General features: G+C 33.2%; 47 protein-coding genes and 1 tRNA gene (1 of these 48 running past the window's edge). 27 read left to right on the forward strand and 21 right to left on the reverse strand.

Going from position 1 to position 57,671, the window contains the following annotated elements; all coding sequences use genetic code 11:
* The 5 genes from GXM16_RS13065 to GXM16_RS13085 form a co-directional block, all read left to right on the forward strand.
* Positions 1 to 1,908, forward strand: a 1,908-nt coding sequence (locus tag GXM16_RS13065; RefSeq protein ID WP_163394893.1) for a T9SS type B sorting domain-containing protein, incomplete at its 5' end; no start/stop codon positions are given.
* Between the two features lie 42 nt (positions 1,909 to 1,950).
* Entirely contained in the window at positions 1,951 to 2,883 is a 933-nt protein-coding gene (locus tag GXM16_RS13070; RefSeq protein WP_163394894.1) for a PorP/SprF family type IX secretion system membrane protein, read from the forward strand.
* Positions 2,884 to 2,894: 11 nt separating this feature from the next.
* Positions 2,895 to 4,829, forward strand: a complete 1,935-nt coding sequence (locus GXM16_RS13075) for an OmpA family protein (protein WP_163394895.1) — start codon at positions 2,895 to 2,897, stop codon at positions 4,827 to 4,829.
* Between the two features lie 247 nt (positions 4,830 to 5,076).
* Positions 5,077 to 7,083, forward strand: coding sequence for an NAD-dependent DNA ligase LigA (ligA, locus tag GXM16_RS13080; RefSeq protein ID WP_163394896.1), 2,007 nt, complete (start codon positions 5,077 to 5,079; stop codon positions 7,081 to 7,083).
* Positions 7,070 to 7,747 (forward strand): hypothetical protein, encoded by a 678-nt coding sequence (locus GXM16_RS13085; protein ID WP_163394897.1) that lies wholly within the window; start codon positions 7,070 to 7,072, stop codon positions 7,745 to 7,747. The genes ligA and GXM16_RS13085 overlap by 14 nt, the downstream gene beginning before the upstream one ends.
* Here GXM16_RS13085 and GXM16_RS13090 read toward each other — a convergent pair.
* Positions 7,737 to 8,648: a bifunctional metallophosphatase/5'-nucleotidase gene (locus GXM16_RS13090; protein WP_163394898.1), complete on the reverse strand. Its 912-nt coding sequence runs from the start codon at positions 8,646 to 8,648 to the stop codon at positions 7,737 to 7,739. The two genes, GXM16_RS13085 and GXM16_RS13090, sit on opposite strands and share 11 nt — an antisense overlap.
* Before the next feature lie 50 nt (positions 8,649 to 8,698).
* Positions 8,699 to 9,478 (reverse strand): 5'-nucleotidase C-terminal domain-containing protein, encoded by a 780-nt coding sequence (locus GXM16_RS13095; protein ID WP_163394899.1) that lies wholly within the window; start codon positions 9,476 to 9,478, stop codon positions 8,699 to 8,701.
* Between the two features lie 47 nt (positions 9,479 to 9,525).
* Between GXM16_RS13095 and GXM16_RS13100 the strand changes: the two genes are divergently transcribed.
* From GXM16_RS13100 to GXM16_RS13160, 13 genes are all read left to right on the forward strand, one after another.
* Positions 9,526 to 10,038, forward strand: a complete 513-nt coding sequence (locus tag GXM16_RS13100) for a DUF6913 domain-containing protein (protein WP_163394900.1) — start codon at positions 9,526 to 9,528, stop codon at positions 10,036 to 10,038.
* A 16-nt stretch (positions 10,039 to 10,054) separates the two neighbouring features.
* On the forward strand, positions 10,055 to 10,936 hold the full coding sequence (gene dapA, locus GXM16_RS13105; RefSeq protein WP_163394901.1) for a 4-hydroxy-tetrahydrodipicolinate synthase: 882 nt from the start codon (positions 10,055 to 10,057) through the stop codon (positions 10,934 to 10,936).
* A 136-nt stretch (positions 10,937 to 11,072) separates the two neighbouring features.
* Entirely contained in the window at positions 11,073 to 11,867 is a 795-nt protein-coding gene (locus GXM16_RS13110) for an outer membrane protein assembly factor BamD (RefSeq protein WP_163394902.1), read from the forward strand.
* An 8-nt stretch (positions 11,868 to 11,875) separates the two neighbouring features.
* A complete protein-coding gene (locus tag GXM16_RS13115; protein WP_008463064.1) occupies positions 11,876 to 12,193 on the forward strand; it encodes a DNA-directed RNA polymerase subunit omega in 318 nt (105 codons plus the stop codon).
* A 9-nt stretch (positions 12,194 to 12,202) separates the two neighbouring features.
* Complete coding sequence (gene coaBC / locus GXM16_RS13120; protein WP_163394903.1) at positions 12,203 to 13,414, forward strand: bifunctional phosphopantothenoylcysteine decarboxylase/phosphopantothenate--cysteine ligase CoaBC; 1,212 nt, start codon at positions 12,203 to 12,205, stop codon at positions 13,412 to 13,414.
* On the forward strand, positions 13,407 to 14,291 hold the full coding sequence (gene porD, locus GXM16_RS13125; RefSeq protein ID WP_163394904.1) for a type IX secretion system protein PorD: 885 nt from the start codon (positions 13,407 to 13,409) through the stop codon (positions 14,289 to 14,291). The genes coaBC and porD overlap by 8 nt, the downstream gene beginning before the upstream one ends.
* A 37-nt stretch (positions 14,292 to 14,328) precedes the next feature.
* On the forward strand, positions 14,329 to 15,981 hold the full coding sequence (recN, locus tag GXM16_RS13130; protein ID WP_163394905.1) for a DNA repair protein RecN: 1,653 nt from the start codon (positions 14,329 to 14,331) through the stop codon (positions 15,979 to 15,981).
* A gap of 9 nt (positions 15,982 to 15,990) precedes the next feature.
* Positions 15,991 to 16,512 carry a hypothetical protein gene (locus GXM16_RS13135; RefSeq protein ID WP_163394906.1) on the forward strand — a complete coding sequence of 174 codons (522 nt, stop codon included), beginning with the start codon at positions 15,991 to 15,993 and terminating at the stop codon, positions 16,510 to 16,512.
* A gap of 19 nt (positions 16,513 to 16,531) precedes the next feature.
* Entirely contained in the window at positions 16,532 to 17,719 is a 1,188-nt protein-coding gene (gene fabV, locus GXM16_RS13140; RefSeq protein ID WP_163394907.1) for an enoyl-ACP reductase FabV, read from the forward strand.
* A 122-nt stretch (positions 17,720 to 17,841) separates the two neighbouring features.
* Positions 17,842 to 18,840 (forward strand): glycosyltransferase family 2 protein, encoded by a 999-nt coding sequence (locus tag GXM16_RS13145; RefSeq protein ID WP_163394908.1) that lies wholly within the window; start codon positions 17,842 to 17,844, stop codon positions 18,838 to 18,840.
* A gap of 1 nt (position 18,841) precedes the next feature.
* Positions 18,842 to 19,438 carry a dephospho-CoA kinase gene (gene coaE / locus GXM16_RS13150; protein ID WP_163394909.1) on the forward strand — a complete coding sequence of 199 codons (597 nt, stop codon included), beginning with the start codon at positions 18,842 to 18,844 and terminating at the stop codon, positions 19,436 to 19,438.
* Between the two features lie 59 nt (positions 19,439 to 19,497).
* On the forward strand, positions 19,498 to 21,084 hold the full coding sequence (locus tag GXM16_RS13155) for a sensor histidine kinase (RefSeq protein WP_163394910.1): 1,587 nt from the start codon (positions 19,498 to 19,500) through the stop codon (positions 21,082 to 21,084).
* Positions 21,085 to 21,087: 3 nt separating this feature from the next.
* On the forward strand, positions 21,088 to 21,807 hold the full coding sequence (locus GXM16_RS13160; RefSeq protein ID WP_110348373.1) for a response regulator transcription factor: 720 nt from the start codon (positions 21,088 to 21,090) through the stop codon (positions 21,805 to 21,807).
* Positions 21,808 to 21,882: 75 nt separating this feature from the next.
* Here GXM16_RS13160 and GXM16_RS13165 read toward each other — a convergent pair whose 3' ends face one another.
* From GXM16_RS13165 to ytxJ, 7 genes are all read right to left on the reverse strand, one after another.
* Positions 21,883 to 22,299: an OsmC family protein gene (locus GXM16_RS13165; protein ID WP_163394911.1), complete on the reverse strand. Its 417-nt coding sequence runs from the start codon at positions 22,297 to 22,299 to the stop codon at positions 21,883 to 21,885.
* Between the two features lie 188 nt (positions 22,300 to 22,487).
* Positions 22,488 to 24,464, reverse strand: a complete 1,977-nt coding sequence (locus GXM16_RS13170; protein ID WP_163394912.1) for a DUF349 domain-containing protein — start codon at positions 24,462 to 24,464, stop codon at positions 22,488 to 22,490.
* Positions 24,465 to 24,710: 246 nt separating this feature from the next.
* Entirely contained in the window at positions 24,711 to 25,460 is a 750-nt protein-coding gene (locus tag GXM16_RS13175; protein WP_163394913.1) for a shikimate dehydrogenase family protein, read from the reverse strand.
* A complete protein-coding gene (locus GXM16_RS13180; RefSeq protein WP_163394914.1) occupies positions 25,460 to 26,857 on the reverse strand; it encodes a tetratricopeptide repeat protein in 1,398 nt (465 codons plus the stop codon). The genes GXM16_RS13175 and GXM16_RS13180 overlap by 1 nt, the downstream gene beginning before the upstream one ends.
* Before the next feature lie 276 nt (positions 26,858 to 27,133).
* Positions 27,134 to 28,333, reverse strand: coding sequence for an aspartate aminotransferase family protein (locus tag GXM16_RS13185; protein ID WP_163394915.1), 1,200 nt, complete (start codon positions 28,331 to 28,333; stop codon positions 27,134 to 27,136).
* Positions 28,334 to 28,394: 61 nt separating this feature from the next.
* Positions 28,395 to 30,065, reverse strand: a complete 1,671-nt coding sequence (locus GXM16_RS13190; protein WP_163394916.1) for an OstA-like protein — start codon at positions 30,063 to 30,065, stop codon at positions 28,395 to 28,397.
* Between the two features lie 151 nt (positions 30,066 to 30,216).
* On the reverse strand, positions 30,217 to 30,606 hold the full coding sequence (ytxJ, locus tag GXM16_RS13195; protein WP_163394917.1) for a bacillithiol system redox-active protein YtxJ: 390 nt from the start codon (positions 30,604 to 30,606) through the stop codon (positions 30,217 to 30,219).
* A 208-nt stretch (positions 30,607 to 30,814) separates the two neighbouring features.
* Between ytxJ and clpB the strand changes: the two genes are divergently transcribed.
* Both clpB and GXM16_RS13205 read left to right on the forward strand, forming a co-directional pair.
* The gene (gene clpB, locus GXM16_RS13200; RefSeq protein ID WP_163394918.1) at positions 30,815 to 33,418 is read left to right on the forward strand and encodes an ATP-dependent chaperone ClpB; all 2,604 of its coding nucleotides are present in this window, start codon (positions 30,815 to 30,817) and stop codon (positions 33,416 to 33,418) included.
* 379 nt (positions 33,419 to 33,797) lie between these two features.
* A complete protein-coding gene (locus GXM16_RS13205) occupies positions 33,798 to 34,676 on the forward strand; it encodes a DUF808 domain-containing protein (RefSeq protein ID WP_163394919.1) in 879 nt (292 codons plus the stop codon).
* A 54-nt stretch (positions 34,677 to 34,730) separates the two neighbouring features.
* On the opposite strand, the gene pheT is transcribed toward GXM16_RS13205, so the two are convergent.
* From pheT to GXM16_RS13235, 6 genes are all read right to left on the reverse strand, one after another.
* The gene (gene pheT, locus GXM16_RS13210; protein ID WP_341874178.1) at positions 34,731 to 37,253 is read right to left on the reverse strand and encodes a phenylalanine--tRNA ligase subunit beta; all 2,523 of its coding nucleotides are present in this window, start codon (positions 37,251 to 37,253) and stop codon (positions 34,731 to 34,733) included.
* Between the two features lie 61 nt (positions 37,254 to 37,314).
* Positions 37,315 to 38,178 (reverse strand): bestrophin family protein, encoded by an 864-nt coding sequence (locus tag GXM16_RS13215; RefSeq protein ID WP_163394921.1) that lies wholly within the window; start codon positions 38,176 to 38,178, stop codon positions 37,315 to 37,317.
* Positions 38,179 to 38,202: 24 nt separating this feature from the next.
* Positions 38,203 to 39,513, reverse strand: coding sequence for a TolC family protein (locus tag GXM16_RS13220; protein WP_163394922.1), 1,311 nt, complete (start codon positions 39,511 to 39,513; stop codon positions 38,203 to 38,205).
* A 58-nt stretch (positions 39,514 to 39,571) separates the two neighbouring features.
* Positions 39,572 to 42,670, reverse strand: coding sequence for an efflux RND transporter permease subunit (locus GXM16_RS13225; protein WP_163394923.1), 3,099 nt, complete (start codon positions 42,668 to 42,670; stop codon positions 39,572 to 39,574).
* Between the two features lie 71 nt (positions 42,671 to 42,741).
* Positions 42,742 to 43,800: an efflux RND transporter periplasmic adaptor subunit gene (locus GXM16_RS13230; protein ID WP_163394924.1), complete on the reverse strand. Its 1,059-nt coding sequence runs from the start codon at positions 43,798 to 43,800 to the stop codon at positions 42,742 to 42,744.
* Between the two features lie 404 nt (positions 43,801 to 44,204).
* Positions 44,205 to 45,995 carry an ABC transporter ATP-binding protein gene (locus GXM16_RS13235; protein WP_163394925.1) on the reverse strand — a complete coding sequence of 597 codons (1,791 nt, stop codon included), beginning with the start codon at positions 45,993 to 45,995 and terminating at the stop codon, positions 44,205 to 44,207.
* Between the two features lie 265 nt (positions 45,996 to 46,260).
* Between GXM16_RS13235 and GXM16_RS13240 the strand changes: the two genes are divergently transcribed.
* Positions 46,261 to 46,335: transfer RNA gene (locus GXM16_RS13240), tRNA-Val, on the forward strand.
* Between the two features lie 71 nt (positions 46,336 to 46,406).
* Here GXM16_RS13240 and GXM16_RS13245 read toward each other — a convergent pair.
* From GXM16_RS13245 to GXM16_RS13265, 5 genes are all read right to left on the reverse strand, one after another.
* Positions 46,407 to 46,883: a hypothetical protein gene (locus GXM16_RS13245; RefSeq protein ID WP_163394926.1), complete on the reverse strand. Its 477-nt coding sequence runs from the start codon at positions 46,881 to 46,883 to the stop codon at positions 46,407 to 46,409.
* The gene (locus tag GXM16_RS13250; protein WP_163394927.1) at positions 46,880 to 47,305 is read right to left on the reverse strand and encodes a hypothetical protein; all 426 of its coding nucleotides are present in this window, start codon (positions 47,303 to 47,305) and stop codon (positions 46,880 to 46,882) included. The genes GXM16_RS13245 and GXM16_RS13250 overlap by 4 nt, the downstream gene beginning before the upstream one ends.
* Positions 47,306 to 47,406: 101 nt before the next feature.
* Positions 47,407 to 48,519 (reverse strand): matrixin family metalloprotease, encoded by a 1,113-nt coding sequence (locus GXM16_RS13255; protein WP_163394928.1) that lies wholly within the window; start codon positions 48,517 to 48,519, stop codon positions 47,407 to 47,409.
* A 162-nt stretch (positions 48,520 to 48,681) separates the two neighbouring features.
* Positions 48,682 to 50,499: a hypothetical protein gene (locus GXM16_RS13260; RefSeq protein WP_163394929.1), complete on the reverse strand. Its 1,818-nt coding sequence runs from the start codon at positions 50,497 to 50,499 to the stop codon at positions 48,682 to 48,684.
* Positions 50,500 to 50,503: 4 nt separating this feature from the next.
* Positions 50,504 to 51,316, reverse strand: coding sequence for a hypothetical protein (locus tag GXM16_RS13265; protein WP_163394930.1), 813 nt, complete (start codon positions 51,314 to 51,316; stop codon positions 50,504 to 50,506).
* 269 nt (positions 51,317 to 51,585) lie between these two features.
* Between GXM16_RS13265 and GXM16_RS13270 the strand changes: the two genes are divergently transcribed.
* The 5 genes from GXM16_RS13270 (at position 51,586) to GXM16_RS13290 (ending at position 55,951) form a co-directional block, all read left to right on the forward strand.
* On the forward strand, positions 51,586 to 52,230 hold the full coding sequence (locus GXM16_RS13270) for a hypothetical protein (protein ID WP_163394931.1): 645 nt from the start codon (positions 51,586 to 51,588) through the stop codon (positions 52,228 to 52,230).
* A gap of 10 nt (positions 52,231 to 52,240) precedes the next feature.
* The gene (locus GXM16_RS13275) at positions 52,241 to 52,879 is read left to right on the forward strand and encodes a hypothetical protein (protein ID WP_163394932.1); all 639 of its coding nucleotides are present in this window, start codon (positions 52,241 to 52,243) and stop codon (positions 52,877 to 52,879) included.
* Positions 52,876 to 53,649, forward strand: coding sequence for a sensor histidine kinase (locus GXM16_RS13280; RefSeq protein ID WP_163394933.1), 774 nt, complete (start codon positions 52,876 to 52,878; stop codon positions 53,647 to 53,649). Before GXM16_RS13275 ends, GXM16_RS13280 begins: the two co-directional genes overlap by 4 nt.
* Positions 53,650 to 53,652: 3 nt before the next feature.
* Positions 53,653 to 54,306: a response regulator transcription factor gene (locus GXM16_RS13285; protein WP_163394934.1), complete on the forward strand. Its 654-nt coding sequence runs from the start codon at positions 53,653 to 53,655 to the stop codon at positions 54,304 to 54,306.
* Positions 54,307 to 54,748: 442 nt separating this feature from the next.
* Positions 54,749 to 55,951, forward strand: a complete 1,203-nt coding sequence (locus GXM16_RS13290; protein WP_163394935.1) for an outer membrane protein assembly factor BamB family protein — start codon at positions 54,749 to 54,751, stop codon at positions 55,949 to 55,951.
* A 45-nt stretch (positions 55,952 to 55,996) separates the two neighbouring features.
* Here the strand turns inward: GXM16_RS13290 and GXM16_RS13295 are convergent, their stop codons facing one another.
* On the reverse strand, positions 55,997 to 57,319 hold the full coding sequence (locus tag GXM16_RS13295; RefSeq protein ID WP_163394936.1) for an alginate export family protein: 1,323 nt from the start codon (positions 57,317 to 57,319) through the stop codon (positions 55,997 to 55,999).
* A 306-nt stretch (positions 57,320 to 57,625) separates the two neighbouring features.
* On the opposite strand from GXM16_RS13295, the gene GXM16_RS13300 reads away from it, so the two are divergent.
* Positions 57,626 to 57,671: the 5' portion of a PepSY-like domain-containing protein gene (locus GXM16_RS13300; protein ID WP_229684357.1), read on the forward strand. 383 nt of this gene lie beyond the right edge of the window; 46 of the gene's 429 nt are visible here — the first part of the coding sequence; it begins with the start codon at positions 57,626 to 57,628; the stop codon falls past the right edge of the window.

Genomic DNA, 57,671 nt, shown 5'->3' on the forward strand with positions numbered 1-57,671 from the left:
ATTAAGGATCCTGTAACAGGTTGTGAAAGTTCAGTTCGTTTAGCAGTAACAATTACTATAAAGGATCCGGGTACACCGACTACAACAGATACTACACAAGATTTCTGCTTGGTAAATGCACCAACCGTTGCCAATATTCAGGTAAACGAATCCAATGTGGTTTGGTACAATTCATTAACCAGTACCACAGCGATTGCATCTACAACCGCTTTGGCAAACGGAATTTATTATGGAGCTATTTTAGACCCTGTTACAAATTGTCAAAGTGCTGTAAGATTACAAGTAACTATTACGGTAACCAATCCAGCGACACCGACAACTACAGATACTACACAAGATTTCTGTATAGTAAATTCACCAACCGTTGCCAATATTCAGGTAAATGAAACGAATGTAGTTTGGTATGGTACGCTAACAAGTACAACAGCACTTGCGCCAACAACAGCTTTAGTAAACGGAATTTATTATGGAACAATTTTGAATCCAATGACAGGTTGCGAAAGCAGTACAAGATTACAGGTAAGTGTAACAATTAATAATCCAACTGCAACACCAACTACCAATTCTGCTACTCAAAATTTCTGTTCATCTAATGCACCAACGGTTGCTAATATTCAGGTAAATGAAGCGAACGTAGTTTGGTACAGTAATCCAAATGGTGGAACTGCATTACCGGCAATAACACCTTTGACTACAGGTTTATATTATGGTGCTATTTCAAGTTTAATAGGCTGTGAAAATCCTGTACGATTGATAGTTACAGTAAATGTAAATACTCCTGGTGTAGTTACTACAACAAGTACAACACAAAGATTTTGCCTGTCAAAAGCTCCAACTGTTGCTAATATTCAGGTAAATGAAACGAATGTAATTTGGTACAGTACACAGACTGGAGGAACACCTTTAGCAGCTAATACACCGCTTACAGCTACGACTTATTACGCTACGTTACTTAGTAATATAACGAATGGCTGTGCAAATGCAACACGCTTAGCAGTAGCGGTTAGTTTTGAAAATGATGCTTTGTACCCAATTACTTCAACAGATGACACACCATGTGTTTTCCAAGGGGTAACATATTCTGTGGCAAACGGAAAATCAAATTATGTTTGGTCTGTTACTAATGGGACAATAACTTCCGGAGGAGGAACTACTAATGGATCTGCAACAATTTCATGGTCTGATGTTGGACCGGGAACAGTTACAGTAACATACATCAATACATGTGATGAAACCACTACAAAGACATTAAATGTAACAGTAGCAACATGTTCAGATCTTACCATAACGAATACAGTTAGTAATCCTACTCCTAATTTTGGTGAAGAAATTGTCTTTACCATAACAGTAAATAATGTTGGTCAGGGCACTATTCTTAATACGCTGGTTAGTGATTTGCTTCCAAGCGGATATGAATTCGTATCAGCTTCAACATCAGCAGGTGTGTATGATGCTTCTCAGATTTGGACAATTCCAACTTTAAATGCTGGAGAAAGTGAAACACTTGAAATAAGAGTGATTGTGCTGCCAAATGGTAATTACCTAAACGTAGCCACTATCGAAATTTCAACTCCTTTAGATGTAGATCCAACAAACAATACAGCTTCAGCTACTATAGAACCAATTTGTTTAACGGTTTACAATGAGTTTACGCCAAATAGTGACGGAGCAAATGACTTTTTCAGAATTGACTGTATTGAATCATATCCAAATAATGAATTAAAAGTATTTAACAGATATGGTGCTTTAGTTTACAGTAAAAGAGGTTATCAAAATGACTGGGACGGAACAGCTAATGTATCCGGAGTTATAAATAGAGGAGATATGCTGCCAACCGGTACTTATTTTTATGTGATAGACATTGGAGACGGAAAAGTTAAAAAAGGATGGTTATCTATAATGAGATAAGTATCATAATCGTCTAATTAATTAAACTAAATAAGTATCGTTATGAAACTATATATAAAATCATTAGAAACATATTTCATTTTAATATGTTCTATCATCACATTTAGTGCAAGAGCACAGCAAGATCCAGAATATACACAATATATGTATAACACGATGGCAGTAAATCCGGCTTATGCCGGGTCTACTGGGGTGTTAGAGGCTACACTTTTACATCGTTCGCAATGGGTCGGGATTTCTGGAGCGCCTCAAACACAATCATTTTCTATTCATGCACCGCTCCGAAACGAAAAGATTGGTTTAGGATTAAGTGTTGTAAACGACAAAATTGGTCCCTCAAGTGAATTGTATCTTGACGGAAACTTCTCTTATTCATTGGCTTTGGGTTATGAAAAAAGACTTGCCTTTGGTCTAAAAGCAGGTATGAGAATGTTAAATATCGACTGGACTAAAGGAAGATATTACGATCCTAATGATGTGCTTTTAAATCAGAATATTGACAATCAGATGAAACTGGCAGTCGGTGCAGGAGTTTATTACTACACTGATAAATGGTATGTAGGAGTTGCTGTTCCGAGCTTTATCAAAAATGATTATTATGATGATGTTCAGGAATCAATAAGCTACGATCGTCTGCATTATTATTTTATGGGAGGATATGTGTTTGATTTAAATCCGAATTTAAAATTCAAACCTGCATTTTTAATAAAAGCTGTGAGTGGTGCTCCGCTTACCGCTGATGTTTCGGCAAACTTCATGTTATATGAAAAATTTGTTATCGGAGCAGCTTATCGTACAGATGATTCGGTAAGTGTTCTGGCAGGTTTTCAAATATCAAGAAATTTTTACCTCGGATATGCTTTTGATTACACGGTAAGTGAATTGAATAAGTATAATGACGGTTCGCATGAAATCATTCTGAAATATCAGTTTAACAAAAATGAAAGTAAAATCAAATCACCTCGATTCTTCTAAAAAATAATCTTATGAAAAAAATATATATCCTAAGTTTAGTTTTGAGTTTTACGGTTTGTTTTGCTCAGACTAATTTAAAAAAGGCCGATGCGCTGTTTAAAAATTATTCTTATGCCGATGCTTCAAAAGCATATGAAGAAATTTTACAAAATATAAAAAAGCCTTCAACACAAACGATAAAAAATGCAGCTGATTCGTATTATTTTATTTCAGATTCCAGAAATGCTTTAAAATGGTACAGAAAATTATACGAAGTACAGGGCAATAATTTAACGGATATTTACTATTTACGCTACATCCAGTCTATGAAAGCAGTTATGGATTACGATGAAGCAAATAGAGTAACAAAAGAATATCTGGATAAAAAAGGCGATAAAAATGAAATCAACAGATATCTGGCTCAAAAAAAGCACATGGACAGTTTATCCAAAGCAAAATCGCTCTATGAAATAAAAGATCTGGATATAAACACCAGTAAATCTGATTTTGGAGCTACATTTTTTCAGGATAAAATTGTTTTTACCTCTGCCAGGGATACCACTAAGTTTAGCGAAAAACTATACACCTGGAATAATCAGCCTTTTTTGAATTTATATGTTGCCGAAAGAAATCAGGCAGATGGGAGTTTGTTTAATGAAACAGTGTTTTTACCAAATGTAATGACTAAGTACCACGAAGCAACGGCTACTTTTGGTGCAGATGGTAAAACAATTTATTATACGACAAACATTGTTAAAAAGAATAAATTGGTTGTTGATGAAACAAAGACCAACAATTTTCAAATTATTAAAGGTGATATAGTCGACAATAAGTTAGAAAATCCAAAAAAAGTGTTTTTCAATAGTGACGATTATTCTGTTGGCCATCCTTCATTAAGTGAGGATGGGCAATGGCTTTTCTTCGCATCAGACATGCCGGGAGGTTACGGTGAAACCGATTTGTACTATGTAAAAATAGCTGCTGATGGAACCATGAGTTCTCCTGTAAATTTAGGACCAAAAATCAATACTATCGGTAACGATCTTTTTCCGTTTTTCAGAAATGGAGTTCTTTATTTTTCTTCAGACGGTCATTATGGCTGGGGAGATCTGGATATTTACGAAAGTAAATTTTTATCTAATGGAGACTTTTCTGATCCACGAAATTTGGGAGCTCCTATAAATAGCAATAAGGATGATTTTGCTTTTATAATTGACAAAACAGGTCGATTTGGTTACATATCTTCAAACAGAGAAGGAGGAAAAGGAGATGATGATATTTATTCTTTTACCAAAGGAACTCCGGTTTGCAATCAGACTATTTCGGGAATCGCAGTAGATCGTAAAACAAAGCAGCCTCTTACAGATGTTGTGATAATGGGATACAGTTCTTTCAGTGATATTCTTGGTGAAACAAAAACAAATTTTGAAGGTAAATATGCTTTGGTTGTTCCGTGTGGAAAGACTGTGAAAATGATTGCAGCAAAACCCAATTACAGCAGTGATGAAAAGTCAGTAGAAACTACGTTAGAAAACGAAGGAGAAATTCCAAATGTCAATTTTGAACTTAGCAATTATGACGATTTGGTGGTAAAGAAAAAAGGTGTTGAAAAAGTAGATGTAAAACCCATTTATTTTGATTATGACAAATATGAAATAACACCTTTGGCTATAGAAGAATTGACTAAAGTGGTTTTTATTATGCAAAAATTCCCTAACATCCGCATTAAAATTGAATCACATACGGACTCGAGGGGAAAAGATTCTTATAACCTGAAACTTTCTGATAACAGGGCAAAATCAACACGCGATTACATTATTTCGCAAAATATTGATGCTTCAAGGATAGAAAGTGCTATTGGTTACGGAGAAACGCGATTAATTAATAAATGTAAAAATGGTGTAAAATGTACAGAAGAGGAGCATTTATTAAACAGACGTTCGGATTTTATTATTATTCATAAATAAATTAGTGTTTTTTATTTAGGTTGTTGATTATCACTTTTAAAAGTGCAGAAAGTAAAACCATTTGGAAGCTGGTTTTTTTTAATTCTTTTTTAAGAATAATGGACAAGAAGAAAATCAAGTTGCAAATTTTGCAACTTGATTTTTGATTTTTTAAAACTTTTTGGTTTTAATATTTTACAATAAAAAATAATCCTAATTTTGAGACTCTGTTTTTATAAATTATAATCAGCATTATTTTTAATATTTTATGAGTATTCAAGACACAATTCAGACTTTACGAAACGAACTTAATCAACACAATTACAATTATTATGTACTTGATGACGCTACAATTTCTGATTATGATTTTGATATTAAATTAAAAGAACTTCAGGATTTAGAAAGTAAATATCCTGAATTTTTTGATGAGCATTCTCCAACTCAAAGAGTGGGCGGAATGGTGACTAAAAATTTTAAAACTATAACGCACCAGTTCAGAATGTACTCTTTGGATAACTCTTATTCGAAAGAAGATTTATTAGATTGGGAAAGCCGAATCCAGAGAGTATTGGGAAATGTAAACTTACAGTATACTTGTGAATTAAAATATGATGGTGCTTCGATAAGCATTACATATGAAAACGGAAAACTGGTCCAGGCTTTGACACGTGGAGATGGTTTTCAGGGGGATGAGGTTACAAATAATATTAAAACTATTAGATCAATCCCGTTGAAATTAAAAGGTAATTATCCTGATAAATTCGATATTCGCGGTGAAATTATCCTGCCTTTAAAAGGTTTCGAAAAAATGAATCAGAATTTGATTGAAATTGGTGAAACACCCTATTCAAATCCAAGAAATACTGCTTCAGGAAGTTTAAAACTACAGGATAGTGCTGAGGTAGCTAAGCGCCCTTTAGAATGTTTATTATATTCGGTAACAAGTAATAATTTACCTTTTTCTTCTCAAATAGAAGGGTTACAATCAGCAAGAGACTGGGGATTTAAAGTGCCAAGTGAAGCAAAATTAGCCAATACGATGCAGGAAGTTTTTGATTTTATTGATTATTGGGATACTCATCGTCACAAATTGCCTTACGAAACAGATGGCGTGGTTGTAAAAGTAAATAGTTTCCGCCATCAGGAAGAACTGGGGTATACAGCAAAATCGCCTCGTTGGGCTATAGCATATAAATTTAAAGCAGAACAGGTTTCGACCAAATTAAAAACAATTTCGTATCAGGTTGGCCGTACAGGGGCTATTACTCCGGTAGCAAATTTAGAACCTGTACAGCTGGCTGGGACGATTGTAAAAAGGGCTTCTTTGCATAATGCAGATCAAATCGAAAAATTAGACATTCGAATTAATGATACTGTTTTTGTTGAAAAAGGCGGCGAAATCATTCCAAAAATTATCGCTGTTGATTTAGAACAGCGTGCGGAAGATTCACAAAAAACACATTATATCACTCATTGCCCGGAATGTGAAACTGAATTGGTTCGTACAGAAGGCGAGGCAAACCATTATTGCCCGAATTTCTACGGCTGCCCTCCACAGATTATTGGCAGAATCCAGCATTATATTTCAAGAAAAGCAATGGATATTGAAGGACTTGGAGGGGAAACGGTTGCTTTGCTTTTCAAAAATAATCTGGTTCATAATTACGCCGATTTATATGAATTGAAAGTAGAAGACATTTTGCACCTCGAAAGAATGGCGCAAAAATCTGCTGAAAATCTGGTAAATGGTGTTCAGAAATCAAAAGAAATTCCATTTGAAAGTGTTCTTTTTGCATTAGGGATTCGTTTCGTAGGAGAAACGGTGGCAAAAAAACTAGCCAAACATTACAAAAATATTGATGCACTAAGTCAGGCTTCACTGATGGAATTGATTTTAGTAGATGAAATTGGAGAACGAATTGCAAAAAGCGTTATTGAATTTTTCGAAAATGAAGAAAACAGAAAAATAATTGAACGATTAAAAAAATATGGCGTTCAGTTTGAAATCGTTGAAAAAATAAACCCGAATGCTACTGAAAAATTCCTTGGAAAAACATTTGTGGTTTCAGGTGTTTTTGCTGAATTTTCAAGAGATGAATTAAAGAAAACCATAGAAGATAACGGCGGTAAAGTTGGAAGTTCCATTTCTGCAAAAACAGATTTTGTAGTAGCTGGAGATAATATGGGGCCTGCAAAATTAGAAAAAGCAAATAAACTAAATATTCCAATATTATCTGAACAGGAATTTATAACCAAACTGAATGAAAGCGAGTAGACCTTCATTGATTTTATATTCGATTGCATTTTTTTTTACAATCGTGTTTGATATTCTTCAATATGATTATCTTACAGTTTGCATGAAATCGATTGTAATTCCTTCGGTTTTCTTTTATTTTTATTCTTCAAATAATTTTAAAATTGATAAAACGCAAATTCTAATTTTCTCTTTGTGTTTTGTTGGGGAAGTTTTTCATCTCATGGATGTAGAAATCTCTACTCTTGGATCTTTAATATGCTTTTTGTTTGTTTACTCTATATTAATCAAAAAGATTATTGTTGACAGGATAAAATTTAAAAGAGCCGACATATTACCCATTACTTTGGTGATCTTAATCATTATATATTTGTTGTTTTCAGTTTTAAGTTTACAGTTTGATAAAATCAACGACTTTCACTTATTATACGGAATTTATGGTATTACATTAAGTATTTTAGGGGTTATATGTTATGCGAATTATATAACAAGAGGAACTTACGTTACTTTACTATTGACAGTAATGATTACTTGTTTTATAATTTCTGATATGTTTTTTATTTTCAATGAATACTTTTCGTATTCTTTAGTACTAATTTTGATTAGGGATGTTGCACAAATACTGGCGTACTTTTTTTTGGCGAAATACTTTATAGTATCAAATAAAAAGAGGGTTAAACAATAATAGATTTCCCCTGATTAGTATGGGATTTATTCCTGTTGAAATAAAAATCGATTCTGCCTAAATTTATTCCGTAGCATCCCACCTGATTTACCAGAACATCTTCTCCCGCTTTGTTTTTTACAATAGTAGGTTTGTCTAAAAAGGTATGTGTATGACCGCCAATGATCAAGTCAATATCCTGAGTTAATTCGGCTAATTTCAAATCGCAAATTCTTGTAGCATCATCTTTGTATTTGTAACCCAAATGCGAAAGACAAATAACAAGGTCGCATTTTTCTTCTTTTTTTAGCAACTGCGTCATGTCCTGCGCAATTTCTACAGGATTATTGTAAACAGTTTCTTTGTACATTTTTTTATCAACGAGTCCGTCAAGCTCTATTCCTAAACCAAAAACACCAACTTTAATTCCATTTTTATTGAAAATTTTGTATGGTTTTACAAGTCCGTTCATGATGGTGTTTTTAAAATCATAATTCGAACAGATGAAATCAAAACTGGCATGTGGCATTTGTGCATACAATCCGTCAAGACCATTATCAAAATCGTGGTTTCCAATGGTTGAAGCATCATATTTCATCATGCTCATTAGCTTGAATTCAAGTTCGCCTCCATAATAATTAAAATAAGGTGTTCCCTGAAAAATATCGCCTGCATCCAGTAAAAGCACATTTGGATTTTCTTTTCGAATGGTTTCAATAAGAGCTGCCCTGCGTGATACACCACCTTTGTTGGGATTTCGCGGATCATCAGCCGGAAAAGGATCGATATGACTGTGAACATCATTCGTATGAAGAACAGTTAAATGCTTTATATCGTTTGTTTCAAAACTGCTCAATGACAAGCCTAGACTTAATAAAGCAGTACCTGCAGCCGTTTTTTCGATAAATTCTCTTCTTTTCATTGTGTATGTTTTTTGCGAAAATCCTGTATTTATATTTGATTCTAATCTGATTATTCTTCTGTGATTCGGATGTCTTTTGGAACCGGAATCGTATCAACTTCTTTAAAATAATCAATCAGTACGTTCCGAAGTTTATAATTCAGGTCATATTTTTGGATAGATTTGAGGAAAAAGTTCATACTATCACCGCCATTTGCCAGATAATCATTTGTGGCAATATAATATGTTCGGCTCGTATCAAGAGGCTTTCCCTGAATTTGAATGTTTTTAGCAGTGTTATCTTTTGAAATAGTGAAAGTCATTCCGGACAAAGGATGAGGTTTCTTTTCTTTAATTATATAAGAAGTCATTTCAAGAATCTGATCACCTTTTAAAGCAAGCACCACCAAATTATTTTCAAAAGGCATAATTTCAAATGCGGTTCTTGTAGTTACATTTCCTTTTGGTAATATAGCTCTGATTCCACCATGATTCAAAAGGCATAAGTCAATCTCCTTTTTTTCACGGGCCTTGAAAATATGATTACCTTTTTGTAGACAAATATCAGCCATTAGGTTACCAATGCTGGTTTGCCATTTCCCGGTGCTTTTATCAAGTGTTTCCGGACAATATGCTAATATGTTATCTAAGTCTTCATTAATGTGATCGCGATAAGGTTTGATGAAATTTTCAATCTCACGTGTCTGGTTATCTTTTTCGGTAACCGGAAGCTGTTTTCCTTCTATCTTAGTTAAGTTGTAATTCTTCTGGCTGCATGAGAATACAAAAAAGAGTGTTAAGAATATAACAAAAAGTTTTAAAAATCCGTTATACTTTTTTAGTTTTACCATCTTAAATGCGACTTAAATAATTAATTTTGTAATCTGGTAAAATTACTATGTTTTTAAATTATCTGAAGGATTTTTTTATAAAAAAAACATTAAAAAATAATTTGCTTAATGTAAAAAAAGAAGTCTTTACCAGTAATGTACAAACGATAGGGTTATTGATTGATGAAAGTGATTTTAGTTACTCAAAGTTAATTATTGACGAACTGATTTTAAATGGAATTACTCCAGGAAATATCAAAGTTGTTGTGTACCGGAATAAATTTAGGGATAAGGAAGAATACGAATTTCCAACTTTTACAAAAAAGCATATAGACTGGAACGGAGAAATTAAATTACCATTTTTAACTGAATTTATTGAAACAGAATTTGATCTTTTGATTAGTTATTATGATGTTCAGAAACCTACTTTGAAACTGATTACAAATCAATCAAAAGCTAAATTTAAAGTTGGATTTGCATCAATAGATAAAAATATAAATCGTTGGATGATAAATACTTCTTTAAGTAATTATAAACTTTTCGTTTTCGAATTGTTTAAGTATTTAAAAAATATAAAATAAAAATATAATTTAGAATATGCAATCATTAATAGGAACAGGTGTTGCTCTTGTCACTCCATTTAAAAAAGACTTTTCAATTGATATCGAAGCTTTACAGCGAATCGTTAATTTTTCGATAGACGGAGGGGTTGAATATCTTGTGGTTATGGGAACAACTGCTGAAAATGCAACTTTGACCACGTCTGAAAAAGAGCTAGTTATTAGTACTGTGATTGAAGTTAATAACGGAAGACTGCCTTTGGTTCTTGGGGTTGGGGGTAATAATACCATGCAGATTGTTGAAGAATTAAAAACAAGGGATTTCTCTGCATTTGAGGCTATTCTTTCAGTTTCTCCTTACTATAATAAACCTACACAAGAAGGAATTTATCAACATTTTAAAGCCATTGCAGAAGTTTCTCCGGTTCCGGTAATTTTATATAATGTTCCGGGAAGAACATCAAGTAATATGGCGCCTTCAACAGTTATTCGCCTTGCTAATGATTTTGAAAATGTTGTAGCAATAAAAGAAGCTGCCGGAGACATGGCTCAGGCTTTGCAATTGATTAAAGATGCACCAAAAGATTTTCTCGTAATTTCAGGAGACGATATGATTGCCTTACCAATGGTTTTGGCTGGTGGGGCAGGAGTTATCTCTGTTATTGGTCAGGGATTTCCAAAAGAATTTTCAGAAATGATTCGTTTAGGTCTGAACCGAAAAGTAAATGAAGCTTTTAAAACACAATACTTTTTGTCTGATTGTATTGATATGATTTTTGAACAGGGAAATCCTGCCGGAATCAAACATGTATTCCAGTCTTTAGGAATTGCTGATAATACTGTTCGTTTACCATTAGTTTCGGTTGATGAATCACTGGCAGGCCGATTAGATAAATTTGTAAAAGCAGCATTAAAATAAAATAAAAATTCCCTGTATTTTATTGTATCAAAAAATATTTTGTAGTAGCTAAATTAATAACTAAATTTGCCACCGAAACTTCGGTGTGATTTTGCTTTGGCATAACTGTCTGAGAAATCATAATAAAAGTAAGAAAATGAAAAAAATAGTATCGCTGTTAATTGTTATTGCCCTTTTTTGCTCTTGTAGTGATTATCAAAAGGCATTGAAAAATGAAGATGTTGCGGCAAAGTTTGAAATTGCAACAAAGATGTATGAGGCAGGGAAGTATAATAAAGCAATTAGACTTTTTGAGCAATTAGCGCCTACATACAGAGGAAAACCTCAGGCAGAAAAGCTATTTTATATGTTTTCTCAGTCTTATTATAAAACAAAACAGTATTATTTAGCTGGTTATCAGTTTGAAAGTTTTGTTTCAGGATATCCACGAAGCGAAAAAGTTCAGGAAGCTGCTTTTTTAGGAGCTTACAGTTATTCTAAATTAGCTCCTGTTTATAGTTTAGATCAGACAGATACAGTGAAAGCGTTGGATAAATTACAGGCTTTTATTGATAATTATCCAAACTCTGAATATATTGCTCAGGCTAATGAAGCTGTTAAGGTACTAAGCGGAAAGCTGGAAAAAAAGGCATATGAAAATGCTAAAGGATATAACACTATTTCAGATTATAAATCGGCATTAATTGCCTTTGATAATTTTATTGCAGATTATCCGGGAACTCCATTTAAAGAGGACGCATTGTTTTATAAATATGACTCTGCATATCAATTGGCTATAAACAGTATTCCTCAAAAAATGGAAGAGCGTTTAAATGTTGCAAAAGTGGCTTATAATAACTTGTTGAAGTTTAAAAGCGACACAAAATATAAAAAACAGGCAGACGAAATGAATGCCAGAGTTGAAACAGATTTACAAAAATTTACTAAATAAATAAAGTCATGGATTTAAAAAAGACGAATGCTCCTGTAAATACAATAACTTACAATAAAACAGTTATTGAAGAGCCAACAGGAAATGTGTATGAGGCAATCACTATTATGGCTAAAAGAGCAAACCAGATCAATTCTGAAATTAAAAAAGAATTGACTGAGAAATTAGAAGAGTTTGCTACTTACAATGACAGTCTTGAAGAAGTTTTTGAAAATAAAGAACAAATTGAAGTTTCTAAATTTTACGAAAAATTACCAAAACCACACGCTTTAGCTGTTCAGGAATGGTTAGACGGTAAAACATACCACAGAAGCTCAAACAAATAATACAGTACAATGTCAGTTTTAAACGGGAAGAAAATTTTACTGGGGGTTTCCGGTGGAATAGCAGCCTATAAAACAGCCTCATTAGTACGACTCTTTATAAAAGCAGGTGCACATGTCCAGGTGATCATGACACCTGCTTCTAAGGATTTTGTAACTCCGCTTACGTTATCTACGTTATCAAAAAATCCTGTACATTCCAGTTTTTTTAATGAAGACGACCAGGATGCTGTCTGGAATAATCATGTTGATTTGGCGCTTTGGGCTGATCTAATGCTGATTGCTCCTGCAACAGCAAATACGTTATCAAAAATGGTGACGGGAAACAGCGATAATCTTTTAATTGCTACTTATTTATCTGCTAAATGTCCTGTTTATTTTGCTCCGGCTATGGATCTGGATATGTATAAACATCCTTCTACTTTATCCAGTTTTAATGCTTTAAAACAATTTGGAAATATTATGATTCCGGCTGAAAACGGAGAATTAGCAAGTGGTTTGTCAGGTGAAGGAAGAATGGCGGAACCTGAAAATATAGTTGCTTTTTTAGAAGATGATTTAGAAAGTAAACTGCCTTTAAAAGGGAAAAAAATTCTAATTACAGCAGGTCCAACATACGAAGCAATAGATCCAGTACGTTTTATTGGGAATCATTCTTCAGGAAAAATGGGATTCGATATTGCAAAAGCTGCGGCTAATCTGGGTGCGTCTGTTATATTGGTTACAGGGCCTACGCACTTAAAAGTTGAAAATTCATTGATTGAGGTTGTTAATGTTTTCTCAGCCCAGGAAATGTACGATGCCTGTCATTTGCATTTTAATGATACTGATGTGGCTATTGCTGCCGCAGCAGTAGCAGATTACAAACCAAAAGTAATAGCCCTTCAGAAAATTAAGAAAGCTGCAGATGAATTTTCGATTGAACTCGAAAAAACAAAAGATATTTTGTCCTCATTAGGAAAAATTAAAAAAAAACAGTTTTTAATTGGTTTTGCTTTGGAAACCGAAAATGAAATTGAAAATGCTAAGTTGAAAATCCAGAAAAAAAACTTAGATTTGATTGTTTTAAATTCGTTGCAGGATAAAGGAGCAGGTTTTCAACAGCCAACTAATAAAGTTACTTTTATAGATAAGGAATTTAAAATTGAGCCAATGGATTTAAAATCTAAAGAGTCTGTTGCAGTTGATATTTTAAACAAAGTTATAGAACATTTTTATGTATAAATTAGTTACTTTTTTAGCGTTTTTGTTTTTTAGTTTTGGACAGGCACAACAGTTAAATTGTACGGTTACTATAAATACGGAAAGATTGCCAAATCCAAATCTTCAGGTCTATAAAACGCTTCAGGCTTCTTTGTCAGAATTTGTGAATAAAACGGATTGGATGGGAGCTGTTTTAAAACAAAATGAGCGTATTAATTGTTCAATGTACATTACGCTTTTTTCTCATAATTCTGATCAGTTTTCAGGAACTATACAAGTACAATCTTCAAGGTTAATCTATAATTCTACTTATTCTTCCCCTGTTTTTAATTTTAACGATAAAGATTTTAATTTCAGGTATACTGAGTTTGAACCTTTATTGTATAATCCAACTACATTTGAGTCTAATTTAGTATCAGTAATATCCTTTTATAGTTATATGATTTTAGGAATGGATGGGGATACATTTCAGTTTGCTGGCGGGAATCCTTATTTTGAAACTGCTCAAAACATCGCCAACGTTGCGCAGCAGGGGGGGGCTAAAGGATGGACTCAGGCAGATGGGCTCCAAAATCGTTTTTTTCTGATAAATGACATGGCTGCTCCGGTTTATTCTGATTTGAGACAAACTACTTTTTTGTATTATTCAGGATTAGATATAATGAATCAGGATTTGAAAGAGGCAAAAGAGAAAATAAAATCTTCATTAATGTTAATAGGTAAATTAAATTCGGTTAAACCAAATGCCTTTTTGACAAGAGTATTTTTTGATGCAAAATCAGATGAGATAGTATCTGTTTTTTCAGGAGGACCAAGTATTACAATTACAGATTTAGTAGAAAACTTAAACCGGGTTTCACCCCTGAATTCTACAAAATGGTCTCAAATTAAATACTAACTGAATTTACTTCAATAATTTTACTTTTAAAAGCTATATGATTACTTCGCTGTCAATTAAAAATTATGCATTAATTGAAAAACTTTCTATAGATTTTTCGAAAGGTTTTTCTATAATAACCGGAGAAACCGGAGCTGGAAAATCAATTATTTTAGGAGCGTTAGGATTAGTTTTGGGAAAGAGAGCTGATTTGACTTCTCTTAAAAACAAAGAAGAAAAATGTGTTATCGAAGCGCAGTTTGAAATTTCTAAATATAATTTGAAAGATTTTTTTGAATTGAATGATCTTGATTATGAAGATGAAACAATTATAAGACGTGAAATTCTTCCTTCTGGTAAATCACGTGCATTTATTAATGATAGTCCTGTAAATCTTCAGGAATTGCAAGACCTTAGTCTGTTTTTGATTGATATTCATTCGCAACAGCAAACCCAGGAACTTTCAGATGAAGGTGTACAGTTTAAAATAATTGACGCAATTGCTCAAAATTTAGAAATTATAGATTCGTATCAAAAATTACTAAAAGTATACAAGTCTGATAAATCGAAATTAAATGCTTTGCTTAAAAAACAAAGTGATGCAGGAAAGGAGCAGGAGTACAATACTTTTTTATTGAATGAACTGGTTGCTGCAAAATTAAAATCAGGAGAACAGGAAGAACTGGAGGCTGATTTTGAGAAACTGAATAATGTTGAAATAATTAAAGAGTCAATTGATAAATCACTTGCAATTGCAAATGAAGAGCAATTTGGTGTTTTTCATAATTTGAATGAAATTAAGACTTCATTGCAGAAAATCGCAGCTTTTTCATCAGAATATCAAAATTTATTTGACAGAATCACAAGTGTAGCAATTGAATTTGACGATGTTTCAAAAGAATTGCAAAATGCCGCAGATAAATTGTTAAATGATCCCGAGAAATTAGAATTGACCAATCAGAAATTACAGTTGATTCATAATTTACAGAAAAAACATCAGGTTACTACGGTGGATGAATTGTTGCAAATACAGTCAAACTTAGAAAGTTCTGTGTTGGAATTAGGTAATATTGAAGAAGAAATAGCAATTCTGGCGGCATCAATCAAACAAAAAACAGAAGAGTTAGATTTGCTTTCAGCTAAAATTCATCAAAATAGAAAAGAAGCAATTCCGGTTTTATCGACTCAGTTAATTTCGATATTAGAAACGTTAGGAATGCCAAATGTTAGGTTTAGAATGGAGCTAACAGCATCGGATACTTATTTTCAAAATGGAAAAGATGAATTACAATTTTTGTTTTCTGCTAATAAAGGAACTGACTTCGGTTTACTGAAAAAAGTTGCTTCTGGAGGAGAAATGTCCCGTATAATGCTGGCGGTAAAGGCAATATTGGCACAATATTCTAAATTGCCAACTTTGATTTTTGACGAAATAGATACAGGTGTTTCCGGAGAAATCGCTGTTAGGATGGGTGAGATCATGAAAGAGATGAGTGCTAAAATGCAAATATTTGCCATTACTCATTTACCTCAGATTGCTGCAAAGGGAGACTCTCACTTTAAAGTGTTCAAGTCTACAACTAACGATGACACGCAGTCAGAATTAAAGCTTTTGCCTCAGGACGAAAGAGTTATAGAAATTGCTCAAATGTTGTCAGGAGCTAATATCTCTGATTCTGCACTGAATCATGCAAAACAATTGTTAAGTTAAAATAAGAAAATGGAAAGTTTGAGTTATTACGAAAATCAATTTATAAAAGCAGATTCCCTGATCTCTGACGGAAACATTGCTGAGGGAAAAGAATTACTGGAAGAAATATTGTCTCAATACCCGGATTTTGGTAAAGCGCATAATCATTTAGGCTGGATTTATTATAATAAGCTCAGTAATTATGATAAAGGAATTTACCATTATAAACTGGCTATGAAGTTTGAACCTAAATATCCTGCGGCTTATTTAAACTATACTTATCTCCTTATCGATATTGGTAGGTATGAAGAAGCGAAAGAACACATTAGCTTTACTATGAAGACTTTGGAGAATTTCGATTCATCATCTTTTAATAGTGAATTGGGAAGGATGGCAGAGTATGAGAATCAATATTTAGCTGCTTATAATTACTATAAGTTAGCCAAAACGAATGCTTTAAATCCTAATTTTATAGACAATATGAATGTAAACATGAAAAGGGTTAAGGATAAAATGTCTATTTTTGAAAAATTAAAATTGAAATTGAATTAATACAATAAATAATTACAAGATGATCATAGAACCTAGAATGAGAGGATTTATTTGTTTGACATCACACCCAAAAGGATGCGAGCAAAATGTTAAAAATCAAATTGAATATATCAAATCAAAAGGACCTATCGAAGGGGCTAAAAAAGTATTAGTAATTGGTGCTTCAACAGGTTTTGGATTAGCTTCAAGAATTACAAGTGCTTTTGGATCTGATGCAGCAACTATTGGTGTGTTTTTTGAAAAACCATCAGCTGAAGGTAAAACTGCTACTCCGGGATGGTACAATTCAGCAGCTTTTGAATCAGAAGCTCATAAAGCTGGATTATATGCAAAAAGTATCAATGGAGATGCTTTTTCAAATGAAGTTAAAAGAGAAACTTTAGATTTGATAAAAGCAGATTTAGGACAAGTTGATCTTGTAATTTATAGTTTGGCTTCTCCGGTACGTACAAATCCTAAAACAGGGGTTACACATCGTTCAGTTTTAAAGCCGATAGGACAGACATATACTAATAAAACGGTTGATTTTCATACTGGAAAAGTTTCTGAGGTTTCAATAGCTCCTGCTAACGAGGAAGATATTGTTAACACAGTTGAAGTTATGGGAGGAGATGACTGGGCAATGTGGATTGAGGCTTTAAAAAACGAAAATTTATTAGCAGATGGCGCTACAACAATTGCTTATTCGTATATCGGGCCTGAATTAACAGAAGCCGTTTATCGTAAAGGAACTATAGGTCGTGCAAAAGATGATTTAGAAGCTACAGCATTTACTATTACTGATAGTTTAAAGTCTATAGGAGGAAGAGCTTATGTGTCTGTAAATAAAGCATTAGTAACGCAGTCTAGTTCGGCCATTCCGGTTGTTCCTTTGTATATTTCTCTTTTGTATAAAGTAATGAAAGAAAAAGGAATTCATGAAGGCTGTATTGAGCAGATTCATCGTTTGTTTAAAGACAGATTGTATGCAGAAACAATTCTTACTGATGAAAAAGGAAGAATCAGGATTGATGATTGGGAAATGCGTGAAGATGTTCAGGCAGAAGTGGCTAAACTTTGGTTAGAAACGACTACAGAAACATTGCCCGCTATTGGAGATTTAGAAGGGTACAGAAATGATTTCCTAAATCTGTTTGGGTTTGAATTAGGAGGAATAGATTATAAAGCTGAGGCAAATGAAATGGTTCAGGTAGAAAGTATCAAGTAATTTATTTAAATCATTATAAATGAAAACCATCAACTCAAAGTTGATGGTTTTTTTATGAATAAAACTTATCTTTGCGCAAAATTTGAAATTTATAAAAGGTACCTAATTCCACATATTCTATTATGGTTTTTTCTTTAATTATACCTGTGTATAATCGTCCGGATGAAGTAGATGAGCTTTTGGAAAGTTTGTCGAAATCTGATTATAATGAAGCATTTGAAATTGTTCTTGTTGAGGACGGATCTTCAAATCCCTGCAAAAGTGTTGTTATGAATTATCAGGGAAAGCTTAATATTTCGTATTACTTTAAACAGAATTCCGGACCGGGTGATTCAAGAAATTTCGGAATGCAAAAAGCATTAGGCGATTATTTTATTATTTTCGATTCTGATTGTATAATTCCTTCAAACTATTTAACAGAAGTTCGTAAAGAATTGGATAGAGAATATGTAGATTGTTTTGGAGGCCCAGATAAGGCTTTGGATAGCTTTTCAGACATACAAAAGGCAATTAATTTTGCCATGACTTCTTTTTTAACTACCGGTGGAATTCGCGGTGGCTCTGAGAAAATTGGTAAGTTCCAGCCAAGAAGTTTTAATATGGGGATTTCAAAAAAAGCTTTTGAAGCATCAAAAGGCTTTGGGAATATTCATCCTGGTGAAGATCCGGATTTATCTATAAGATTATGGAATTTAGGTTTTGAAACGAGATTGTTTCCTAGTGCATTTGTTTATCACAAAAGAAGAATAGACTGGGAAAAATTTTCTATACAAGTGAATAAATTTGGAAAAGCAAGACCAATATTAAACAGCTGGTATCCGGAGCATAACAAATTGACTTTTTTCTTTCCTACCTTTTTTATGACAGGATTATTATTAGCTTTTTTATTGTTAATTTTTAATTTTGATCTTTTATTACAAATATATTTTGTATATTTCGTTATAATTTTTCTTACATCTGGTGTCAGTAATAAGAGTGTTAAAATTGGATATCTTTCTGTAATTGCTGTTTGGAAGCAATTTTACGGTTACGGAACAGGCTTTTTAGAATCTTTTATAAAAGTTATTATTTTAAAGAGAAAACCTCAGAAAGCTTTTCCTTATATGTTTTTCAAATTATAATATGACAAAGATTATTGGTTTGACTGGTGGAATAGGAAGCGGAAAGACAACCATTGCAAATTATTTTCAAGAAATGGGAGTGCCTGTTTATATTGCTGATGACGAGGCAAAAAAAATAATGCAGTCACAATCTATAGTTGAAGAGATTAAAACTATATTTGGTGAAGTTGTATTTGAAAATGAGGTTCTCAATAGGGCAAAATTAGCAGAAATCGTTTTTAAAGATAGTAATAAACTTAATCAGTTAAATGCTATTATACACCCGGCTGTTAAAAAAGATTTTGAATTATGGTTTCAAAAAAATAAAAATTATAACTACATAATTTACGAAGCTGCAATTTTGTTTGAAAGCGGAAGATATAAAGATTGTGATATTATTATAACGGTTACAGCGCCTGAAGAAGTAAGAATTGAAAGAGTTATAAAACGTGACGAAACAACAAGAGAAAAGGTCTTAGACAGAATGAAAATGCAATGGAAAGACGAAGAACGTGTTCTTAAAAGTAATTTTGTTATAACTAATGATAATCTTAAAAATGCAAAAGAAGAAGTTGTTAAAATTCTTAAAATTTTAAATATTAAACAAAATCATTCTTAAATGTTAATATTTGGTTAATGTATTATTTAGTATATTGTTAAAATATTAATTTTGTTTCGATGAATAAATTATTTTTTAGAATACTTGTTTTGCTAATGAGTTTGTCCTTAATAGGGATAATTCTGGTTCAGGTATATTGGTTTAATTCGTCATTTGAAAATAATGATGAACAATTTAAATACCACGTTACTCAGGTAATCAGTAACGTTTCTGATAAACTTGAACAACAAGAAGAGTACAGTTTTTATGATAAAATCAATCATATAAAAGACAGTACCGGGAAAATCCCTCAAAAAGAAGATTTGTTAGAAATTTTGTTTGTGCAAAGAAATACTAAAACAAACAAAACTATTGTTTATAAAAATAGTATATCTTCTGAAAAATATGATATTAATGGATCGATATTTAATAAAAAATTCGGTTCTGACGGATTTAAAAGTTTTAGTTCCAAGAGGCTAACAGAAGTTTACAATAATAATAGTATTATTGATAATTCAGTTTTAAATCAAAGTACAATTCCGGATTTAAGAGATGAAAAAGAAGGAAACTTAGATATTTTAAATAAAGCTCAATTACAAATTTCATATAAGGATTATGCTTCTGCATTGCCTATAGACGAAAGAATTACAAAAGAGAAGTTACGCGGCATTTTAAAAAAGGAGCTAGCCGAACATGGAGTTAAGACAAAATTTGAATTTGGAATATATAGTAATGGAAGTCCTACCAAAATAAAATCAGAAGGTTTTCATTTCGATAAAGATGCTACTTATAATATCCCTGTTTTTGCAGATAATGAAGGGAATAGTAAATATGAATTGTCAGTTACTTTTCCTAACAAAAAGAAATTTTTATTGTCGCAGCTGGTAAGTATTACGATACTGTCTATAATTTTTACATTAATTATCATAATTGCTTATACCAGTGCATTAAATCAACTAATTCGTCAAAAGCAAATATCTGAGATCAAAACAGATTTTATAAATAACATGACGCATGAGTTTAAAACTCCAATTGCTACTATCAATTTAGCTCTTGATGCAATACGTAACCCCAAAATCATAGAAGATAAAGAGAAGGTGTATCGTTATCTTCAAATGATCAGGGATGAAAATAAAAGGATGCATGCTCAGGTTGAAAATGTACTGCGAATTTCTAAACTGGAGAAAAAAGAACTCGATATTAGTAAAGAACCTAATGTTATACATGATATCATTGAAGATGCAATTGAACATGTTAATTTAATTTTAGAGGATAAACAAGGTACAATTGTAAGACATTATAATGCAGCAAGGACGACATGTCTGGTTAATGAAGTGCATTTTACAAATGTATTGGTTAATATATTAGAAAATGCTATAAAATATTCTCCAGATGTTCCTGAGATAGAGGTTTTTACGGAGAATGTTAAAGACATGATTCTGATAAAAGTAAAGGATAATGGATTAGGAATGAGTAAAGTTGCTCAAAAAAGAGTTTTTGAGAAATTTTACAGGGAACATACAGGTGATTTGCATAATGTAAAAGGTCATGGTTTAGGTCTTGCTTATGTAAAAAGAATCGTTGAGGATCACAATGGTCAGGTTTATGTAGAAAGTGAAAAGGGAAAAGGTAGTACCTTCATAATAAAAATACCACTAATAAATTAAAATATGGAAAATATTAATAAAAGAATACTTTTAGTAGAAGATGACCTTAATTTTGGTGCAGTTCTTAAAGATTATTTAATGCTAAATGACTTTGAAGTTACTTTAGCAAAAAATGGTATGGAAGGTTTCGAAAAATTCAAAAAGGATGTTTATGATTTATGCATTCTTGATGTAATGATGCCTTATAAGGATGGATATACTTTAGCAAAAGAAATTAGGGAAAAAAACAGCGAAGTGCCGATTATTTTTTTAACTGCAAAATCAATGAAGGAGGATGTTTTAAAAGGATATAAAGCAGGGGCTGATGATTATCTTAACAAGCCTTTTGATTCGGAAGTTTTATTGATGAAAATTAAAGCTATTATTCAGAGAAAATCATCTGATACGAAAGCAGAACAAGTTCAGTTTGAGTTCAATATTGGCAAGTTTCATTTGAACTCTAAGTTAAGATTTTTAACATTTCAGGATGAAGAACCAATAAAACTATCTCCGAAAGAGAATGAATTACTAAAAATGCTGATTCTGCATGAAAATGATTTAATGCCAAGGGAATTAGCTTTGACTAAAATTTGGAGAGATGACAATTATTTTACTTCAAGGAGCATGGACGTTTATATCGCCAAGCTTAGAAAATATCTAAAATCAGATGAGGATGTTGAAATTTTGAACATTCATGGTGAAGGTTTTAGGCTGGTAGTTAAAAGCAAAGCAGTATCTGAATAAAAAAAATAGAATGATAAAAAAAAAGCTCTGGAGTTAATCAGAGCTTTTTTTATGGGTAAAACTAAGTTAAGGGTTTTAAATTAAATTAATTCCTAATGTAATTTCAGTCTTTAATAATTTTGAAATAGGGCAGATTTCTTTCGCTTTGGTTGCAATTTCTGCAAATTTTTCAGCTGTTATAGATGGTACTTTTCCTTTTAGTTCCAAGTGAATTAAAGTTATAGAACCATCTTCGAAGGTAACTGTTGCTTCAGTAGATAAATCGTCTGCAACGAATCCTTCTTCGTTTAATAAAAAGCTTAATTGCATTGTAAAGCAGCCAGAATGAGCTGCAGCAATAAGTTCTTCAGGATTGGTTCCTACTCCTTCTGCAAACCTTGTTTTAAAAGATAATTGAGTATTATTTAAGGTTGTGCTTTGTGTGGTTATGGCTCCGGTTCCTTCCATGCCTGTCCCTTTCCAGTTTGCGTTTGCTTTTCTTGTAAATTTCATTTTCGAAGTTATTAGAATTAATAAATTATAAGTGCATAAAATGCTGATTGTTGTTATAAGTGACTAATTCAAATATAATCAATATTTTACAGTTTTGTTTTATTAATATGTTACTGAAAAGTAAATATCATTAAAAAGGGTGTAATGAATCTCATTACACCCTTTTTAAATTTAGAATTCTTAATGTTTTATTCCTGATTTAAATTACGCAATTGTTTTAGTTTGTCTTTCCATACTTCCAGACTTTCCTTATGAATAGCAATGTTTTTACGGACTTCAAGAACTATAGAATTTTCTTTCTTTGCATTTTTCGTATTTGTAAAAAATTGAATGTTGTTCTCTAACTGGAATATTTCATTTTGAACTTCTTCAATTTTGCGCATAATGAAAATCTTTTCATTATCTAACTTGCGTGTATCATTACTTTCTGATAAAGAATCAATTCTGTTGGAAAAACGCATCATTTCTGTATCTTTTTTACTAAGACTTAATTTTTCAAAAAGAGCATCCAGAATTTTATTGAATTTGCCTTCGATATGACGTCTTGAAAAAGGAACTTTTCCAAATCCTTTCCATGTTTCAATATGTAATTTAATGGCATCTAAATCTGTTTTATGATCACCTGTAAGTTCAAATGCCCTTAAAGTGTCTAAATATGCTTTCTTATTGTCAAATGCAGCAACTTCTTCTCCATTTTCTTCAGATTTGTGTTCTTTTAATTTGTCGAAATAATGGTTGCAGGCATCTTTAAATTCTTTCCAGATTTTGTCAGAGTATTTTTTAGGAACATGACCAATTTGTTTCCACTCTTCCTGAATTTGTTTCATGATTGGAGTAGTCGCATTAAAATCTGTACTTTCTTGTAATTCTTTGGCCTTTGTAACTAGGGCCATTTTTTTGTTTAAATTGTCGTTTTGGTCTTTTTTGATGTCTTTATAAAACGAGTTTTTAAAAGAATTAAAGTTTCTTACGGCAGTTTTAAATGCAGCCCAAGTCTGTTCATTCACCTCGCTTGGTACTTTTCCGGCAGCAAAAAACTCATTTCTAAGTGCTTCAACTTTTTGTATTTGTACCAGCCATTGCGAATGAGAACCTACTTTTTCAGTAGCCAAAACTTCGATTGTAGCAATAATTTCTTTTTTAATCTCAAGATTTTTCTGCTCGTTTTCTCTTTGGCTTTCAAACAAAAGTTCTCTTTTGTCATGGATTTTTTTAGTTAGCTCGCTAAATTTATTCCAAATCGTATCACGATGTTCTTTCGATACAGGGCCAATATCTTCTTTCCAGATTCTGTGTAAATCCTGTAATTCACGAAATGCTTTATTAATGTCAGGTTCGTTTGCTAACTCTTCAACACGAGTAATTATTTTTTGTTTTTGTTCCAGATTGTATTTGAAATCTAAGTCTCTTGCTTCACGGTCTAAATGAAGATAATCATAGAAATTTTCAACATGAAAGTGATAATTATTCCATACGTGATTGTATTTGTCTTTTGGAATTGCTCCGGCATTTTTCCATCTCTCTCTTAATTCATTGAAATGTTTAAGAGTGTCTTTGATGTTTTCCTGTGGATTTATAAGTTCTTTTAGTTCCTCTACTATAGCAAGTCGGGTTTCTAAATTTGATTTTAAATTGCTCTGTAAATTTTTAAAGTGAGCATTTCTTTTTTCCCGAAATATATTGTAATATTCGTCGAACTTTGATTTCAAAGGAGAATGGTATTGAAAATCTTCATTTGGATCCTCATTTGAAGCATTAAATTCTTCTTTTTTCTCTTCAATAAAATGATTGAATTGAAGTAAAAATGATTTTTTAATTTCTTCAATATGTTCTTTTACAGACATCACTTTATCTGTATTTACAAGTTTTTTTAATTCATCAACAAGTTTATCTAACGAAAATGTGTCATAATCCTGCATAGGAATATCATGGCGTTCTTTTAATGTTTCGTCTTCGCTTTCTTCAGCATTAGAATTTGTTATAGCGTCTAATACTTCCTGATGATTTGTTTCTTCAACTTCAATACTTTCAATCGCTGAAATTTCATTTTCTTTTGTTGTTTCAGAAATTGATGTTTCTGTTACATCATTTAGTGAAGAATCATTCAGGCTGATTTCTGGTTTTCCATCTGCTTCCTGCAGGTTATCATTCTTTTCTTCTAACATTTTTAAATGTATAAGGTTATATTTTAAACATTGCGAAAGATAGTAAAGGTGTTTCTAACTACAAAATAAATCATTTGTTTATGTGTTTTTTGATTTAAAAATCCTACTTATTTGTGTGTGAGAAGTAATTTATGACGGAGAAATTTAATTTTTTAAATACATTCTTAGCATTAAGTTTTAAGAATTAAATAAAAAACAAAAGGCTACATTTATGTAGCCTTAAATTATTAATTGTTTTTATTTGGATTATTTGTTCCAGATTTTCCACGCTTTTTCTGCCTGCAAAATAAGCATATCAAGACCATTTTTTATTACAGCCCCTCTTTCTTTGGCATTCTTTAAGAATTGTGTCTCGGCAGGATTATAAATCAAATCATAAGCGATATGTTTATCCGTAAAAAACTCATAAGGAAGATCTGGACAAGCTTCAATATTTGGGCTTGTTCCAACGGGAGTACAATTGATTATGATTTGAAAATTGTCAAAAGTTGTCGCATTAATTAAATTGTAATCAATGATGTTCTCTTTCGCTTCTCTTGAAACAAAAGTATAAGGAATGTCAAGTTCATCAAGTGCAAAGGCTACCCCTTTTGATGCACCTCCAGTCCCCAGAATAAGTGCCTTTTTGTGATGTGATTCAAGTAATGGTTTTAATGATTTTTTGAAACCATAATAATCTGTATTGTATCCTTTTAATTTTCCATTTTTGGTAAATTTTATAGTATTTACAGCTCCAATTAAAGCTGCTTTTTTTGAAAGTTTATCCAGATAAGGAATAACCTGTTCTTTGTACGGGATCGTAACGTTTAAACCTTTTAAATCGGGATTGTTTTTAAGTAATCCTGCAAAATGATTGATTTCAGAAATGTCAAAATTTTCGTAGCTGTTGCCTTTAAATATTTCATCGCTGAATTTTTCTGTAAAATATCCTTTTGAAAAGGAGTAACTAATATTACGGCCTAATAAACCAAAACGTCTTTTTAAAATATCAATCATTATTCTTTTCTATGTTTTTCAATATAATTTTTTACCATTTTTTTTGACCAGACAACAGGGAACAAATCTTCGATTAAAATGTAATTGTCAAAGTTCAAACGCAAACCATTGCTTAAATGAAATTTAGCTTTTGTATTGTCCTGAATCATAAAATACAATCCGGCCAAACGGTATTCTATTTCGTTTTCTTCCGGAAAATATTCAGAGGCTTGCAGTAATGTTTGTATGGCGCTCTCAAATTCACCTAAAAACTGAAGAATATCTACCCAGAATAACCAGGTATCCAATGCATAATCTCCAAATTCTACTGCTTTTCTATAACCAAACTCAGCTTCTTCAAAAAAGTTCATTTGTTTGTTTATAGTGGCATAACGTTTCCAGTACAAACGATTTTGATTGTCGATGGCTAATGCCTTGTTGACAAAAAATAATGCTTTTTGAAAGTTTTTCTGGCGAACGTAAAAATCAGTAATAGCAATCCATCCTTTGTCGAGAAGAGGGTCTTCATGAACAGTTTGGTTGTAATATTTCAATGCCAGAATATTATTTCCCAGCTTTTCGTAGCATTTACCAATTCGCAATAAGGCATAAGAGGTTGCATCATCTAATTCGATGGTTCGGTTATAACTTTCTATTGCCTGAGCGTATTTTTTAAGTCGTTCGTAAGCTTTTGCTTTCTCCATGAATGCCCCCAGAAATTCTTCGTCAATCAGGGTTGCGTAATCAAAAGCGCGAATTGCATTCTCGTATTCTTTTATTCCATAGTGCAATCGACCAAGCTGATGCCAGGCAATTTCACTGTACGGATTTTTGTTGATGTATTCGTTAAGATAAACAATAGCTTCCTGGTTTTGGTCTAAAAATTCAAAGCAGTACACTACGTTATATAATGCAGACTGGTCTTCTAAGTCTTCTTCAAGACATTTGATGAAACTGTCTTTTGCCATTTCGAGATTATCCATAAAAAGATATTCCATTCCGATTAAGTTGTAAACATCAGCAAAGTCGTCTGTATATTGCAGGGCAATTTTAAGCAATTCTACTGCTTTTTCATGCTGATCTCTTTTGGAACAAATATTGGCTTTCTGGATGTAAATTTCCTCGTTGTTAGGTTCAATTGCATATAACTCGTTTAAAAGTTTTTCGGCGATGTCCAGTTTATCGTCGTAAACCAGCATTTCTACTTGTACTAATTTTAAGCCTGTAGATTTCGGGTGTTGGTCTAATGCAAGTTTTAAGGCCTTTTTTGCTAAATTAGCCTTACCTATGTCTAAATAATGAAGAATAATTTCTTCGAATTCTTCAGAATCAAAAAAGAGTACTTTGTTGGTTTTTAACATCGACTCAAATTTAGATAGGGATAGGTTATAATCTTCTTCTTCGTTGCTTAATTGCATACTTTGTATTTTTGAAATTAGCCTGTTATAAATTTAGGCAACCATATTATTTTGTGAGGAAAGGAAATTTATTGTTTTGAACAATTTAATTAACAATATGGACAGAACTTGTGTTCTGTTTTTAGTTTTAATCTTTTGATTTATAAAAGATTAATTTAATTATTATTCTGATTTTTGTTTTTAACGTGAAGCCATAGCCCAGATAGAAGTGGAAATCCTTTTTTGAAGCATTTTTCAGCTTCAAAAAAGATTGCAACGTATAGCTGGAAATAGCTCCTAATTAAGCTTTTCGTTATTATTCAAAATTTCATCCATAACTTCGAGAATTATGGCACATCCTTCTTTTATTTCTTCTTCAGAAATGGTTAATGGCGGTGTTATTCTGATAGCACATCCTTCAAATAATAACCAGAATAAAATGAGTCCTTTTTCCTGGCAGTTTAAAATTACCTGATTGGTTATTTCTGCACTTTCAGTCATTGGGGCAAGCATTAATCCTTTTCCTCTAATTTCTTTTATCAAAGGGTGTACCAAAAGTGATCTGAAGAGTTTTTCCTTTTCTAAAGTTTCCTGCATCAGATTAGTCTCAGTTAATTCCTGCAAAGTCGCTAAACAGGCTGACGCAATGACAGGGTGGCCTCCAAAAGTTGTAATGTGTCCTAGTTTTGGATTCTCGGTTAAAAGATCCATTTTTTCTGCAGAGGCTGTAAAAGCGCCTACCGGCATTCCGCTTCCCATTCCTTTTCCCATGACTAAAATATCCGGAACGACATCGTAGTTCTGAAAGCCGAATAATTTTCCGGTGCGTCCGAAGCCGGGCTGAATTTCGTCTACAATCATCATGGCACCTACTTCGTCACAGCGCTTACGTACTTTTTGCAGAAAGTTGTCTTTAGGTTCAATAAAACCGGCTCCTCCCTGAATCGTTTCAAGTAAAATTGCGGCGGTTCGTGTGGTTATTTTTTGTAAATCTTCTTCGTTATTAAAAGTGATAAAATCAACATCCGGAAGCAAGGGGCGAAACGCTTGTTTGCGCTCTTCGAATCCCATAACACTCATCGATCCCATGGTGTTTCCGTGGTATGCATTGTGACATGATATCAGCTGACTGCGGCCTGTAGAACGTTTGGCTAATTTAAGAGCGCCTTCAATTGCTTCAGTGCCTGAATTTACTAAATAAGTTTTGTTTAATGATTCCGGCAGGAGTGAAGCCATTAATTTGCAGTACTGAACGGCCGGGCTTTGTGAATATTCCCCGTAAACCATTACATGTGAATACTTGTCCAATTGGTCTTTTATAGCCTGATTGACTCTTGGATGCTGATGACCAAGTGTACAGGCTGAAACTCCGGCAACAAAATCTAAATATTTTTTATCGCTGGTGTCGTAAATGTAAGAGCCAATAGCATGTGAAACTTCCATTCCGAGTGGATATGGAGAAGTTTGTGCCTGATATTTTATAAAATCGGGATTCATTTTTGAACTTCTAAGGAACTGAGATTTTAAATTTACTTAAATATCGCTACTTTCACTAAAATTATTTTTTAGCTTTTGTTTTAGTCGTCGTAGTATTAGTTTTTGCTGCGGGTTTCTTTTTGTCGTAATTTAATGTTTCCTTCCTGACTTTCATCGGGACATTAGGCTTGGCATCTTCTGCTTTTCCTTCTTTAACTAATTTATCATTGAGTTCGTTTTCTTCCGGAGGAAAAATATCATCTTTTGTCCTTATTCTTTCATCTCCACGCCAGATAAAACCTTTCAATTTACGGTCTTGCTCAGGTAATTCTTCTTCAGGATAACTATCACTTTGGACGTTTTTAAAAAGAGTAAGAGTGTTAACTGCATTGTTCTCTAAAATCAGATTAATTTTGCTGCTGACACTTTTGTCTATCGAAACGAGCTCGTTTTCTTTATTTCGGGCGTAATAAATAACTTCGGTATTTTTTATTACATCAATTTCGTGTAGTTTTCCATCCCTGAATTTTCCAAATAGATTAAGACCCTTGACCTGATTGTAACCTGTGCCCAGCGTGTCCTTGGAAATAATAAAGGTATTACCAAGAACTTTAAGTGAGTCTATTTTTCGGGTGTTATTATCGCCAATTAAGTGCATGATAGTACCTGTTATTTGACTTTCTGCATTCCATAAAATTGGATTTCCTATTAGTTTTGTCAATGCAATTTTACTATTGGAATGAAGTGAATCACATTTTCCGCTCATATCAATTTTGTAAAAGCGAACGTTATTAAATGCTCGGATGATTCTTTCGCCTTCTTTTCCGGTTACCAATAATTTTTTGCCATGGATATAAACTGAATCTTTTTCAACCAGGTTTATAGCAACGGCCCTTTTGGTTACAAACATGGAATCTTTTAGTTTGTATAATTCGGCATAATGGCCTTTTACGATTCCTTTATTTATAGAATCTGTAATTTTTACATTTCGTGTTGCCGAAGCAAATTCGGTATTTCGATTGTAGAATAGGCTGTCTCCTTCTATACGCCGGTCATCGTACTTTATGTACGATTTTCGGAGAAAGTGTGCCATATTTTTCTTAGTGTCATAAAAACCATTTTCGGTGTAGATATAATTTGTTTTGCTTGTAATGGTAGATGGGCCAAATAAGTAAGAGTGCCCGGAGTTGCTGTAATAATCTAAGTGATTAGATTTCATAACATATTTCGGGTTTGTAAGTACTACTTCTGTTAAAAACTGAAATTTTTTCTGCGCTACGTAGTACCTTCCTGATTTACTAACTAAGGTATTGTCTTTGTTAACAATTGTGCCTTTAGTGTTGTAAAAAACCTCCTGTACATTTCGATCAAAATTAATAGTATCAGTTTGTAAAGTTGCATCAGGTGAGGTCATAATAGCATTTCCTGTTGCGAAAGCTTTTTTTACATTACCGCTGTATTCAGCATATTTACTATTTAAGAATAATGTATCTCCCTGAACAAGCTGTACGTTTCCAAAAGCTTTAATATAATTCTCTTTTTGAAAGAAATAGGCTTTATTACAAGTAAGGACTACACCATCATGATTTATTTTTACATTTCCGGTAAGCAAAAGCGCACCTGGGATTTCTACTTCGTTGACATCTGAAAAGTCTGAGTTTTCAACTATTATTTTTTTAGGAGCTTGTGCTAATACACCTTGAAAACTTCCTATAAGCAAACAAAAAGATATGAAAAAGAGTAATTTCTTCAATTGATTTAATTTTTGTCAAATTTATGAAAAAGCTATAAACGATAATAGATATTATGATTTATTTATAATGGTAAATAAATGCAATTAGTGTAGATAAAAAAGGCAGAGACGTAAAGCTCTGCCCTCTGAATTGTAATTTATATCAAGAAAACTAAATCTTATTTTTTAATACTGCAGCATCAATATCGCTGTGTGAAACATCATAAACAGCTTTGCCATTCTTGATTAAAATTAATTGTGGGGATTCATGATATACATTAAATCTTCTCGCAATTTCATTTGAAATGCCACGATATGTAATTAAATCAAGAAAATAGGCGTCAACAATATCATTCAAATCGTATTCCCGTTCAAATTGCTTCAAAGCCATTCGGCTGATGCTGCATCTTGTGCTGTGTTTAAATATTACGACCGGTTTTTCATTTGATATGGCTTCGACTTCCAATAACTGTAATTCGTTAGTTAATTCGGTCCAGTTTACATTGTTTTTACGAGAATCTGTGTTCTCTGAATTTCCGAAGATTGAATTGAAAAAACTCATACTTTGTCTTGTTTTATGACTTTTTGACGCTTCAGAATCGTTGAAAAACTATTGAAAATGTCATTTTGTCTGTAATTTTAATGTGGAATATATTTTGAATATTTCAGCAAAGTTATATCATTTAAGTTAAATAAGAAATTCAATAAAACTTAATTTTAATGGTATCGATTATTTTAAATTTAAAAACAAACCTAAATCGTATAAAAAAATGAATATAAATAAATTTACAACTAAATCTCAGGATGCCATTCAGTTGTCTCAGCAGCTGGCACAAAGATATGGACAACAACAAATAGAAAACGAACACATTTTTAAGGCAATTTTTGAGGTTGATGAAAATGTGGCGCCATTTATTTTGAAAAAACTCAATGTAAATGTGCCGTTGTTTTTGCAAATTCTGGACAGTACAATTCAGAGTTTTCCAAAAGTTTCAGGTGGCGACATTCTCCTTTCCAGAGATGCTAATAAAGCTTTGAATGAAGCAGAAATTATTGCTCACAAAATGAACGACGAATATGTTTCAATTGAACATTTAATTTTAGCCATTTTTGATTCAAAAAGCAAAGTTGCTCAAATTTTAAAAGATCAGGGTGTTACCGGTAAAGCCTTGAAAGCAACAATTGAGGAACTTCGAAAAGGAGAAAGAGTAACATCTGCTTCAGCAGAAGAAAATTACAATTCATTAAATAAATATGCTAAAAACTTAAATGAATTAGCACGAACAGGGAAATTGGATCCCGTGATTGGCCGTGATGAAGAAATTCGTCGTGTATTACAGATTTTAACACGAAGAACAAAAAACAATCCAATGCTTGTTGGGGAACCAGGAGTTGGTAAGACCGCTATTGCAGAAGGTTTAGCACACAGAATTGTGGATGGCGATGTACCTGAAAACTTAAAAGACAAAATTGTTTTTTCTCTGGATATGGGGGCTTTAATTGCCGGTGCAAAATATAAAGGAGAATTTGAGGAGCGTCTAAAATCAGTTGTTAAAGAAGTTACGGCTGCCGAAGGTGATATTGTTTTATTTATTGATGAGATCCACACGTTAGTAGGTGCAGGTGGGGGTGAAGGTGCTATGGATGCGGCGAATATCCTTAAACCGGCTTTGGCCCGTGGCGAATTGAGAGCTATTGGAGCAACGACTTTAGATGAATATCAAAAATATTTTGAAAAAGATAAAGCTCTGGAACGTCGTTTTCAAAAAGTTTTAGTGGACGAACCTGATACTGAAAGTGCGATTTCAATTTTACGCGGAATCAAAGAAAAATACGAAACACACCATAAAGTTCAGATAAAAGATGAGGCAATTATTGCGGCAGTCGAACTATCACAGCGCTATATTACAAATCGTTTTTTACCCGATAAGGCTATCGACCTAATGGATGAAGCTGCTTCTAAACTGCGTATGGAAATCAATTCAAAACCGGAAGAACTGGATGTTTTGGATCGTAAAATTATGCAGTTGGAAATTGAAATTGAAGCGATTAAGCGTGAAAAAGAAGAATCCAAGCTTAAAATCCTGCGTATGGATCTGGCTAATCTGAAAGAAGAGCGTAACGTAATCTTCACCAAATGGAAAACTGAAAAAGATGTTGTAGACGGTGTCCAGGCTGTAAAATTAGAAATAGAAGATTTTAAGCATGAAGCAGAACGTGCAGAACGAGAAGGTGATTACGGAAAAGTAGCTGAAATTCGTTATGGAAAGATAAAGGAAGCTCAGGAACGCCTTGACGTTTTGCAGAAGCAATTACAGGAATATCAGTCAGGTACTTCATTGATTAAAGAAGAAGTAACGCGTGAAGATATTGCAGAAGTTGTTGCAAAATGGACTGGAATTCCGGTAATGAAAATGCTTCAGACCGAAAGAGAAAAATTACTGCATCTTGAAGAAGAATTGCACAGAAGAGTAGTGGGGCAGGAAGAAGCAATTGAAGCAGTGAGTGACGCTGTACGAAGAAGCCGTGCAGGATTACAGGATATGAAAAAACCGGTTGGAACATTCTTGTTCTTAGGAACAACCGGAGTGGGTAAAACCGAATTAGCAAAAGCATTGGCCGAATATCTTTTTGACGATGAAAATGCCATGACCCGTATCGATATGAGTGAATATCAGGAGCGTCACAGTGTAAGTCGTTTAGTTGGAGCGCCTCCCGGATATGTAGGGTATGATGAAGGTGGTCAATTGACAGAAGCTGTTCGTAGAAAACCCTATTCTGTAATTTTGTTAGACGAGATCGAAAAAGCACATCCGGATACTTTTAATATTTTATTGCAGGTTCTTGATGAAGGACGTTTGACAGACAATAAAGGACGTCTTGCTGATTTTAAAAATACTATTATAATTATGACTTCTAATATGGGAAGTCATATTATACAGGAAAAGTTTGAAAATCTAAAAGGCAGCGTTGAAGCAGCAACCGAAGCAGCAAAAACTGACGTTTTAGGTTTGCTGAAACAAACTGTCCGCCCCGAATTTATAAATCGTATCGATGAAATCGTGATGTTTACACCTTTAACAGTAGATAATATTTCAAGAATTGTGAGTTTGCAGCTTAAAAGTGTTAGTAAAATGCTGGCATTGCAAGGTATTACGATGGATGCGACTCCTGAAGGAATCAAATATCTTTCAGGAAAAGGTTATGATCCTGAGTTTGGTGCAAGACCGGTAAAACGAGTTATTCAGCGAGAAGTGTTGAACCAGTTATCTAAAGAAATCCTGGCAGGTAACATTACAACAGAAAGTATTATTTTGATTGATGCTTTTGATGGTAAATTGGTTTTCAGAAATCAAACGCAAGCTGTAGAGTAAATTTAATAATTTATAGAGATGCATCGCAGTGCATCTCTCTTATGATGCATAAAAAAACACTGGCATATTGCTGGTGTTTTTTTTTAAATCCGTGAATAATGAAAGATTTTTAAAAAGTATTATAAAAATAACAATACATTATTTTCCAAATTTACAGAAACATTAAAATTAATTGTTATGAACAATATATTTAGAGGATTGCTTGCCGGATATGGAGCAAAAAAATTAGGTGGAGGCTGTTTTGGTACTATAATCGTTTTTATAATTCTTTGGTTTTTATTAGGTCAGTGCAGTTAAAATTAAATCCTGCTTTCTTTAAAAAGATTTAGATAAAAGTAGTAGATTCGCACCACTAACATTTAAAAAAAGTAAAAATATAATGGCATCAGGTTTTTTCGTACTATTAGATGATATTGCAGCAATTATGGATGATGTTGCAGTAATGAGTAAGGTCGCAGCAAAAAAAACTGCCGGTATTTTAGGTGATGATTTGGCTGTAAATGCTGAAAAAGCTTCCGGATTTGCTTCTTCAAGAGAACTTCCTGTGCTGTGGGCCATTAGTAAAGGTTCATTACTTAATAAAGTTATTATTCTGCCTATTGCCTTTTTATTGAGTGCTTTTTTTCCTGTGGCAATTATTGTGATTCTGGTTCTTGGAGGTTTGTTTCTTGCTTACGAAGGAGCTGAAAAAATTTATGAATTTATATTTCCTCATAAACATGACGAGTCAGAGGGAATAACGGAGGAGACTTATACTGAAGAAGAAATTCTGGCTATGGAAAAAGGGAAAATAAAATCAGCTATTATAACTGATTTTATATTATCTGTAGAAATTGTAATTATAGCTTTGAGTACTGTAGTTGAAGAGCCTTTAATGCAGCAAATTGCTGTAACTTCAATAATTGCATTAATTGCGACTATTGGTGTTTATGGCATTGTTGCTTTAATTGTGAGAATGGATGAAGCAGGTTATAAGCTTATTAAATTTAGCAAAAGAGAAAAAAGCATATCAAAATTTATTGGCAATATTTTGGTAAAAGCCCTTCCATTGATTATAAAAAGTCTGACTGTAATTGGTACAATTGCTTTACTCTTAGTTGCCGGAGGTATCTTTGTACATTATATTCCATTTTTCCATCATTTATCTGAAGGTATTAAACTTCCTTCAATACTAAAAGAATTTGTGACCGGACTTGTTTTAGGATGTGTTGTTTTGGTAATTGTAAATCTGTTTAAAAAGATTTTCAAAAAGAAATAATAAAAAACAAATATAAAAAAAACACCAGTAAATAGCTGGTGTTTTTTTATGGAATTATCTTAAACTTGCTCCCAGCTCTGTTTCAAAAGTTTGTTGAAGTTTAGACATGATTTTGTCAATCTGATTATCGGTTAATGTTTTTGTATTGTCCTGAATAGTAAAGCTCAGGGCATACGATTTTTTGCCTGCCGGAAGGTTTTTGCCCTCATAAACATCAAACAGGTTAACATCTTTTAAAAGCCCCTTTTCTGTCTGTTTTGCCAGCGTATAGATACTTTCATAAGTGGTGCTTTGGTCAATTAATAATGCCAAATCTCTACGGACTTCAGGATATTTAGGAATGTCAGTATATTTGATTTTTCCTGTAATGATTTTTAGAACTAAATCCCAGTTGAAATCAGCATAATAAACTTCCTGTTTGATTCCAAAATGTTTTAAAATAGATTTTTTAACCACTCCAATCTCAACTAAAACCTCATTGTTGTAAACTTTTGCAGTTCCTTCAGAGAAGACATCTGACTTTGACGGAACATTTGAAATTTTATCTATTCCTAAGCGATTTAAAATACCGGTTACATATCCTTTCAGTAAAAAGAAATCAGTAGTTTTTTGTGGATTTGTCCAGCTTTCCTTATTTCTGTTACCGGAAATTAATAAACTTAAATGTTTGTGTTCTTCATAACCATTAAGATATTTATGATATGTTTTTCCGAATTCGAATAATTTCAAATCAGAATTTCTTCTGTTGATGTTGTATGAAATTGCTTCCAGACCTGAAAACAAAAGCGACTGACGCATCGTAGATAAATCGCTGCTTAACGGATTGAGCATGGTAACATTATGCTCTTCTTTTAAATCAGCAGATAATTTTGCGTAAGCAGCTGTAGTTAATGAATTAGCCATCATCTCATGAAAACCTTGTGAGTTTAACTGTGATGCAATTAGATTTTGTACTTTGTAGTCTTCGGTTCTTGGCGAATTGGCTACTGTAGCATTGAATTTCTTAGAAAAATCAATATTATTATATCCGTAAACTCTTAAAATCTCTTCAATAACATCTATTTCACGCTGAACATCAACACGGTAAGCAGGAATTGTTAATCCTAAACCGGAATCAGAAACGCTGTTTACTTTAATATCTAATGAAACTAAGATTTTTTTGATAGTATCCTTCGGAATTTCCTGTCCAATGATTTTAGATACGTGGCTGAAGTTTAAGAAAACAGAAAAATCTTCTACTTTTTTAGGGTATACTTCTATTACATCAGACGTAATTTTTCCTCCTGCAACTTCCTGGATCAAAAGTGCAGCACGTTTTAATGCATATTCAGTAATAGTTGGATCAATTCCTCTTTCAAATCTAAAAGAAGCGTCGGTATTTAACTGATGTCTTTTAGCTGTTTTACGGACACTTACGGCATCAAAATAAGCACTTTCTAAGAATATAGAAGTAGTTCCTTCTGAAACTCCTGATTTTTTTCCGCCAAAAACACCCGCAATGCAAAGTGGTCCTTTTTCATCGCAAATCATTAAATCTTCTTTGTGCAATGTTCTTTCTAAATCGTCCAGGGTAGTAAATTTTGTACCTTCCGGAAGCGTTTTTACGATTACTTTTCCGTTGATTTTTGCAGCATCAAAAGCATGTAAAGGCTGTCCTAATTCGTGCAAAACGTAATTGGTAACGTCTACAATGTTGTTTTTTGGCGTTAATCCTATAGCTTTTAAACGATCTTTCAGCCACGCCGGAGAATCTTCTACAGTAATACCTGAAATTGTTACACCGCAATATCTTGGTGCTAAGGTTGGTTCTTCAACGCTTACATCAATTTTTAAAGTACGCATATCAACTCTGAAATTGCTTACAGAAGGCGTAATCAATTCCACATTTACCCCGCGTTGCAGCATTCCGGCTCTTAAATCGCGTGCCGTTCCAAAATGGCTCATAGCATCTGCACGGTTTGGAGTTAACCCAATTTCAAAAACTTCGTCATTTGCAATTTTAAAGACTTCTGAAGCCGGGGTTCCCGGAATTAATTTTTCATCCAGGACCATAATTCCATCATGACCTGTTCCAAGACCTAACTCATCTTCGGCACAAATCATCCCGTGACTTTCCTGGCCGCGAATTTTGCCTTTTTTAATAGTAAATTCTCCGCCTTCTTTATCGTATAAAACTGTTCCAATAGTCGCTACAGGCACTTTTTGACCTGCCGCAACATTTGAAGCACCGCAAACTACCTGAATAGGATTTTCTAAGCCAATATCTAAGGTTGTCACTTTTAATCGGTCTGCATCAGGATGTTTTTCGCAAGTAAGTACATGTCCTACAACAACTCCTTCTAAGCCTCCTTTTACGGATTGGTATTTTTCGACTACTTCGACTTCAAGACCTAAATCTGTAAGTAATTCTGAAGTTTGTTCTGATGTCCAGTCTGTTTTAATGAATTGTTTTAACCAGTTGTAAGATATTTTCATGTTGATTCCAGTATTCTTGAATAAGACTACAAATATAAGGATTGATTGCTTGAGTTGGAAACTATTTTTTTGTTTTTTATAGTATCGAATTCTTTGAAGAATACAGTTTTCTGTTTAAATTAAATGGATTAATGAAAATTTTAAAAACAAATAAATGTAATTTCTAAATCAATTCTTCAACATGTTTTTTGATGTTTTCGGATATTTTTTTGATAGGTAAATCGTTTTCATCATCTCCAAACGGATCTTCGATTTCTTCAGCAATTAATTCTAAGCTTGCCAGAACATAAAATACAAAAACAACGACTGGAGCTACAAAGTAACCCAGGCTTACAGAATATCCAAAAGGAAGCGTCATCGTATAAAAAAAGATGAATTTTTTTATAAAGGCACTGTAAGAGTATGGAATAGGGGTGTTTTTTATTCGCTCACAAGCACCGCAGATATCTGTAAAAGATCTTAATTCTTCGTTTAAAACAATTAACTGGTCTCCGGTGATTTTTTTTGCTTCATACAAATCATTAATTTTTTGATATATGATTTTTTTTAATTGATTTGGTTTATGCTTGTGGTGATCGATTTCTAAATCGACGTCTTCAAAAAGCTGTTTGCTTGTATCATCATCTTTTAAATGAATCTGGAGGACATGGGCATACATCGGAATATATTTTCTGAAAAAGTTTCTGTCTGTTTCGTCTTTTAAAATTGCAGATAGTTTAATGGCCAGATTTCGGCTGTTATTGACAAGGCTGCCCCATAATTTTCTTCCTTCCCACCAACGGTCATAAGCAGTATTTGTCCTGAAAACAAGTAATAAAGAGATGACAAAACCGAGCATACCATGCATGATATTGATATTATGGATGTAGTCGTTTTTTCCAATGTTAAAATACTGAACTTCCAGATAACCAACGGCTGCACTGTAAATTCCAATGACAATCATTACAGAAAACAATTTTCGTATGGTGTCAGATTTGTGAAAGCGAAAAATAAAAGTTACCCAGTCCTTTGTATTGTATGAAATCATTTAATTTTTTTTGCCAAAATTAAACTAAAAACTAATATTTCCAGCTAATTCTTTTAATGCAATTTCAGATAATTTTGCCTGATATTGTGCATTGCTGTAACGGACTTTTGCATTCACATAATTCAATTGAGCCGTTCTGAATTCTAATGTTGTAATTGTTCCAATTCTGAATTTATCCAGCGTGATTGAAAGATTTTGTTTTGCTATTTCTTCATTATCATCTTCCAGTTCAATAAGTTCAATATTGGTTAAATAGGTTTGAAAGGCTGTACTTAATTGTGTGTTCAGGATCATATTTTGCTGTTCAATAGCAATTTGAGAATTTTCGATTTGCAATTTGGCTACTTTTTCATTTCGATGCTGATTAAAACCATCGAATATGTTAAGCGAAGCATTAAAACCATAATTTAATCCTCTGGAAGAAGCTTCACTTGTAAAACCCAAACTGGACTGGCTTTCTGCAAAATTATATCCGGTAGTTAAGTTAATAACAGGATATCGGTCTGCTTTTACCTGTTTCAATTCCAATTCTGCAATTCGTTTATTGATTATCTGAGCTTCTAATGCAGGGTTTTGTTTTTGTGCCAAATCCAACAAATCAGCAAAAATTAATTTATCATCAACGGAGAGCTGATCGGTGACTTTAAAATCAATTTTTGGATCACGTGCTAAATATTGGTTGAGTAAAATTTTTGAATTAATATACGATTCTTTTTGGCGTAACAAAGCTACCTGGTCTGAATTCAAATCAACCTGTGCATTCAAAACTTCCAATTTCGATGCTTTACCAATCGTAAAACGGTTTTTTGCCAGCTCTAATCTTTGGTTTGAAATGACAATAGTGGTATCTAAAGCAGCTAGTTGCTGCTGCTGCTGTACCAGGTCATAATAGGCTGAATTAACCTGAGCAATTTTTAATAAAATTGTTCTTTTTAACTCTGCATCGCCCAATTTTTGAAGTTCCTTTAATTGATCTAACCTGGCGAACATTTTCATTCCGTCAAAAACCGTCCAGCCTAAGCTTACACCGTAATTTAAACTATTGTTTTTAGCATTATCCAATGAAGTTGTTGTTCCGTCCTGACGTGTTTGAGAAGAGTTGGTGATACTGTTGTTGTCTGTTACAGATGCTGTAGCAACAGGCAGCATACCTGCGTTTCCAATAGTTACATTGGTTTCTGATATTTTTGAATTGTTTTTGGCAATTTTAATTTCAAAATTATTTTCTAAAGCTATTTTCATGGCCTCTTCAATAGTCAGTACTTCCTGAGCATTGATTTTTGCAATGCAAAAGAAGAAAATCAGTAAAACGCTGTATAAATTTTTGATATTCATATTTTATTTTCTTTTGCTAAAAATCATGAATCCTAATTTAAATTCATGATTTTCAACGCTATTTTATACTTTCTTTTTCATATTCGTCAATATGATCAAATTCCGGATAATGTTTTCTGGCTTTTGACCACATCAGATAAATAGCCGGAATCACAAAAAGGGTTAATGCCAAAGAGAAAATCGTTCCTCCGACAATTACAACTCCCATACCGATTCGGCTGGTAGAGGCTGCTCCCAGTGACATTGCGATTGGTAAAGCTCCTAATGCAATAGCTAAACTCGTCATTAAAATAGGACGCAAACGTGCTTCTGAAGCTTCAAGAATCGCTTCTAATTTTGGTTTCCCCTGCTCACGCAGCTGATTGGCAAATTCTACAATTAAAATACCATTTTTAGTTACCAGCCCAATAAGCATTACTGTTCCAATCTGGCTGAAAATATTCCAGCTTTGATTAAACAGCCATAGCGAGAATAAAGCTCCCGCAACTGCCATTGGTACAGTTAAAATGATAATTAACGGATCTATAAAACTTTCAAACTGAGCAGCCAAAATGAGGAAAATCAACAACAATGCTAAACCAAATGCGAATGAGGTATTGGAACTACTTTCAACAAAATCACGTGATTCTCCACTTAAATCAGTAGTGAAACTCTGGTCCAAAACTTTTGCTTTAATCCGGTCCATTTCTTCAATACCATCGCTGATACTTTTTCCGGGCGCCAGACCAGCAGAAACCGTTGCCGACATGTATCGGTTGTTATGGTACAATTGAGGCGGATTACTCTGCTCTTCAATTTTCACAACGTTATCCATCTGAATAAGTTCCCCGTTTTTGTTTTTTACAAAGATAGAGGTTAAATCAAGAGGTTTCGAACGGTCTTCCTGATCAAACTGACCAATAACCTGATATTGTTTTCCGTTTTTAATAAAATATCCAAAGCGCTGCCCACTTAAAGAAAGCTGTAAAGTCTGCGCAATATCCATTATAGAAATCCCTAAACTTTCTGCTTTTTCACGATCGATACTTACGTTGATTTCAGGTTTGTTGAATTTTAAATTCACATCGCTAATGGAGAAAACATCGCTTTTACCCACTTCTTCCATGAAAACCGGAATTTTTTCTCTTAGTTTTTCAAAAGTTGGCGCCTGAACAATGTATTGGATCGGCAATCCACCACGTCTGTTAACCGCAATAGTAGGCTGCTGAATTACAGATGTTTTAGCGTCAGGGTATTGCTTGGTCCATTTCGTTAATTTGTCGGCGATATCTTTTTGTGAACGTTCTCTCTGATCCGGTTCTTTTAGTGAAAGCCTGATAAAACCACTGTTTACTGATGAAGAACCAAATCCAGGAGAAGTAATTACCAGACTGACTTTTTTCTCCGGAATAGAATCGTCTACCAGTTTTGAAATCTCCTGCATAAAACGATCGGTATATTCATAAGAAGATCCTTCAGGTGTTGTCATACGCATAACGACAGAACTACGGTCATCTAAGGGGGCTGTTTCTTTTGGAAGTATGGTAAAAAAGAGATAAATGATTCCAAAACAGGCAATCAGAATCGGGAAACTGATCCATTTTCGATCCATAAATTTAGAAAGACTTTCGGCGTAAGTGCTGTTCATTTTTTCGAAGAATGGCTCGGTCTTAATATAGAATTTGGATTTTTTCTGTTCGCCGCCTTTCATCAGATAAGCATTCAGCATTGGCGTTAAAGTCAGGGATACAAAAGCAGAAATCAATACTGCCGAGCCGATGACAACCCCAAATTCCCTAAAAAGACGACCTACGAAACCTTCCAGAAAAATTACCGGTAAAAATACGGCGGCCAGTGTTACAGATATCGAAATTACAGCGTAGAAAATTTCGTTAGAACCTTTAATTGCTGCTTCAATAGGAGACATTCCTTCTTCGACTTTTTTAAAGATATTTTCGGTAACCACAATCCCGTCATCTACAACTAGTCCTGTAGCCAAAACAATAGCAAGAAGGGTTAATACATTTATAGAAAAACCAAGCATCCACATAATGAAAAATGTAGCAATCAACGATACCGGAATATCAATTAAAGGTCTGAAAGCGATTGCCCAGTCTCTGAAAAACAGGTAAATAATGATGATTACCAGTATGATGGAAATCCCTAAAGTCTCGGCAACTTCCAGTACCGATTTCTTTACAAACTGTGTATTATCCAGTGCAATATTAAGTTTGATATCTTTAGGTAAGTCCTTTTTCAGGGCTTCGTATTTTTTATAAAATTCGGATGAGATATCTAAATAATTGGCTCCCGGCATTGGAACAATAGCCAGACCAATCATTGGAAGTCCGGAAGATGTTAATTGTGTCTCGATATTTTCTGGCCCTAATTCAGCGCCTCCTACATCGCTAAAACGGATAATTTTGTCACCCTCTGTGCGAATGATGATGTTGTTGAATTCTTCCGGTTTAGAAAGATTTCCAATTGTTTTTACAGTAAGCTCAGTATTGTTTCCTGTTAGTTTTCCTGAAGGTAACTCAACATTTTGTGCATTTAAAGCATTACGAACATCAGCAACGGTACATTTGTAGGCAGTCAGTTTTACAGGATCAATCCATAAACGCATGGCGTAACGCTTTTGTCCCCAAATCTGAACACCACTTACCCCCGGAATAGTTTCTAAACGCTGCGAAATCACATTTTCGGCATAATCACTTAATTCTAATGAGTTTCTGGTATCACTCTGAAGCGTCATAGAGATAATAGATTCGCTGTCTGCGTCTGCTTTTGATACAACAGGCGGCGCATCAATATCCTGCGGCAAATTCCGAACAGCCTGAGAAACCTTGTCACGAACATCATTTGCCGCTTCTTCAAGGTTTTTATCTAAATTAAATTCGATAGTAATATTACTGCTTCCCTGATTACTGGATGACGTAATATTTCGGATTCCGTCGATAGCATTTACAGCTTTTTCAAGAGGCTCTGTAATTTGTGATTCAATAATATCCGAATTAGCTCCTGTATAATTGGTGCGGATGGAAACCTGCGCAGGATCGATCGAAGGGAATTCACGGACACCCAAAAAGGTATAACCAATAAAACCGAATAAAATAATTAAAAGATTCAGTACAATGGTTAAAACAGGTCTCTTTATACTTGTAGTTGATAAACTCATTTTGTTTATGATTTTAAGTCTCTAAAATTAAATTTCAAAACTTTAGACTTTAAGACTTTATACTTTAAGACTTATTTTACTTTAACTTTTATAGGAGCATCATCTTTTAAAGACATCACGCCACTTGTTATCAAAGTGTCACCTGCTTTTAATCCTGATAAAATTAAAACAGAAGTATCAGTTCTGGTAGCTGCTTCTACCTTAATCTCTTTTGCTTTACCCATATTGGCTATGTACACTTTTTTGCCGTCCTGTATCGGAACAATAGCTTCCGAAGGCACCGTGATTGCATCTTTAATGATGTTCAAAGGTAATTTTACATCAGCAAAAGTTCCCGGGAAAAGCTTTCCGTCGGTGTTTTCTGCAATGGCACGGATTTTTAAAGTGCGTGTTGCCACTTCTACTTCCGGTTCGATAGCGTAAATTTTTGCCTTATAGGTTTTGTCAGATCCTGAAACAGAAAAGTCGATAACAGAACCTGAGCTTACCTGAGCAGCATATTTCTCAGGAATGGAGAAAGTAATTTTTAATTTACCTGTATTTACGAGTTTAGCCACCAAAATGGTTGGTGTAATATAAGTTCCCGGTGAGATAGATCGTAAACCAATTTTTCCTGAAAAAGGTGCTTTTACAGAAGTTTTGGCAATCTGGGCGTTTATTAACTGAGTCTGCGCTTTCGCGGAAGCGTAATCTGCGTTGGCGACATCAAATTCTTCCTGACTTATGGCTTCTTTTTGCAATAATAGTTTAGCTCTTCTTTGATTTTCGCCGGCCAGCCCTTCTTTTGTCTGAGCCTGTCTCAGCTGAGCTCTTAATTCAATATCATTAACCTTAAAAAGCACCTGGCCTTTTTTTACCTGACTTCCTTCGCTAAAGTAAATCCCTTCCACAATTCCCGAAATTTCACTGTGAATCTCTACCTGTTCATTGGCTTCAATAGATCCTGATAACGATAAATTATTGTCAAAAGTCGAAGTTTTAATTACAATTCCGCTTACACTTGTAGGTCTGTCCTTATCGCCGAATTTTTTAGATTCTTCGTTTTTCTTTTTGTTGGATATCACACGGTATGTGATAAATCCTCCGAGAACTATAATGATAAGGGCGTAAATTAGGTGTTTTACTTTCATAAAATTAAGGTAAAATATGTTTTAGGTATTGAATTAGTAACTGCACAAAATTAGTTTTTTGGTGCGAATACAAAAGGACTTAATAGTTATTTAACACTTGTATGTACAACTGTTTTTAAGCCTGACAAGCTTAGACAGCTGTTTGAAAAAAAGGTTTAATTGAAATATGCTTTTTTTGAAAATAATTTTCGGGAGCTAATCCTGCTCTCCACTATATCTGTTGCTGCGAACCCCGCAACAACAGGATGCCGTTGCGATCAGGGCTAGTGCTTTTGAGGTTAAAAGAGATTTTGTTTTCTTGACAGCTTTTCAATTATTATGATATTTGCTTTGTATAACTGCAAAAAAAAATGCAATAAAACGTTTCGTCTTATTGCATTTAAAATATTGATCTTCAAAACTTGTTATGAATTGCTAAATTGCAAGTTGCTCAGGTTTTTATAAATACCGTTTTCAAGGTTTATCAATTCCTGATGTGTTCCTTCTTCGGTGATTTTTCCGTTATCCAGAACTAAAATTTTATCAGCATTTCTAATGGTCGAAAGACGGTGTGCAATGATAATGCTTGTTCTTCCTTCCATTAAAACTTCTAAGGCTTCCTGAACCAGTTTTTCGCTTTCGCTGTCTAAAGAAGATGTAGCTTCATCCAGAATTAAAATACTCGGATTTTTTAATAACGCTCTTGCAATAGCAATTCTTTGGCGTTGCCCTCCGGATAGTTTTACGCCACGTTCCCCAACCAGCGTTTCAAATTTTTCCGGGAAACTTTCCACAAAATTCAATGCATTTGCCTGTTTCGCAGCCAGCATTATTTCTTCATCTGAAGCATCAGGTTTTCCGTAGGCTATATTTTCCCTGATGGTTCCGCCAAATAAAATCACATCCTGAGGAACAATACTCATATTGCCGCGAAGGTTTTCCAGATCGTAATCGTAAATGCTTTTTCCATCAACAAGAATTTCTCCTGAAGTAATTTCGTAAAAGCGCAATAATAACGAAGAAATTGTCGATTTTCCGGCACCACTCGGACCAACGAGTGCAATCTTCTGACCAAAATCGGCATTGAAATTGACATCTTTAAGTACCTGAACCTCTTTTCTTGAAGGATAACTGAAAGCCACATTTCTGAAAGCTACATTTCCTTTTATTTTTTCTATAGCTGAAGCTTTCGGATTTGCATTGATGGCTTCCGGAGCTTCTTCCAGTAATTCAAAAACACGTTCTGTAGCTCCGACTGCTTTTTGAATCTGAGCGTACATTTCGGCTATTCCTCCAAAAGAAGCACCAATAAAAGTGGTGTAAAGTACAAACGAAATCAAATCACCAACACCTTCAACCTCACCTTTTATCGTTAAAGTGATTCCATACCATACAACAGCTACCACACATCCGAAAAGGCATAAAATAATGAAGGAAGCGAAATAACCTCTGTACTGACCGCCTTTGATTGCGATTTTTACAATTTCTTTGATTTTGTTTTTATAACGCTGAATTTCGTACCATTCGTTGGCAAAGGCTTTTACATTGCTGATTCCCTGTAGCGTTTCTTCGACAATTACCTGACTTTCGGCTACTTTATCCTGCGTTTTTTTTCCGTATTTACGAATAAATCTTCCAAAGATAACAGCAGCAACGGCGACAACCGGAACGATAGCAAGCATCATCAAAGTTAATTTTGGACTAATATTTCCTAAAATAATGAACCCTCCAACAATTAAAATAAACTGACGTAAAAACTCGGCGATTGTTGTCGTAAATGTATCCTGCAACTGCGAAATATCAGCACTGATTCGGCTGTTCAGTTCACCAACACGCTTTTGGGAATAAAACGACATTGGAAGTTTAATCAAATTCTCATACAAGGCAAAACGAATGTTCGACAATGAATTTTCCGTAAAATTTACGAAAAGTGAAATTCTGAAAAAAGAGAAGATGGCTTGTAAAAATAGAATTCCCATAAGAGCGATTGCTATTTCGTTTGCTTTGTCAAGGTCTTTATTGGTAACGCAGTCTACCAGCATTCCCATTAATTTAGGAAAGGCGAGGGCAGTGGCACTGGTTAAGAGTAAAAAAACTAAACCCAGGAAGAATTTCCATTTGTGGTTTTTAGCATATTTAAAAATTCGGATTGCTTTTTGAAGGGAGTTAGAGTCTAATTTAGCTTTCGGTAAATCATTTTCCTGATATCTTGCCATTTTAATATACAATTAAGGTATGCAAATGTATGACTATAGCGAGTGAATACAAAAGGAATAATTAAAATTAGGTTTCAGGATTTTATTTTTTAACTAAACGCTAAGAAAATACCCTTTTTTATTTGTTTTTAAGAAGCTGAAAAATAGCTTTCTAAAAGGAATTAGAAATTTTCTTTTATATTTTTTACCAAAAAGGCTTGCAAATCCAAATTCTAGGTGTATATTTGCACTCGCAATCACAAAATGATAGCAGCCTGGTAAAATAGGGCGATTAGCTCAGCTGGTTCAGAGCACCTCGTTTACACCGAGGGGGTCGGGGGTTCGAACCCCTCATCGCCCACAGATTTAAAACTCCATTAGAAATAATGGAGTTTTTTTTTGGTCTAAGATTAGTGTTTAAAAGGATGAATCCTATTTTAATTTGTTAGTTTTCTGATTAAATAGCTTGGGATGAATTTTAAGAGTTACTTTAAAACTGATATTATTTCCATGTGATTTATATGTTAATAATTCTGGGCCAAATGATAAATCCACATTAATCAAATCAAAACCGATATGAGGGTAAAATAAAAAATAAGAATCATTATTTTCATTTTTTGAACGGAAACCCGCTTCTATTCCCGCTTCTACAAATAGTAAAGTGTATTGTAGGTTTGCTGACAAGCCAAATGATTCATATTCAGGGATATACTCGAAGTAGTAATTATGAGCTGGTCTTGACCAGCCCCAATCGTCTTTGAATTTTAAAAAATTATATCCGACTCCAAGAGAATACTTTTCCAGTCTGCTGTATCCAAACTTCACAGAAGGTCCATGCACATTATTTTGACTTATAGCTTTTGATTGGAATAAGATTAGAAAGTATAGAATAAAGCTTAAGTTTTTCATGTTTTATAATAAAAATATAGTTTGCGGTTCACATCTTCTTCCTGATCGACAGCTATACTGATACTATTTTTATCCCGTATTTTATTTATTGCATTGCAGATGTCTGTAAAAAATAAATTACCACGCTGAATATTAACTATTTCTGAAGTCCAACGACCTCTAATAGATACTGAATCCTCAGGAAGATCCATATTTTTAGTGTGGGTATTTTTCATTTTAAAACTTTTAAAATGAGTACTTTTTTTTGGAATCGAAGCTGTACCTGTATAAAAAACATAATATTCATTTTTGCCGGGTTCGACAAGAATGGCTGTATCAGGATTATGAATAACTTCGTTCAAAATGAACTCAATCTTAAGTACATCGGTAGTATATATAGCGGCTTCATACTGAGCAACTACATTTAAATTTTTATGTTTCATAATTGTTTGATTAATGTTTTTAATTTTTTATGGGAGATTATCTATTTCTGGTTTCCATTTTAAATCATAAAATAAGAATACGTTTTTTTATTATTACTGGTTTAGCATTTACATTTTTGTACGTTACCATAAAAGGAGCAAATTTTAAAGGTTACAGGCTGGCTGGGTGTTACAAAAAAACATCCAAATGTTTTCCAGGCTCCAGGTTCTAAAGTAAAGGGAACATGCTCTAAAACCTGTCTTCCTTCATACAACCAGCTTTTTGTGACGCATCCCGTAATTACACTGGTTCCATGCATATTTGTAAGTCTGTAATAACTATACCCATGCATTACGCATGAAAACTGATCTACATAATAATTATCTGCTCTTAAATGGTTTATAGATCCATCTGAGGATTGTTCAGTATTTATTTGTACAAGATTTAAGTCGTTAAGTTGCGAAGTACCGGTTATTCCGCTTTTACTCATGTGATATGAGACGAATTTCTTTATAGGAGTTCCGTTAATTTCCGTTAATTCATTACTCCATACTAATTGATATAATTTTTTTAAATCTTCAATGTCGCTGTTTTCTAACTTACTTTTGTCACCGTAATTCATAATAGAGAAAGGAGTATCTGTTCCAAATAATTCGCTTTTCCATCTCGTTTCACTAATGTTGGCGAAAAAATGTCGTAGCCCAAAAATGTGTCCCATTTCGTGTTGAATCGTTTCTATCTGTTCCTGATAAGATTGTTTGAACATGGTTGGATATATGTAGAATGTGTTTTGGCCTGCTCCGGGAAAAAATGCTGATGCCAATACACAGCCTGATTGATCACAATCTTCTGTGTGCATTTTTATTTCAAAATCCCAGCCGTCTTTCACTTCATGAAATTTAACAGGACATGCATCCTTCCACCCTAATGCTGCGTGCAGAAAAAGATCTCTGACACCATTTTTTGCAGCCTCCGGATTTTTAAAATAACTATCAAATGATTTACTGAATCGCCAGTTCAGGATTACTCCTAAATCCCACAGGGGAATAAATCCATCTCCAGTACCTACCCTTATTTTATTCGGGCTGCTATTATCCGGCTCAGGATAACCTTTAGAATCTGTAACGCAGATTACTTTACTGTTGTAAACATGTCTATATTCTTCAGCTGGTAAAAATGTTGATGTATTTAAATCAAAAGCTGATTCTGTTATAGTTTTTTTATTTGTTTCCATTTTTATTTTAATTACTAAATTAGTTGTCACATTCCTGTAAAAATTACTGAGATAAATCAATACAAAAATAAATTACCTACACTTCTTTGGTTTTTCGACTTACCCCAATTTTATTTTGATTTATTCAGATTATTTTTTATCTATTATAAATTGTATCTTAAATTATTTATCTACCGGATTGAAGCTTTTGATTGCTACTTTAAAAACAATTCCAATAGAAATCTGTTTGGTGAAATTAATCGCTTCCTCTCTGTTTTTGTTAAATAAATCATCTGCCTGAATAAATAGACCACCGGCAATAGAACCGTTTTCTTTATTAAAGGAATACAAACCGAGTCCTATAGAGGTATTAGGTTTTAAAGTTTCAGAATTGCTGTAAAAATTATGTCTTACGTAGGGATTGATGCTTAGCAATAGCTTACTTTTTTTTATTTCTTCGGCAGAGGCATTGCTGTCATGAAAAGGAATTAACCGTGCATAATCAAAACTAAGCCCATATTTGAAAAAGGTATCAAAAGGTCCGGACAATGCTTTGAACTCGGTTCCTGTCGTGATGTTGGGTGTTACAGAAGTATCTGTTGTTTCAAATTTATAAGTTGTGCTTGTTAAATCATCTGCATTAGAAGTCCTGTTCATGGCCAGATTGAGCCCAAGAAAATTATAGCGCTTAAACTGTCTTGTGTATCCTAATTCAAGCCTGTATCCCTGAAAATTTTTACTTTCAAAGCGATCTGCAATTGCGGTACTGCTGTTTGCTAAATCATATTTAAATGAACTGCCTAAAAATCCGGCTTTAAAATACATTAAATTTCTCTGAATAGTATATGTGTTTCCTTTAGCAATTTGTAAGTCTGCAAACATATCCGTGTTATTATTTTCTAAAAAAGATTTATATGCTTCATACGCCTTCATAATAGACTCTTTTGAATAAGTTCTTCCTTTTTCTTTAATTTCAGATAATTCAGATAAATTATACATACTAGCTTTAAGTGCATCCTCGATTGTGGTTTTAGCATTTGCCCATGTTGCAGCAGATTCTAAATCTTTAAAATCTTCATATTCGATTTTCAGATTTAAAGGTTTAATATGTTCACTTTTTAAGTAAGCATCAAAAAGGTCAATATTTGTACGTAATTCTTTAGAATCAACTTTATTTTGTTGATTTAAAATGTCGTTTATATTTACTGTAGCATTATATTTAGTGATAGCGGCTTGTATAACCGGAATCTGAGCTAACATTTTTTTTAAGGTTTCAATTCGTTCTTCAATAGCATATATTTCTTTAGCCTGATCCATAAAGCCGCTCTGTGTTTTTATGGAAGAGATTTTGTTATTAAGACTCTCTATTTTATCTTCTTTAGATTTCATGCCCATAAAATGTAGTAAATCGTCTTTCTTGCCTTTGTCTATAATTTTTGCTTCTAATAAATGGTTTATGACTTTTTCTATATCAGCAATGAGATCTAGTTCTTTCTTTGAGTTTTGACCTGTGTAATTGTAACTTTTGGTTACATATTCATCCAGTTTTTTACCTTCAATATATGATCTTTTGTGCCATCTTAAACCAATTAATCCGGAAATGGAAGAACTAGTAAGTAATTGTTCATTGCTAATCAGTTGTGTTAGACCATCAGAAGACCTTCCTTTTAAATCAACACCATAAATAAATCCACGTTTTTTAAAAATTGATTCTTGTGTTTTCCAGGAATCTATTAACATTGACTTGTATTGCTCTATGTTTTCACTTTTTAAACGGTTCAATTCATCACTATTGTAAGGAATCTGAATAGCATTTGGATCCTCTTTTTTGAAATGCTCCTGATAAAAATTCAGAGTTACGACCTTATCTGTGAAATCTAAATTAAAAGAAGCGGAAGGCTGTACAATAGAACTAAAGCCCTCCTTATCCTGCCCTAAAACCTGGGCATACAAGCTGCCATAAAAAAGCACAGAAAAAATAAGTAATATATGTGTTTTCATAATATTATAAGTTTTCAAGTTGAACATATGCACTATCCCTGTCGCTTACCAATTGGCCGCCACTTTGCTTTCTTTTTTTGCCATTTGAATCTATAATTCTGGAAATTTTAAAAGTCCATTCAACAAATTCACTCTCCTTTTCAACATCAATAGAAAAAATATTATCATACAACGGAACCCCGCTGCAAGATCCTGTTGACGATGATTTGGTTTTTCCGTTTATTGTTATCGAGTTAATTTTATCAGCAGGACTAATTTCATAATCAAAACTTACGGTTGTAAAGCTATCAGATGTATATAGACTTCTGGCAAGACTAACCAGATAATCGTCTCCTGCATTATTTTGGATTGCACTACCAGTAACGAAAGCTCCTCTTAAGTTTTCAGAGAAATCCTCAGTTGTTGCTGTATTTCGGGAAAGAATAGCAGTGCTTAGCTTTACACCTTTAATTTTTTCTTCCTCTGCTGTTTTTTTAGCATTGTCAGCTTCTTTTTTGGCTTTATCGGTTTCCTTTTTTGCCTGATCTGCATTTTCCTCTGCTTTTTCTGCTCGTATCCTGTGTATGTCTTTTCCAAAAACATAGCCTAATGCAGCAAAAACAATGGCTTCGATTCCAGAGAATAAGTACAGCATTCTGTTCCAGTTTGTTTCTTGCGTCACACCTGAATTATAAAGCATAAAAGCAATAAAAATGAGATAAACTATTAGAATTATAACAGCTAAGATAAATTTTTGTGATTCTGATGTATTGCTTTTTGCAATTACTAATGAATCAGTTTCCTGATTGTCTTGTTGGTTGTTTTCTGTAGTTTTCATAATTTATTTGTTTAGGTTAATTTCATTTCAAAACTACTTCAGCCTGTAATTTCGCTGCTTAGGTAAACACCTAAAATGGATATAGTTTTATGCCTAATGGATTGTATTTTAGTTGGATGTGAATTATTTTGGAGGAAAATCGCTATTTTAGCCGATATGTTAATTGATAGGGTAAAAATCTAATAAAATAGGGTTTTACCCAACTATATGAAATTGGGTAATTGTAAAATTTGAAGTATAAATTATTAACCCCTTAAATAACTTTAATTATGAAAAAATGTACCCTAATTTTAATGACTGTTTTAACCATTGTGGCGTGTAAAAAAAGAGAAATAGTGAGTTCAGCTACTGAAAATAATGTAGATAAACAAGCACCTTTATCTTATTGTTTAACTTTAGAGGGCTATTATAAGTCAGCAGATATTGAAGAGAAAGCAGAATGGTTAAGGCAGCACGGTGATAGTGTTTGTGAATGCACACTAGAAGAAGCAGTACTGCAAGATCATAGAGCAAAAGGTACTGTAAGTAATCAAAAAGAAAAATATGTAATCAGCTGGGGGGAACTTAAAAAAATAATAGGCTCTCATGGATACGATGCCTATCTAAATGTGATAGCTGATAAATCTAATGATGGAAAAATTGATAAACTGATAATGGCAGAGAAATATGGAGTTGAAGGATATTATTTTTCCACAGCATTAATAAAAAGTCTTGCAAAAAAATATGCTAAAGATGATAATTCGGAATTTCAATTTAGTTTTGCTACGCTTGAGGAAAAACCTAAAAATATACAGTCAGTAGTTGTTATTCAGGTAAATGGAAACCCGGGTGAAGGAAATAGAATCAATGCAAACCCATATTATGATTATTCCACGGACCCTCATAGCGTTCCAATTCCTAACATACCCTTGTAAATAAACACGATTGAATATATTAGATATCATAAATCCGATAAAAGCATGCGTTTTAATAACGCTGCTTTTTGCTTTATGGAATCTTCGCTGGAAAATTAAAATGCACCGCTATTTACTGTATATTCTTTTTGTGGTTTTTTTTACGGAATTGATAAATTCTATTCTTGTGTATAATAATTTGCCAATTCGGATACCGTTTAATATCAGTATTATTTTCCATGATGTTTGTTGGATGCTGGCTTTTAAAGAAACCTTAAACAGAAAAAAAATATCAAATATTATACTGTCCATTTTTATTCTTTTTTCTGTTATCAATTTTATAGTTATAGAAATAACAGACGAATATAATTACTACACCTTTGTTTTTGGTGCTCTTTTATATGTCTCACTTTTCATTTATGAAAGTTGTAAGCAGTTAAAAGAAGAGAATTTAATGTACTTTTTATCAAATAATTATCTGCTTTTGTTTGCACCTGTTTATTTCTTTTTTGGTATGGGATTATTACTGGGATTCAAACCTCTGGGAGTTACAAAAATACTTTTATTTGGTCAGGTTACATTATATGTCTTCATTGTTAACATAGTTTGTATCGCCTATTATACTTTAATTAATATTTATATCTACAGAGAAAAAAATAATTACAAATGAATCAAGTCGTAATAGGAATAATAATAGCCTTTATTTTTATTGGTTTAATACTATTTTTTTGTGTTATTCTGATTCGTCTTTATTTTAATAAGATAAAAAAATACACAGAACTTCTGCATCAGAAAGATCTCGATTTTCAAAAAGGAATTACTCAAACTGTAATTGAAACGCAGGAGCAGGTACTCAATAATATTTCTCAGGATCTTCATGATGATGCCGGACAGCAATTGACCTATATTAATTTTCAGATAGAAAACATTAAACTGGATTCTCCTGAGCTGCAAAAAACATTAGAACCATTGTCACAATCCGTTACTAATTTATCAAAATCAATAAGAAGTATTAGTCATGCCTTAAATGGTCAATTGTTATTGCAGCAAGATGTGATAAAAGCTATAGCTGCTGAAATAAAGCGATTGCAAAAAAACACCAAAATTGACATTATATACTCTTTTGAAGAAATCGAGATTAAGAAATTTGATGATAATGAAAAGATAATCATCTACCGTATCTTTCAGGAATGTATCAATAATATTTTTAAGCACGCCAAAGCGTCTAAAATGAGTATTTCGATAACAACCAGCCCTGATTTTAAAATGATGATTGCAGATAATGGTAAAGGATTTGATTTTACAGATAAAAAAAGCAAATTGTCTTTAGGATTGCTAAACATGATTAACAGAGCCAATAGCATAGACTATATTTTAGCTGTAGAAAGCCAAATAGGATCTGGAACTAAAATTACCCTTTCTGAAAATAAAAGAATCTAAAGTATGGAACAGACTACTATTTGTATAATTGATGATCACTCTATTGTGAGACAAGGTTTAAAAGAATTGCTGTATAAAATGGGTAACTACAAAGTAATACAAGAGTTTGATAATGGTGATGATTTCCTGCAGGCATTACCCATAAATCCATCTCCACATATCTACATTCTGGATTACTCCATGCCTCACATGAACGGTATTGAAGTATTGCAGGCACTGGAAGAAAAAGAAGAAGAGTTCAAAGTGTTATTGTTGACTCAGCATCTTGACGAACAAATAATCGATGCTGCTTATCATCATGGTGCCAGAGGGTTTCTACATAAAAACTGTACAGCTCACGATTTGAAATTTGCCATTGATAACATTATTAAAATAGGGTATAACAACGTTTCTGAAATTCTTAAGCGCGTGCGCAATTATGATAACAATGACAAAAAAAATGAAAATATTGTTTTAACGCAGCGTGAATTCGATTTTTTGAGATTGGTTTGTGATGAAAGGGAATTAACCTATGAACAAATGGCCGAAATTATGAATCTGTCAATAAAATCCATAGAAGTTTACAGGGCTGCTTTATTTGAAAAATTCAATATCAAATCAAAAGTAGGACTTGTGTTATTTTCTTTTAAATACCGGTTAACGGAACCTTTTTTATAATCGTGACAACTTTTATTAAAAATAATTACCTTGTTTCTCCTGTCCATTAATAAATTATTCCGTTAAAATTTTACCGGGTTTCGTTCTTTAGAAATATAATAGAGATTTGATGTTTGTATTAAGACTGTTAACGTAAGCCAGATTAAGCAAAAAAAAACTCATTTAAGTTCTCAAAAAACGTCACAACTGGTATTAAGTGTTCGATTGCAAACCCAGAGAGCCTAACAAGGAATTCCTTAAGAAATTGAAGGAATTTTTTTACGGATTGCATTTTCCTGAAACCATACTGGTTTTATTCAGCCTATTTTTGTTTAAACTATCGACAAAACTTGTAAACACTTAAAAAATCGCTATAATAGTTTTTTACTATATTTGGCATAGTTATGGTTTTGTTTGGCAAGTTTATTGTTAAAAAAACAAATTATAAACCCAAATCTTAAAAATGAAAAATCTAATAAGTCTTCTACTTGTATTTACTGCTATAAATGTATTTGGACAAGTTCCGGCTACTTCAAAGCCTACTGAAACTGTTGATCCCGCAAATATAGTTTCAGCTGCTGATGTTTTTACTAACAAGACGATAAGACAGGTAAAAAAGATTCCGTTAGATGAAGCTTTAATTCTGATTTATGATTATGATGGCACCCTTTTTACATTCGATTTAGAATCTGAAACAATTGCATGGACTGTAAAAGCTACAGATTCTTTTACCGAAATGTGTGCAAACGGAGTAACACTTCTCGATGGGGTTTTGTATGTTCCTTTTATTAACGGCGAAATTTTCGCGATTGATAATCAAACCGGTGAAATTTTTTGGAAATCTAGGTTTGGCAATAGTACAGATCAAATTGTACTAAAACATCAAACTCCGGTCATAAATAATGGGAAGCTTTTTATAACAGCTCAAAGTCCAAATAATAGCATTTATGCTCTAAATGTAAAAGATGGAAGTTTAGCATGGAGCTACAAATTGGATGCTACAAATAACGATATGCCGGTTCTGTTTTTTGACAACAAAGTTTTTACCCAAAGCGGATCAAATGTCTATAGTTTTGATGCAAATACAGGAAAGCTTTTGAGCCAGAAAAGTTTTGACTGGGGCATTTCCGGAAAGCCTGCAACTGATGGAGAAACTATATTTATAGCCAATGAAAAAAATGCAGTTTATGCTTTAAGCCCTGATAAATTAGATGTTTTGTGGGAATTTAAATTCGATGAAAATCAAAATAATGTAAGGGAACATATAGTTGGTAAAGACAAAAAAGTATATTTTGCAGCACAAGGCCCGGAAGTTTCTTCTATATACGCTGTGGATTCAAAAACAGGTACTCAGCTATGGAAAACGGATTTTAAAGAGGACAATATCGCGTACATGATTGAAGAAAGTGATAACATTTGGGGATATACACGTAAAGGAAAACTTTTTCAGATAGACTTAACAAATGGCGAAATAGCATCAGAAGTTAAATTAACCACCAGACCAATTTCAAATTTTGAATTTGCCAGTGATGATGAATCATTGTTTTATTTTTCTGATGCGGCCTTAATTCAGTTTGAATTTAAAACAAAAGACGAAAACGAAGTTTACCTGCGGACTTCTATTAAAGACGACGCCTACAGCGCATATGTGAAATTGATACGATAACAACAAAGCTGTCCAGGAGACAGCTTTATTTTTTTGAGAATTCCATTAATTAGCTTGATTTAATAAGACTGATTGATTTTTGTGACGTTTGAGATTTACAGCATTGAAAGAATAAGAAATCATTAAATAACTCCAAAAAGCCGTCTTATTTTCGTCGTGTATTTTCGGAAGGTATTTCATAGAATTTGTTGACTGATAAAAAGAAAACGCATAATTAATTTCCAATGCTTTGACAGGAATGTATTTTAATGAAATGTCATTTTCAAATCCCAGGAACTTTTCCACATTCTCATCCAGTTCGTTTTTTAGATGGAATTGCGTATAGAAAAGATGAAAATCTGTTCGAACTGATAACTTTGGATGTAAAGGAATCGTGGTAAACAGATAAGGATTAATTAAACCTTTCCCGCCGACATCTGTTGGGAAACGTGTAAAGATATTCATGTTTCCGTTGAATTTCCAGGTCACACCATACAATACATCAAAATCACCGGAATTGCCAGGTGCTAATTGTGAATTACTTCCACTAATAATTTCAGCCCCCAGTCGCCAATTCGATTTTTGAAGGGATAATTTAATTTCCGGCTGAATATAGTAAGCAAATAATTGGTTCCCTTTTGGATTTCGTCCAAATTGCAGATAGCTATTAAGTGTGTAATTCCATTGTTTGGTTTTAAAATCAATTCGTCCGCCTGTCGTGGCACGGGTATAGAGATATTCTGAACCTGCACTTTCTAAAAAATCCACAGCACTTACAGAATTAAAAGAAAATGCTCTTTTCGAATTATAACTGAAACTATTTACCAGCATGTATTTGTATCGGTTTGCGGCTACTGGAGAATAAGCCGGTTCAAATTCAGTGTTGTAGTTTCGGGTAAACAAAAAGAAAAAATCATTAGAGAAACGTTCAGAGTATTTCATAACCCGTATTCCTTCGTGTGCCCTTCCTTGCTGTGCCCAGGGAGCGTCAGAGAACAATCTGCCATTGTCTAATAAAATGCTTTGTCTTCCTAATCGGACATTGACAGATTTAAATTTAGTCTCCAAAAATAACTGGTAAAAATTGACACTTCCAACTTTTGATGCTTCATTTTGCTTATCCCAAAAATGGATTTCCTGCACATCAGATCTGATGAGCCATTTTTCCTTTTCATACTGCATCAAAATTCTGTTTCGCTGTGTGATGTAAAAATAAGGATCGACTGTGGTATTAGGAGGGAGGGTGTAGTTTGATGTGCATTCTGCTCTTGGTCTTATTTCGATATTCATTAAAAACTGCCGGGCTAAGCTGTCTTTTTCTTGTGCCTGACTTCTAAATATGGCTAAAATAAATAGTATAAAGAATATTTTGAAAACGTTTTTTAGCATAATATTTATTTACTCTATAGAATTAATATAGAATTGCAATGATACTAAAATTATCCGATTAGCACAATTTAAGATTTACAGTTGACTTAAATTTTTTAAACATATTTCTTTGTCAGGAAAATTATCAGTTTAAAATTCAAGCAGGAAGAGGTTGCATAATATTCGTGGAAAAGAGAATCAATCTCCCCTTGATTTTAATTCCGTATGATTTATAAAAAAAACTAAAGGTTTCTTAAATTGGTTTGAATGTGTTTTTACTTATTGTAAATTAGTGAATATGAAAACTTTAATACAATAATTATGAAAATGAAAATAATAACAGTCGCATTATTACTTGGTTTTGTAATATCGA

Origin of the sequence: Flavobacterium limi, from assembly GCF_010645075.1 — a bacterium.
GTDB lineage: Bacteria > Bacteroidota > Bacteroidia > Flavobacteriales > Flavobacteriaceae > Flavobacterium > Flavobacterium limi.

Coding starts and splice junctions, on each gene's coding strand:
- GXM16_RS13070 (WP_163394894.1), top strand. CDS start 1,951: ATGAAACTATATATAAAATCATTAGAAACATATTTCATTTTAATATGT.
- GXM16_RS13075 (WP_163394895.1), top strand. CDS start 2,895: ATGAAAAAAATATATATCCTAAGTTTAGTTTTGAGTTTTACGGTTTGT.
- ligA (WP_163394896.1), top strand. CDS start 5,077: ATGAGTATTCAAGACACAATTCAGACTTTACGAAACGAACTTAATCAA.
- GXM16_RS13085 (WP_163394897.1), top strand. CDS start 7,070: ATGAAAGCGAGTAGACCTTCATTGATTTTATATTCGATTGCATTTTTT.
- GXM16_RS13090 (WP_163394898.1), bottom strand. CDS start 8,648: ATGAAAAGAAGAGAATTTATCGAAAAAACGGCTGCAGGTACTGCTTTA.
- GXM16_RS13095 (WP_163394899.1), bottom strand. CDS start 9,478: ATGGTAAAACTAAAAAAGTATAACGGATTTTTAAAACTTTTTGTTATA.
- GXM16_RS13100 (WP_163394900.1), top strand. CDS start 9,526: ATGTTTTTAAATTATCTGAAGGATTTTTTTATAAAAAAAACATTAAAA.
- dapA (WP_163394901.1), top strand. CDS start 10,055: ATGCAATCATTAATAGGAACAGGTGTTGCTCTTGTCACTCCATTTAAA.
- GXM16_RS13110 (WP_163394902.1), top strand. CDS start 11,073: ATGAAAAAAATAGTATCGCTGTTAATTGTTATTGCCCTTTTTTGCTCT.
- GXM16_RS13115 (WP_008463064.1), top strand. CDS start 11,876: ATGGATTTAAAAAAGACGAATGCTCCTGTAAATACAATAACTTACAAT.
- coaBC (WP_163394903.1), top strand. CDS start 12,203: ATGTCAGTTTTAAACGGGAAGAAAATTTTACTGGGGGTTTCCGGTGGA.
- porD (WP_163394904.1), top strand. CDS start 13,407: ATGTATAAATTAGTTACTTTTTTAGCGTTTTTGTTTTTTAGTTTTGGA.
- recN (WP_163394905.1), top strand. CDS start 14,329: ATGATTACTTCGCTGTCAATTAAAAATTATGCATTAATTGAAAAACTT.
- GXM16_RS13135 (WP_163394906.1), top strand. CDS start 15,991: ATGGAAAGTTTGAGTTATTACGAAAATCAATTTATAAAAGCAGATTCC.
- fabV (WP_163394907.1), top strand. CDS start 16,532: ATGATCATAGAACCTAGAATGAGAGGATTTATTTGTTTGACATCACAC.
- GXM16_RS13145 (WP_163394908.1), top strand. CDS start 17,842: ATGGTTTTTTCTTTAATTATACCTGTGTATAATCGTCCGGATGAAGTA.
- coaE (WP_163394909.1), top strand. CDS start 18,842: ATGACAAAGATTATTGGTTTGACTGGTGGAATAGGAAGCGGAAAGACA.
- GXM16_RS13155 (WP_163394910.1), top strand. CDS start 19,498: ATGAATAAATTATTTTTTAGAATACTTGTTTTGCTAATGAGTTTGTCC.
- GXM16_RS13160 (WP_110348373.1), top strand. CDS start 21,088: ATGGAAAATATTAATAAAAGAATACTTTTAGTAGAAGATGACCTTAAT.
- GXM16_RS13165 (WP_163394911.1), bottom strand. CDS start 22,299: ATGAAATTTACAAGAAAAGCAAACGCAAACTGGAAAGGGACAGGCATG.
- GXM16_RS13170 (WP_163394912.1), bottom strand. CDS start 24,464: ATGTTAGAAGAAAAGAATGATAACCTGCAGGAAGCAGATGGAAAACCA.
- GXM16_RS13175 (WP_163394913.1), bottom strand. CDS start 25,460: ATGATTGATATTTTAAAAAGACGTTTTGGTTTATTAGGCCGTAATATT.
- GXM16_RS13180 (WP_163394914.1), bottom strand. CDS start 26,857: ATGCAATTAAGCAACGAAGAAGAAGATTATAACCTATCCCTATCTAAA.
- GXM16_RS13185 (WP_163394915.1), bottom strand. CDS start 28,333: ATGAATCCCGATTTTATAAAATATCAGGCACAAACTTCTCCATATCCA.
- ytxJ (WP_163394917.1), bottom strand. CDS start 30,606: ATGAGTTTTTTCAATTCAATCTTCGGAAATTCAGAGAACACAGATTCT.
- clpB (WP_163394918.1), top strand. CDS start 30,815: ATGAATATAAATAAATTTACAACTAAATCTCAGGATGCCATTCAGTTG.
- GXM16_RS13205 (WP_163394919.1), top strand. CDS start 33,798: ATGGCATCAGGTTTTTTCGTACTATTAGATGATATTGCAGCAATTATG.
- GXM16_RS13215 (WP_163394921.1), bottom strand. CDS start 38,178: ATGATTTCATACAATACAAAGGACTGGGTAACTTTTATTTTTCGCTTT.
- GXM16_RS13220 (WP_163394922.1), bottom strand. CDS start 39,513: ATGAATATCAAAAATTTATACAGCGTTTTACTGATTTTCTTCTTTTGC.
- GXM16_RS13225 (WP_163394923.1), bottom strand. CDS start 42,670: ATGAGTTTATCAACTACAAGTATAAAGAGACCTGTTTTAACCATTGTA.
- GXM16_RS13230 (WP_163394924.1), bottom strand. CDS start 43,800: ATGAAAGTAAAACACCTAATTTACGCCCTTATCATTATAGTTCTCGGA.
- GXM16_RS13235 (WP_163394925.1), bottom strand. CDS start 45,995: ATGGCAAGATATCAGGAAAATGATTTACCGAAAGCTAAATTAGACTCT.
- GXM16_RS13245 (WP_163394926.1), bottom strand. CDS start 46,883: ATGAAAAACTTAAGCTTTATTCTATACTTTCTAATCTTATTCCAATCA.
- GXM16_RS13250 (WP_163394927.1), bottom strand. CDS start 47,305: ATGAAACATAAAAATTTAAATGTAGTTGCTCAGTATGAAGCCGCTATA.
- GXM16_RS13255 (WP_163394928.1), bottom strand. CDS start 48,519: ATGGAAACAAATAAAAAAACTATAACAGAATCAGCTTTTGATTTAAAT.
- GXM16_RS13260 (WP_163394929.1), bottom strand. CDS start 50,499: ATGAAAACACATATATTACTTATTTTTTCTGTGCTTTTTTATGGCAGC.
- GXM16_RS13265 (WP_163394930.1), bottom strand. CDS start 51,316: ATGAAAACTACAGAAAACAACCAACAAGACAATCAGGAAACTGATTCA.
- GXM16_RS13270 (WP_163394931.1), top strand. CDS start 51,586: ATGAAAAAATGTACCCTAATTTTAATGACTGTTTTAACCATTGTGGCG.
- GXM16_RS13280 (WP_163394933.1), top strand. CDS start 52,876: ATGAATCAAGTCGTAATAGGAATAATAATAGCCTTTATTTTTATTGGT.
- GXM16_RS13285 (WP_163394934.1), top strand. CDS start 53,653: ATGGAACAGACTACTATTTGTATAATTGATGATCACTCTATTGTGAGA.
- GXM16_RS13290 (WP_163394935.1), top strand. CDS start 54,749: ATGAAAAATCTAATAAGTCTTCTACTTGTATTTACTGCTATAAATGTA.
- GXM16_RS13295 (WP_163394936.1), bottom strand. CDS start 57,319: ATGCTAAAAAACGTTTTCAAAATATTCTTTATACTATTTATTTTAGCC.